Source organism: Kordia sp. SMS9, from assembly GCF_003352465.1.
Taxonomy (GTDB): domain Bacteria; phylum Bacteroidota; class Bacteroidia; order Flavobacteriales; family Flavobacteriaceae; genus Kordia.
Window position 1 is genome coordinate 4,081,373 of record NZ_CP031153.1, and the last position, 57,671, is coordinate 4,139,043.

Consider the following 57,671-nt stretch of genomic DNA (forward strand, 5'->3'; position numbering starts at 1 on the left):
ATTTTAGAATTCATAATATTCTGAAAAATATAAATCCTGATGGCTTTTTGGTAAAAAGTGACGTGACTTCCGATGAGTTGATGCGCGCCTTTCAAGTCGTATTGACCGATCCGCCGTATTACAGTCATACCGTAACAAAATTGTTGCGTACACGTATTATCAATGAAGTCGTGTTGGATGATATTGACAGAAACATTCTTTTCCACCTTTCTAAAGGAATTAAAACCAAAAACTTAACTGAATACATTCCGTTGTCGTTAGCAGCGATCGAAAAGCGAAAACGACATTTAAAAGAAGTATTTGATGTAGAGAAAAAAGGAGATGAATCTTTACTAGAACAAGCAAGAAACACAGGGTTTTTGTAGAAAAATCAAAAGACATAAAAAAGCGGATTGAAAATTTTAATCCGCTTTTTTTGTTATATAATTATGTGTCTAATTCGCAACTTCACTAATAAATTTGATGCGATACAAACGCAGTTCTTCGTCGTCGTAATCACCATCAAATTCCTCCATAGCATCAGAAATCTTATCAGTTTCAGCTTCTAAAAAATATTCGTAAATTTCTTCTTGCTGGTCTTCATCTAAAATGTCATCAATCCAATACGTAATATTCAATTTAGTTCCGCTGTATACAATTTGCTCCATTTCTTTAATAAAAGCAGGCATTTCCAAACCTTTGGCAGAAGCAATATCATCTAGCGGAAGTTTTCTATCTACACTTTGAATGATATAAAGTTTCAAGCCAGAATTCATTCCGGTACTTTTGACTACCAAATCATCTGGACGCACAATATCATTTTCATCAACATACTTTTTGATGAAATTGATAAAATCTTTTCCGTATTTTTTTGCTTTCCCATCTCCAACTCCATGAATATTTTTCATTTCTTCGGTTGAAATTGGATATTTTAATGCCATGTCTTCCAATGATGGATCTTGAAAAACTACAAATGGTGGCACACCTAAACGTTTTGAAACTTTTTTACGCAAATCTTTCAACATGCTCATCAATTGTTGATCAGCTACTGCACCACTACCTTTAGAAGCTGTAATAATTTTATCATCATTGGCTTGCTCAAAACTGTGATCTTCGGTCATCATAAAAGATGTCGGCTGTTCTATAAAGGCAATACCAGCTTCCGTCAACTTAATAACTCCGTAGGTTTCAATATCTTTTCGTAACAAACCAGCGACTAAAACTTGACGAATCAACGCCATCCAATATTTGTCATCATGCGATGTACCATTTCCAAAGAAAGGTTGCAAGTGTGTTTTGTGCGATTTAATCAAAGCATTTTCATTGCCTGTTAACACATTCACCACATTCCGAGATTTATAGGTCTGCTTTGTGAGTTGAATGATTTTCAACAATGTGACAACTTGATCTTTCGCTTCCACTTTCTTTTTTGGATTCCGAACATTGTCGTCCATCTCAGCACCATCTCCATCATCTGGAAATTCTTCACCAAAATAGTGTAAAATAAACTTGCGTCGAGAAATAGAGGTTTCCGCATACGCGACTACTTCTTGCAGTAAAGCATGACCAATCTCCTGCTCTGCCACAGGTTTTCCAGACATAAATTTTTCTAGCTTCTCAATATCTTTATAGGAATAGAATGCCAAACAGTGACCTTCGCCACCATCACGACCAGCTCTACCCGTTTCTTGATAATAACTCTCAATACTTTTTGGAATATCATGATGTATCACAAAGCGCACATCAGGTTTATCGATTCCCATACCAAAAGCAATTGTAGCAACTACCACATCACAATCTTCCATCAAAAACATATCTTGATGTTTGGCTCGTTTCTTAGGATCTAAACCTGCGTGATACGGAACTGCATCAATTCCATTAACTTGAAGTACTTGCGCCAACTCTTCTACACGTTTCCGACTCAAGCAATAGATAATTCCGCTTTTCCCTTGATTCTGCTTTACAAAACGAATAATATCTACATCGACATTTTTCGTTTTGGGCCGCACTTCATAAAATAAATTAGGTCTATTAAAAGACGCTTTAAACGTGTTGGCGTCCGACATTCCTAAATTTTTCAAGATGTCTTCTTGTACTTTAGGTGTTGCCGTTGCTGTGAGACCGATAATAGGAATATCGTCTCCAATCTTTTTAATAATTGTTTTTAAATTTCTGTATTCTGGGCGAAAATCGTGTCCCCATTCTGAAATACAGTGGGCTTCATCAACCGCCATAAAAGAAATAGTGACGGTTCGTAAAAACTCTACATTTTCTTCTTTGGTTAATGATTCTGGAGCTACATACAATAATTTTGTAATTCCATTTGTAATATCTTCTTTAACTTGTCGAATCTCCGCTTTCGTAAGCGAAGAATTTAACACATGAGCAATACCATCTTGGGAGGAAATCCCGCGCAAGGCATCTACTTGGTTCTTCATTAAGGCAATTAGGGGAGAAACAACGATGGCTGTACCTTCTTTCATCAACGCTGGCAATTGGTAACATAAAGATTTACCGCCACCAGTAGGCATGATAACGAAGGTATTTTGGTCGCTGATAATGCTTTTAATAACTTCTTCCTGTAGTCCTTTGAATTGACCGAACCCGAAGTGCTTCTTTAGTTCCTTGTATAAGTCAATTTCTACTAAACTCATTCTATCGTTTTACAATTTTACATACATTTGCATTCACTAAAGATACTATTTTCTTTAGGAACCACAATTTTTTAAATTTATTCATTTTGAAATATAAAGATAGTATTATTAGTGTTGCCAAGCAAACCATTGAAACAGAATATAATGCGATAAAAAATTTAATTCCCTTGATTGACAGTGAGTTTGCCGAAGCAGTCTCATACATTTACAACTCTAACGGACGCGTAGTCGTAACTGGAATTGGAAAAAGCGCTAACATTGCTACAAAAATTGTGGCAACATTAAATTCTACCGGAACGCCTGCTATTTTCATGCATGCTGCAGATGCTATACATGGCGATTTAGGAATCATTCAAGAACACGATACGGTAATTTGCATCTCCAAAAGTGGTAATACACCTGAAATCAAAGTGTTAGTTCCATTAATAAAGAACAGCAACAACAAATTGATTGCAATCACATCTAACAAAGAATCTTTTTTAGGAATACAAGCCGATTATGTATTGCATGCGTATGTGGAAAAAGAAGCGTGTCCCAATGGTTTAGCACCTACAACAAGTACAACAGCGCAATTGGTTTTAGGCGATGCACTTGCAATTTGCTTGTTGGAATTACGAGGATTTTCTAGTAAAGATTTTGCAAAATATCATCCTGGTGGCGCCTTAGGTAAAAAATTATACTTACGTGTAAATGACATGTCTTCGGTCAATCTAAAACCAAAAGTATTTGCAAATAGCTCTGTAAAAGATGTAATTGTCGAAATTTCCAAAGGCATGTTAGGTGCCACAGCTGTTGTTGACAAAGCCAATGAAATTATTGGAGTCATTACTGACGGAGATATCCGTAGAATGTTATCGAACAATGACTTTATTGGCGATTTAAAAGCTGAAAACATCATGACGGCGAATCCGAAACGAATTGACATTGACGCGATGGCAGTAGAAGCCCTGGAAGTCATGGAAGACAAAGGAATTTCACAAATATTGGTAGAATCGCAAGGAAAATACGCAGGAATCGTACATTTGCATGATTTAGTAAAAGAAGGCATACTCTAATGGGGAAAAATAAAAACGAAATGTCGTTCTTAGGACATTTAGAAGAACTAAGATGGCATTTAATTCGAAGCTTTGTAGCAATTGTAATCATTGCTAGTGTTATTTTTGTATTCATTACGCCTATTTACGACCATTTTTTAGTAGTGCATTTGGATGGTGAATTTGTAACGTATAAATTTTTCTGTGATGCTTTTCAATTATTTGGTGTTGAAAGTGACTTTTGTACACTTAATTTTGATGATAAACTCGTCAATTTGAGCGTTACCGGACAATTTACCATGGCAATTTGGACATCGCTCATTTTAGGATTAATCCTAGCATTTCCATACATTTTATATGAAGCTTGGAAATTTATTGCTCCCGGTTTGAGTCCGAAAGAACGTAAAAGATCGCGTTGGTTTATCTTTTTGGCTTCGCTCCTATTTTTATTCGGATTACTATTCAGTTATTATGTAATCATGCCAATGTCATCGTATTTTTTCTATAATTTTTCGGTGACCGAAACGATCAAAAACACCATTACGGTACAATCGCACATAAGCTTACTAACCAACACATTGTTAGGGATTTCATTAGTTTTTGAATTGCCGCTCATTATTTATTTCTTGGCAAAATTAGGATTGATCACACCTGCGTTTTTACGCAAATATAGAAAACACGCTATTGTAGTCGTATTGATACTTTCCGCTATTATTACACCACCCGATGTAGCGAGTCAAATCGTCGTGGCAATTCCAATAATGATGTTGTATCAAGTTGGAATCGTTATCGCAAAAAGAGTAGAAAAAAATTATAAAAAGAAATTTAAACATGGCTAATCAAGTAGAAGAATTCAATGCCTACAGAGCTGAAATGAATGACAAAATTTTAGCAGACAATAACAAAATCATCAAACGAATTTTCAATTTAGACACCAATGCTTTTACGGCTGGAGCGCTAGATGTACAAACCAAAGAATTACTCGGTTTGGTAGCTTCTACGGTATTGCGCTGTGACGATTGTATCAAATATCACTTGGAATCTTGCTACAAAGAAGGGTTGGGCAAAGAAAAGGTAGTAGAAACGTTAAGTATTGCTACTTTAATTGGTGGAACTATTGTAATTCCACATTTGCGTAGAGCATACGAATATTGGGAAGCGTTGGAAGCTCAGAGTTAGATTTGTCGCTTTGCTCCTGTTGTTAGTTGTTAGTCAACTTGTTTACTTTATGGCTATATCATAGTATAAACTCTTAAACTTATAAACCACTAAACTTTATAGGCTTTAGTTAATTTCAAACTAGAGTTTGATTTCAACGAACAACAAGCAACGAATAACTAAACAAACAGCAACGTTAATTTCATACTAAAAAGTACATGGCTTTTGATGAAATTGTTATTTTTACGTTTTACATAATCAAAGTATATGATTTTAAGAGCCGATAGTATCATGAAGTCCTACAAAGGACGAAAAGTTGTAAAAGGAATTTCTCTGGAAGTAAACCAAGGAGAAATTGTAGGATTGTTAGGTCCGAATGGAGCTGGAAAAACAACTTCTTTCTACATGATTGTAGGATTGATAAAGCCTAACGGTGGAAAAATCTTTTTGGACGATATGGAAATCACTAAATTTCCGATGTACAAACGTGCGCAAAACGGCATTGGGTATTTGGCACAAGAAGCTTCTGTATTTCGTAAATTAAGCATTGAAGAAAATATTTTGAGTGTGTTGCAATTGACAAAAATGTCCAAAAAAGAACAACTTCGCAAAATGGAATCATTGATAGAAGAATTTGGTTTGGGACACATTCGTAAAAACCGTGGCGATTTGTTGTCTGGTGGCGAACGAAGACGAACAGAAATTGCACGCGCATTGGCTACAGATCCTAAATTTGTCTTGTTAGACGAACCTTTTGCAGGAGTCGATCCAGTTGCCGTAGAAGACATTCAACGCATCATAGCGCATTTAAAAAATAAAAATATCGGAATTCTCATTACAGATCACAACGTACAGGAAACACTTGCCATTACAGATAGAACCTATTTAATGTTTGAAGGAAGCATCCTAAAAGCAGGAAAACCTAAAGAACTTGCAGAAGACGAAATGGTTCGAAAAGTATATCTTGGACAAAACTTCGAGTTGCGCGAAAAGAAATTGGATTTTGAACAAACATCTACAGAAGAATAGAAAAAGAGGCGAAATTTTCGCCTCTTTTTGGTTTTATCTATTTTGAAGCCTACAAAAATTAAAAAAACTGCGTATCATCAGCTTCATTAAAAACAGCTCCAAATACTTGATCGCTACTTTGGTTGTTGCCCACTTTTATATTGCTTGGGTAATGTTTTATTTTATTTTTATAAGTATACTTAATAACAACACCATATTGTTGTGTTACTTTCGGTAGTGATGGCAAATGGTAAAATACGTTGTTCTCTACAAAAATATCACGACTTCCATATTCTATTCGTATGCCACCATACGGCGTGTTTTGATAAATACCATCTCTGGTTTGTTCGTTGCTCCCACATTTATTATGCAAAACATGTATTGCGGTAGAACCTGCAAATCCGATACCACAAGAATTATTTTCTTCAGCAGTATTGTGACTGACTTCTCCGTGATGACAACGTTCAAAAGCAAAACCTAAATCGCCCGAACCAATGGCAACGTTTTTAGTACACAAAAAGTTTTTAGTGTCTTTGATGGCAAATAAATCTGCAGAACCACCATTAAAAAAGCCCAATCTAGGACCTTCTATTCGATTTTGAACAATCCGTACATCGCAATGAAAGTTAGATTTTCCACCATGTAAACTTGCCTTGTAATCTTTGTCGCCACATGTCAAATAAATACCACTGGCACTGTCTGGGCGTCCTTTTGGTTTTCCATTGGCTTGAATGACTGATTTTTTTGCTTGTACGGTTATATGATTATCTTGTATGCTAACATCGTCACAGTATTCAGGTTTTTTAGTATCAACAGTTCCCGTAAGGCGAATGGCATTGTTAAGCATGCTGTCTGTAAAAATATTATCGTGAATGGTTATAGTAGAGTTTCGTCTCCAAAGACCAATTCCGATATAACTATCTTCAAAAAGGCAGTTTTTTACCGTAATTCCATTTGTTTTTTGCACACGAACTGCACAAGCACCTTTTTTGTTGATTCCTTTAAATTCACAGTTTTCGATGGATATTTGTGAGTTTTCTAGCGCTTCTTTGCCGTAACCATTTATTAAAATTGCCGCTACTGCCGGACTTTGGTGTTGTGTGTCAAATGCAATATTAGAAATGGTAACATTGGAAATTTTGTTCCCTAAAAAAAGATATTTTGTTTCTTCATTTGCTGCATTATAATACTTTATTCGTGCTTTTCCACTTGCCGTAGTGATATGTATGTTGCTCGGTAAGTTTAATGCTTCCGAAATACACACAAACGCATTTTTAGGAAATTCTACAGTGCCGCCGCCATTGTTGGCAATAGTTTCAAAAGCAGCTTTTAACGCTTTCGTATCATCATGCGTTCCATCTGCGGAAGCGTTATAAGGCGAACTCGTAATATCAATCAGCATATTTTATTTTTTAAATAAAGAAATTACTACGTATAAAATAATGATTACAGGAATGCCAGCGAATTGAAGAAAAACCAAAAGCAATGCACTAATGAGTAAAAAAATATATTTTACGGCGTTGTTTTTAAAACTCCAATCTTTAAATTTTAACGCAAAAAGCGGAATTTTGGCGTTTAGTAAATACGCACTCACAATGGTGATGACAATGAGAAACCATTTGTTGAGAATGATATCGTTTATGGTTGTATTTCCTTGATAGGCTAATATTAATGGAAAAGAAATAATCAACAAGGTATTCGCTGGTGTTGGCAGTCCGATAAAAGATGACGCTTGGTTTTCGTCAATGTTGAATTTTGCCAAACGATACGCAGACGCCAAAGTTATGACAAGTCCGAAAAGTGGCAACAAATGCACTTCATTTTCCAACCAATGCCACGTGTCTGACCACGAATGTCCATTGTTCACTTCTTCATGAATGTTTAAAGCTCGGTTGAATAACTGATACATGACAATTCCAGGAACAACACCACTGGTAATCATATCTGCAAGCGAATCTAACTGTAAACCAAATTCGCTTTGCACATTTAACAATCTGGCTGCTAAACCGTCAAAAAAATCAAAAAAGATTCCTAAAAACACAAAAAGTGCCGCCGCTTCTAATTGATTTTTCACTGCAAAAATTACTGCCAAACATCCGCAAAATAAATTCAACAATGTAATAAAATTTGGAATGTGTTTTTTGATGTTCATCGAGTTGATTTTTTGTAAAAATAAATAAACTTTGCAAACTCTATAGCGCAGATGAAAAAATGTTAAGGATTTCCATACAATATCTACGTATTTTTTGAGTTTATTAGGGTATAAAATTGCATATTTGTAAAAAATTTATTTTTTGAAAAAGTCACTTATACTCCTCTTTATAATAGTTGCCCATGTTGCTCACGGACAATCTGTTGCTAAATATTCGAATGAATTTATGAATATTGGTGTAGATGCTGCTGCGTTTGGAATGGGAAATGCCGTAGTCGCAAACATTGATGATGTGAATGCTGGATATTGGAATCCTGCAGGATTGGTAGAATTGGAAGACAAACAATTGGCATTAATGCACTCTAGCTATTTTGCCAATATTGCATTGTATGATTATGCTGCGTTTGCCATGCCAATTGATGACAGAAGCGCTTGGGGAATTTCTTTAATCCGCTTTGGAGTGGATGACATCTTAAACACAACCGAGTTAATTGATGCACAAGGAAATATAGATTTTAATAGAATCAGTCTCTTCTCTGCGGCAGATTACGGAGTTACGTTTTCGTATGCACGTAGATTGCCCGTACAAGGATTAAATTATGGTGTAAATGCCAAAGTAATTCGTAGAATTATTGGGGATTTTGCTTCTTCTTGGGGATTTGGGTTTGACTTCGGATTGCAGTTTAGACATAAAGATTGGAAGTTTGGGTTGATGGCGCGTGACATTACGACAACCTTCAATACGTGGAGCATTGATGAAGATTTGTTTGATGGTGTGAGCGATCAAATACCAACACAAGATTTGCCTGAAACCACCGAAATTACCATTCCGAAGTTACAATTTGGAGTGGCGCGTAGTTTTACCTTTAATTATGATTATACGCTTACCGCAGAAGTAGACATGATCATGCGTTTTGCAGAAACCAACGATATCATTTCTACAGGTTTTGCGAGTGTAACACCTGCGGTTGGATTGCAATTTGCCTATACAGATTTAGTATTTGTAAGAGCTGGCGTTGGAAATTTCCAAAATGAAAACAATTTTGGTTCTGAATCGTTAACGTTTCAACCCAACTTAGGAATTGGTTTTAAATACAAAGGAATTCAAATTGATTATGCGCTGACCGATATTGGCGATCAAAGTGCGGCTGTGTACTCAAATGTCTTTTCATTAAAAATTGATTGGAGTTTATTTCGTTAGTAGAATGCTCATTCATTCTCACACCAAAAATCTACTTTAACACAAAAATAACAAGCTTGTTGTTTCATCTCACAAATAAAAAGTAATATTTTTAACGGATGAAAAAACTCGTATTTCTTCTATTTTTTTTCTTGGGAATTGCCTTTGGACAACAAACTTCTCAAATTAAGCTTTCGTCAGAAGCGACTTTTTCAGTAATTACCTGCGGTCCTGGTTCAGAATTGTATTCTACCTTCGGACACAACGCGTTTCGCTTAAAAGATCCTGTATACAACTATGATGTGGTGTATAATTATGGAACGTTTGACTTTAATACGCCATTTTTCTACATCAAATTTGCGCGCGGAAAACTGCCATATCAATTGGGAAGAACGAGTTTTAAAAAGTTTGTATATGCATATAAATATGAAAAACGCTGGGTAAAAGAACAAGTGTTAAATTTAACACCTGAACAAAACAAAACACTTCTCGCCTTTTTAGAAGAAAATTACAAAGAAGAAAACCGATCGTACAAATATGATTTTTTCTATAACAATTGCGCGACGAAAATTAGAGAAATTATCACTAAAAATTTTGACGAAACTATTGTTTTTCCAGAAGATCACATTACAGCAGATAAAACCTTTCGCGATTTAATTTACGATTACGTTACCAAAAATTCTTGGTCTAGTTTCGGAATTGATATTGCTTTGGGTGCCGTTATCGACAGAGAAGCAACACCGTTGGAATATGAATTCCTGCCAGATTATGTGTTTGAAACGTTTAAACATGCAACATTAAAAGACGGTTCGCCATTGGTGACAGCCGTAAATGTCATCTTAGAAGAACCCAATAACAAACAAGATTCAAGTAGTTTTTTGTTGAGTCCGTATGTAATTTTCACGATTTTAATGTTGATTGTTCTTGTCATTACTGCATTCGATCTTAAAAACAAAAAACGCACGCGTTGGTTAGATGCTTTCCTCTTCCTATTTACAGGATTAGGCGGTATAATGATTTTGTTACTTTGGTTTGCCACTGATCATTCCATGACCGTATACAATTGGAATGTTTTATGGCTCATGCCGATCAATCTATTGTTTATTCGTAAATTCTTGCTAAAACGCAAAGAATGCAAAGATTTGTGGAAACATTCGGCAACACTGATCACTTTGATCATTATCATGCTATTTTTGTGGTTGCTTAACCTTCAGATATTTGCCTTTGCAGCAATTCCGTTATTAATTATGCTTTTGGTTCGCTATGCGTATGTGACGTATTATTTTTTGAACTGTAAAGAAAATAAAGACATATCTTTCATCGGATCAAAATCATAAACAAACTATTGCTGTTCCAAATCACATTCAGGTTGCAGCCCCGGAATTGTTTGACATCCTGGACATAAAGGAAGTGCTGATTTCGTTCGATTATGCACACTACTATCTTTGATGCCACCTTGTATTTGCGACATGAATGCAGCGATTGACTTCTTGTTCAAACGCAATTCTTTTAAATTTGATTTTTTCATGGTATAAAATTTTATGTACTTTAAAAATAAGCAATAAAATATACATTTGGTTAAGGGAAAACCGTAGAATAGTAATGAGTATTGAGATAGCAGAATTGAGATACAACTTCAAAGTACATCTCGTTAGCTCTATTGAGCGGAGTCGAAATACAATTTTTCTTCAATTTACTCGAAAAATCAAAATATGGTTATTGTAAGTTTTGTATTTATCAAGAAACAGATTGCCACACATTTTTTCAAAATGCTCGCAAAGACGTTTCATAGGTATCTAATAATCTAACAGTCTAAAAAAACCTATCGTCCCCGATAAAACAACACCGTACTCAACGTTTTGACAATAATGTTTAAATCTATAAAGAAACCGCGATGTTTTATATAATACAAGTCGTATTGAAGTTTGCGCAAACTGTCTTCTACAGAAGCACCGTAATCGGTTTTTACTTGCGCCCAACCTGTGACGCCAGGTTTTACAACGTGACGAATTTCATAAAAAGTTAAATCCTTAGAAAGCTGTTTTACAAATGCTGGACGTTCTGGACGTGGACCAATCATGCTCATTTCGCCTTTTAAGACGTTGATAAACTGTGGCACTTCATCCAAACGTGATTTTCGTAGAAATTTTCCAAATTTGGTAATACGAGCATCATTTTTTGTTGCCCAAACAGCACCATCTTTCTCAGCATTTACAACCATACTTCGAAGTTTGTAGATTTTAAACGGCACACCATTCTTCCCGACACGTTCTTGTGTGTATAATAATGGACCACGATTTCCAATCAAGTTTCCAATTAAAATAAAAGGAATAAAAATCAAGCTAACCAACAATCCCAATATGGCAGAAACAATATCAAAAAAGCGATGAAAGAACAAATACAATTTGTTTTGATTGCTTCGGCTGAACGGAAAATATTTGTAAAAATCCTTTGCGATGTATTGTACAGGCACGCGAAACGTCAATTCTTCATACACTTGAATGTATTCTTTGATTGGCAATCCAGTTTCCAACAATCTGATCAAACTGTCAAATAAAGCTTTGCTGAGTTCTTCACGCGGATTACTCGCAATAATGATCTCGGAAACGTATTTTTCTTGCGTCACGACACCTAAATCCAAATTGGTAATTTCTTCTAAATCATCTAAAGAAATATCACTTTTTTGTGCGGGATTGGAGTTGATATATCCAACAATTTTAAAGTACTTGGTGTTTCTATTAATTGCATCGGACATGATTTTAATTTCCTCCGTATTCCCAATAATAAGAATATTTTTGAAGAATCTTGGTGACGAAATAAAGAAGATATACGCACAACGCCACAAAAAGATCGAAACCGAAATCGCCAAGAAAAAATAGAGAATTTGCAAACGATTTTCTGGCAATTCTGGCGTTAAAAATGGCGTTAACAAATAACATAAAACCGTAATAGAAACCGAGAGAATAATCCCTTGAAACGTACTGTCATAGCGACTTGACTTCTGCAAATCGTACAACTCTAAAATAGTGGAAAATAACACATAATATACAATCAACACAAGACTCCATGACCATCGTTCTTGGGTAAATCTGAAATAATCAAAATCGAACACATTGGAAACTACATACAACCCAAAAAGTAATGTCAAGACATCGACAATACGTAAAAGGAGCTTACGTTCCGAAATTTCGAAATGCATATTTGAAGTTGATGCCATAACTTGATCCTAAAGATAAGAGATAAAACTTTTTGTTTTTTGCGTCCCGACTTTCTTTGTTACATTTGGGCAAATAGTGTAGATGATATCATCGGCAAAATAACTATGAATCTCTTGTCTTAGCTTTTGTTCATTTGTATTGGTTAAGTTTTCTTCGAGGTTAAATATAAGAATTCCTTTTTCTTTTTGTATAATTTGATACGTAAGTTTTATGTTATGTTTACTCGACAAGTTTTTAAAAATGTAATAAAAATACAAACTTGGGTAAATTTCCTGCTTTCCGTAGACGTTCTCTCCTATTCTTCCAGTCACTTCTTCCAAAATGTAATGCGCTTTTCCACATGTGCAAATTTTATTTTTGGAAGCCAACTGAATGTAATCTCCTAATTGGTAGCGAATTATCGGAAAGGTTTTCATTTGCAAATTCGTAACTACAATCTGATTTTCTATGGCTTCCACAATCACACCTTCCATATTGATGTGCATGTTTCCTTCCGTACATTCAAATGCAATAATTCCCGTTTCGGCAGCACCATATTCACTAATAATTGGCACACCAAAAGCCTTTTTAATTTCTTCTTTATAACTGTCGTAAATCTTCTCTGAAGTTCCTTTCACCATTTTTAGATGTCTGGGTTTGGGAAGATTTTTGTCGTTGATCAATTTGGCAGATTGGTAAATCATAGAAGAATAGCCGTGAATATAACGTGCTTTTTGTAACTTTTTTACGAATTTCTGAAAAGCTTTTTCTTTATAATCAAACACACGAAAACGATTTTGAAGCGCATCTAACAATTTGATTTTAAATCGTTTAATCGGTGAAAAATCAAATCCCCAAAAATACCCATTGCGTTCCCACGGTTGTACATTGTGCCACGAATATCCTCTAAAAATAGAAGCTCTATTAAAAGAATCGGCAGGTTCTTCACGTTGATACACTAACGGATCGCCCGAAGAACCTGAAGTGGTGGCCGTAAATGTTTTTTTAAAATCGTAGTTGGTGTGAATTTTTTCAGTGTAATCTAATACATCTTGCTTTGATAATAACGGCAACTGCTGCATGTCTGACAAATTGGAAAATGATTCTACGTCAATAGCTGCAAACTTTTCTTTATAATAGTCAGAATGTGCTTTCGCGAAGGAAACCAGTGCTTTTAATTGTTGCAATTGATACGCTTCCAATTCGTTAATAGACCATTTTTCAGACTGTTTTAAAAACGCAAACCATGTCCGTATGGAAGGATTCCGGAAGCGTTCGCCCAATTGAAAAATAAGTTTATACAACATCATTTATATGCTAATCAATGGCGAAATGTACCATAAAAATTGGGGATTTCCAATCAATTTACAGACAAGTGAAGTTTCGCATTTAAAATTACCGAATACCCGCAAAGAGTTGAAAATAATCAGTTTTTATTTGTTATTTTGCAAACGAATCCATTGTGAGTATGAATCATAAAACCAAATCTTTAATTTTTAAGTCGCTTGATGTCTTGCCCAATTCTTTAGGCTACGGAATTTATCACCAATTGCAGAAGTTTCTCAACAGAAACAGTGTCAATTTTAAAATAAAAACCAACGATCGCTCGTTTAAAGAAGCCTTACAAATTCTGAAAAAGCAAGATATTGACTTGACAGACAAAACCATTTTGGAATTGGGTTCTGGTTGGGCGCCCATCATTCCGTACTTTTTCACACATTTTGCAAATGCAGCTCGCGTAGTAACCTATGACATCAACGAACATTACGACGCAAAAACGATTGATAAACTCAATGCTTTTTATAAGGAAAATTATCAAATCGAAATCAATGCAACACAAGGAAAATACAGACTTCCAAAGAATATTACCTATTATCCAAAAACAAATTTGGCAGACAAATCTATTAAACTCAACGAACAAGTTGATTTGGTATTTTCACGATTCGTTTTAGAACACATCCCAACAGAAGATTTATTGAAAATTCATCAAAGTTTTGCGAAGATTCTACCGAAATCAGCTTACATTCTACACATGATTTCACCAAGTGATCACCGAGCATACACAGACAAATCACTTTCCTATTACGACTTTTTAAAATACAGCAAAGCGGAATGGAAAAAACAACATACCAAATTTGATTATCACAATCGTTTGCGCTTGCCAGATTATATAAATATCTTTAAAGAAGCTGGATATGAAATCGTTTCGTTAGATTATGATACCTGCGAAAAAGACTCTGAAAAGTATCAAAAATTCAAAGAACTCACACTTCATAAAGATTATGAAAGCTATACTGAAGAAGAATTATTAGCAGGAAGCATCAATGTGTTATTGAAATTAGCTTGATTTATAGATATTCAAGATTCATTCAATCATTTTTTTTTGACTATTAAAGAAATCCAATACGCTAACAACGTTCCTATTGTTCCTATGACAATTCCGTACGTAAAACGCCAAAACAGGCGCATCGCTTCTTGACCACCTTGAAATTCTTCCTTTTCGGTAAATGTAAACGAAATATTTCCTGCTAATAAATATGAAATTGGAACCCACAAAATGGCGAGTACTGTAATAGTTTTTAAAATGACTGAAAGTATTTTATAAATTCTTCTTGATGGTTTTCTCATTTCGCGTGCGCCTAAAAATAGTGTCATTGGCAAAGAAAAGAGTCCAATCCAAGTAATAAAAGTTCCTAAAGGAACAGAATTAGTACTGTCTAAAGCCGTCGTGAGTATGGAAGAACCTGTTACCAACAATAACAAACTTCCTAAAGTTAACGCTAGTGCTGTGAAAAAATATATTTTTCTTTTGTTCATCATTCTAATTCTTTAGTACAGTTATCAAATTCACAAATAGTAATCTTCAAATCGAACAAATCGAAAATCTACTAGCGTATATCAAAAATCTAGAAGCGTTTTCCATTGTTTTTGAACCGTTTCCCAATCAAAGGATTCTGCTTTTTTACGTGCGTTTTGTATCAACTGTTGCACCAATTCTGGAGAATTGATCAATGTTTCAATAGCAAAAATCAAGTCATCTTTTGAATTCGGATTGACCAAAATTCCCTCTTTTCCATCCTGAATTAAATACGGAATTCCACCGACATTTGTAGACACAATCGGCATTCCCAATGCCATGGCTTCTATGAGACTTACAGGTGTATTGTCAAAATTTGTCGTGTTGATAAAAATATCAAACTCCGTAGAAAGCGCAATCCATTCGTGCTTGGTAAGCTTTCCTGTAAATTGTACATCCACATTTAATTCATTAGCTAATTGTTGTGTCTTTTCGAAAGAATTGTCTTTTTTCGGTCCCACCATACACAAGGAAGCGGCTATTCCGTGTTGTTTCAAACCGTGCAATACTTCCACCGCTAATTGCGGATGGTATATTTCGGCAAACGAACGTACCCATAACAACTTCGCTCCTAGTGTTGAGCGCTCTTTAAAAGGATATGCTTTCAGTTCTACATTGTTAGGAATATGTTTCAAATTAGAATATCCATACCGCTCAAACACTGTTTTTAAAAACAACGAAGGCGAAATATTTACATGTGCATTCTTAAAAATGACATCACTTTTAGCTTTGCTGTTTTTCAAACGTTCTTCTAAATTTCCACCATGCAGAATTGGTATATACTTTATTTTCAGAAAAATACACAGCTTGCTCACATAATATGCATACAGAAAATTTGTGGTGCTATACGTATCAATCAACACGTATTGAAGCTTTTTTCTGTGTTTAAAAACTGTCCAAAGCATGTCCAGCAATCGCAAGATTTTATGTTGCTTGTTGGAAGTCAAACGAACATCAAAACCTTCTTTTTGGAGCAATTTCCCCAAGGTTTCAATAGTGGTTGCCGTTTTACCGTGACCAGAAATGATATTTCCAACATAGACAATCATGCTTTTTTATGCGCTACAAAAACATCAAACAATGGTAAAATAGGCAAGATTTTCGCCAAACTCTTCACTTCATACGTTTCACTCACAATCTTACGAATCGACTGAATTTCAGAATCGTGGTAATCGCCTGTAAAATCTTGTCCAGCTATCTTTCTTCCGAGTTTATACAAGAAATTCTCCGTTGGTCCAGAAATGATTACTTCTCCTCCATTTTTTAGCAAACTTAAAAATTTTGCCATGTATTTTCGCAATTGTGCATCGTTCATATGTTCCAACACATCTAGGGCAATTACCGCATCAAAGGTATTTTCTTCTAAATCTTTATCAAACAAATCGCCTTCCATAAACGTTATCGAATCTGGATAGTTGATGTTTTCTTTGAGTAAGTTTACAGGTCGTAAATCCAAATCCAAACCGATAACTTCATGTGAATTTGATGCCAATTCATACGACATTACACCAGTTCCGCAGCCAAAATCTAAAACTTTGAGCGAACCTTTATTTTTTTGTTGCAAATACTTCGCCGCTACTTTGAGTCGTTTCCAAAAAATATAATCAATCAATGGGTTTTTATGTGCATATGCAGGCAACGCCGCTTCTGAAAGCACTTCGTCGGTTCCTTGCGCTTTGAGTCTTTTGGTGATTTCTGTTTTAAAAAGTTTCTTTGTTGCTTTCATGATGTGTTAATTCAGGCAAAAATTAAGGGCAATTTCAGTTATTTATTTACTTCATACAAACGCCATTTCCCTTTTTTCATGATGGTTTTAAATTCGGGTAAATCTATATAAATTAAAACATAATCCACACCATAATCACGTAAAAATTGATTGGAAGCTTTACCTGATAATTTTTTGAATGCTTTATAATCTGTATACCATTCTAAAAATCGTTTCGGATTTCCTTCAATCAGCATATTTGCACCTTTGCTATCCAATACTACAGAGCGTTGTCCGCCAGAACGCCCAACATCAGGAGCAAATAATAGTGCATCTTTTGGCAATTCATTCCGAATAAATGTCAATATTTCATACAAACCCTCATTTTCAGCTCCGCTTTGTATGTTTCCTAGCGAAAGTGAATTTGGCAACACACGACGAATTAAATCATTTGAAACGAATGGTATGTTATCAAATGTGGAGTGTTTTGCGAGTACGAGTACGAGCAGAAAACTTCCAGCTATCATTGGAAAAATACGTTTAAATTGCTGATTTCTATATAAAATATCTATGCTGAAAAGTATCGAAAAGAATGCTGCTAAAATCAACAACTTCTGCATGCGAACCAACTGAAAAGACATTCTAATATTCACTTCGAAAAGCTTGTTGAGCATAGCTTCTGCAAAAGCGGCTGCATTTGGCAGCAAAAACAGTAAAGTGCTAATAATCAGCATGTATTTCATTCGCCGCTTATCTTTTTGAATGCCTTTTCGATACGCTAATACGACAAAAGCAATCACAGCCAATCCATAAATGAAAAATTTTGGTTTTAGCCATTCTTTCCAAAAAGTGGTCGGATCTGTAAAATATATTGGATACTTTGCTGCAAAAGCTTCTTTGTAAAGAGTGAGATCATAATCTGCTTTTACAGAAATAGTGTTGGTGTAATTGATAAAAAACGGAAGCATTCCTAGAAAAATAAAGAAAACACAAAGCAGGTTTTTGGAATTGAAAATAGCCAAAAAACGGTTTTTTTCTAGATATGAATGTGTCATAAGATATCCCAAAAAGATTAAAATTCCACTCAATCCAGTAATTGGATGGAAATTTAATAAGAATCCTATGGTGAAAGCTGCTAGGAATAGTTTTAATTTCTTTGTAAAATTTACAAATAGAAACGGAAGTGGCAATAAGGCATAGTATACTACGCGTGGCATCATAGACCACAAATCTGAAATGCCCCAGTATTCTAATCCTGGAAGCCAAATTGTTCCTCTGAGTAATAAGGATACTACTAAGGAAGCCCAAAAGTTATTGGTTATTTTGAATAATAAAAAATACAATAATAGCCCAAATAAAATATGACAAATAAACGTAAGAATATTTAGCGCTTGCACATAATCACCGTCTGTAAATTTTGCCAAAAAACGCAAGGTTTCTACATAAAACGGCGTATAATATTTTACATTCTCCAAGTCATTGGCAAACGTATCATGCGGAAACATTGTTGGATCATCCATTTTCAAACAAATCGGGATGATGTTGTGTAAATCAGAACTTAAATGTGTTTCATTCGCAGAAAGATTCCCAAAATAATACCCAAAAGCAATACACAAATTTAGTACAATGACAAAAATATGTTTTCGGTTCATGATACAGATTTTGGAGCTTTTAAGATGTCAAACTGTATGGCTTGTAAGAGCAATTGGAAACCAAGAATCAGCGAAACTGTAATCAACATAATCGTTCCTGTTGGCGTTAATTCTCCTAAATTGTAATAATACACCCAATTGTATATTCCGAAGACGACACCAAAGAGAAACATCGGTAAACCGAATAATAAATATATCGAAGCAATATTAAAATCGTAAATAAAATAGCTTTTTAAGATGCGTTTCCAAAAGGTTTTTGTCAATTTAGGAATGAAAATAAACGGAATTTTCCAAACGCTCATACTCGATTTTTCATCGCCGTAATGCGCGGGCATTGGCACATCTTTGATTCTTGCTTCATGAAAATACAATTCTGCAATCAGCGAAGATTCAAAGTAATAATCGCGGTGAATGTTTTTAAAGTCGAGCTTTTTCAACAATTCCACTTTTACGGCAAAAAAACCGTTCGTCGGATCAAAATTATTCCAATAACCAGAAGCTGCTTTCACTAGGAACGACAAGCCTAAATTTCCCACTTTGCGCACAAACGGCATTTGTCGCAATGCTTTAAAATCTTTAAAACGATTTCCTTTGGCGTATTCTGCTTTTTTAGCAATCAAAGGTTCCAATAAATTGGGGATAAATTTGCTATCCATTTGATCGTCGGCATCGACTTTAATCACATACTCCAATTCGAGCTCAATCGCTTTTAAAAAACCATTTTTAGTAGCGCCACCAACACCTGAATTCTTTTCGTTTCGTACAATCACAATCCGATCGCCTTGTGCTGCTTTCGTTACCAATGCTTCCGGAATGGGTTCTTTACCGCAATCGTCCACAATAATAATTTTGCTTATATAATCTGGCAATTTTCGCACTACATTTTCAATATGTTTTGCGGCGTTATAATACGGAATAACGACTCCAATAATATGTTCAGCAAAGTGTGTCATATCTTTTTGTAATATCGAGGGCTTAATAAAGTTGCTGTTGCAAATAAAAACAAGCCCAATATAGCAAAAACAGGTCGGTAAACATACAATTGTTCTCCAAATAATAAAGTGACCATCATCGCAAATACGAGTCCTCTAAGCGAGATTCCCAAAAATTTGAACCGTATAAAACGTATAGCAAAGTAACTCAACAACCAACGTACGTAAAAGAATAATCCGAGCAAACCAACTTCATTGATAAGGGTTAAGTAGATATTATGTGCCGAATAACCGACCAAAATAAAGTTGTTAAATCCTGAACCAAAAGGAACTACGTAGACATTCTCCAGTAAATAATCAATGTATCTTAATGATAAGTTTTTCCGTCCCGAACCCAAATCTTCATACAATTGGTCTACATCTCCTTCGGCGATCAACGACGGATCTGAAATTTTATTCACCACTCTACCTTCAAAAACATTGGTAACCATCGAAAATATTTCTGAATCATAACTAACGAGTCCAAAAATGACAATTCCCATCACAATAGATATATAGATAAATTTTCCCGTGGAACGCACAGCCAAATACAATAAAAAGACTAAAATGCCTAAATAACTAGTCCTAGAACCACTTAAACCCAATCCGATCAATGCAAAAACAATTCCCGCAATCAACAGAATTTTATTAATTCGCAATCCTTTTTGAAGAAATAACCCCACAAATGTAATCGCAGAAATCATCGTCACCATTCCTAACACAATCTTGTTGGGTCCTAAGATTCCTGATAAAAATCCTCCATAAGCTCTTCTATCCAATTCGCTCCATAAATACGCAACGGCTCCAAAATGCTGCATCAACACAATGACAGTAGCAACAATAATTAAAATAATATGTGCATAAATAAAAAATCGCAAGATTTTCACATTACGCATCAATATTAAAAAAAACAATGACGAAAAATAAAAAGTCAAAAAGTGATACATGAACAATGTTGTCCGCAAAATCCAAGTCAATCTTCCGTTCAAATAACTGATGAAAAACGTGAAAATCATCATAAACATACACCATTTCATGAAAATCCACAGGTAATTGGTAAACTTTTGTTGTTGTATAAACCAAAGCAATACACTTTTATATTGGAAGCTTAAAAATAAAATGAGCAGTCCTAAAAAGTCATACAAACGCAATTCGTTATTTCCCGTAATGCTATAGTTAAAAACGGCCAAATTGTAGAAATAGGAAAACAGCACGGCTAGCATAGTAAACTTGAGGAAATTTGATTTCCCGAGCTCTTCTATGCGCTTTTCCATGTATGCTACTCGTGTTGCCATTTACAAGGTATTGTAAAAATCGATTAACTGCTGTATAATTGCTTTTTGTGAAAAATTTTCTTGGATATGTGTGTATAAATTTTCCGCTTTCGCGAGACGTTCGTTTGGATGTTCCATTAAAAAGTGAAGTTTTTCCGCCAATAACACTTCATTTTCTGAAGCCACAAGATAGCCTTTCGTTTCGTCGGAAACAACTCGGTTGCATTCGCCAACATCGGTGGCAATAACGGCTAATTTATGCAATCCATATTCGAGAAGCGAAATCGGCAAACCTTCTGATTTTGAAGACAATACTCCAATGTTACATTGATTCAAAATATGCGAAACATCTTCCCTACTTCCATACATAAATATACAATTGCTCAACTCGTGATCGTGAATAAACAATTTCAATCGTCTCGAATAATCATCTTCAAAATCTTTTCCTACCAAATGCAGCGTCCAACCATCTTTCACAACCATTTCAAAGGCTTGCAACAAATTAAAATGATCTTTCTGCGGGCGTAAATTCGCCAAACATACCATGCGTTTACCGTCCATTCCATGCAGTTTTGTGCTTGCTTTGACCGTTTCGCTTTTCACAGCAAAATTTGGCAAATACACAATAGTAGAAACGGCTAAATTCTGTGCTGCCCAATCTTTCAATCGCTGATTTACGGAAATCACGCCATTCATTGCATACGAAGCCATTTTAATCATAAACGCGTTTCGATCTGACAAAAACTCACTGTTTCCATAATGATCATGCCAGACCATTTTAAATTTCGGATACAGCATTTTCGTCAAAAACACAATAAAAAACGAAGTTGCATGTGCATGTACAATGTTGATTTCGTTTTCTTTAATAAATGCTTTCAATCGCTTTACGGCTGCAAAATCAAACCTACGCTTCCGATTCAAAAACAAATACCCAACTTCTTTCGAAACCTGATTCTTCAACACGCCTTCTTTCCGCGTCGTACACAAAAAAGAAGCATCTACTTCTGTCACCAATGCATTCGCATACGTTACCGCAAGCTTTTCAGCACCGCCAGTTTCGAGTGTATCTATAACTTGAAGGGTTTTCATTTTGTTAGGCTTTGGGTTTTAAGTTAAATGTAATTTATCATTTAAAATTCTACATTTATACTGTAACTATTTAACTTCATTATTCATTATTCATTATTCATTATTCGTTATTCGTTAATTTGTTTTTGTACGCTGAGCTTGCTGTTGTTTCTTAAAATTTAACATTTAGTATTTAAAACTTTCGATTTCGTAGCTGTTCTCGATACAATTTTTCTTCATTTTATTTCGAAAAATTACTCGAACTGACGTTTTGAACAATTTATACTTTGAAACTTCTCAATTCAACATTTAACATTTAACATTCAAAATTTATAATTTATCATTTATTATAAGATCATGAATTTGCACAAAAAAGCTCGACAAGGTCAAATATTCTTCCCAAAGTTTTCGGTTGGCTTTTTGAATTGCTTCAAACTTTTCTTGTGTTAGGTTTTTATGAAATTCCAACAAGCGCGCTTCCATTTCGTTTTCTTTTCCCTGCGGAATTCGGATGCAATGCTGCGTCCAATCGATGATTCCTTCTAGTGGCAACAAACAATCTGTGTCAATCAATACAGGAATTCTTCCCATCGCTAAGGTTTGATAAAAACGTACCGAAAAGTTTCCAGCACCGCGCAAATTGAAAATATAATCCGAATCGTTGATGTTTTCGTAAAATTCATACGTAGTTTTATCTGTAGAACGATTTGTCCGGATGCCAGCTCGATAGCGTTGTCTGTAAATAATATTTGTGGTGATGTTTTTATTTTTCTCTAATCGCTTTAAATATATATACCGCATAAACGGTGCAGCGTACCATTGTTGTGGCTCTAAAAGTGTTTTTCCTAAGTAAAATTTTAGATTTCTGTAGAGAATCAAACCAATGTCTTTTGCTGCTTTTAACACGTTTGGCGTGGCTTGCCCTACGAAACCAATGACAGGTTTTGTTGATTGCACGCGTACTTGATGATTTTCTGGCTCTATATAATGCACTAACGGATCTTTGAAAAATGCAGGAAAAGCAATTTGATTTTTCAGCTTTTGGCTCTTGTAACCACTATTTCGAAACACATACACGTTTGTATTTGTGGGTTTTACACCTTGATCTCCAGAAACATAACTGAGTACTTTTAAATTCTTGGCGTGACATTCGTCTATGAAACGTTCTGCTTCTGCTTGTAAATTATGATGTAGGTAATAATTCCATGAAAATGGTAATAAAGCAACATCGGCGTCGTTCATATCATCCACTAACTGATAATAATTTTTGAGTTCTAAAAACCGATGCTGTTCGTCAAATAGCAACGCATTGATGAGTGGAAATTTTTCCGATTTCGGATATTTCGATACTAATTCGATATCTGTATACGCTTTTACCATTTATAGCAATGATTTTATCTCCGTTTCAAATTTATCAAGCGTGTAGATTCTGCTCCATTCCATCGCTTTGGTTACTTTTTCTTGATAGTTTTTTGGCGAACTCAACACCTTTTCAATTTCTGCAACAGCAGTTGAAACCGTCGGATCTATCAAAATACCGCGATTTCCTTCAGCTAACATATACGGAACACAGGAAATTTTGGTGACAATAGGCAAACTTCCCCAAAACATGGCTTCTGCGACTACTTTTGGCCAACCTTCCGATTTGGATGGAAGCAGCATAAAATGTGCTGTTTTATGCACTTCTTTCACTTCTTCCGCAGTTACATTTCCGTGTAACCTGATACATTTTTCTAATTGATTTTGAATTATATACGCCTCCAATTCCGTTCGCTTTTCGCCATCCCCAAAAATATCCAAACGTACGTTATAGTTCAATTTTCGAAGTTTCTCTACTATTTGAATCGTAAGTAATGGACGTTTCCCAGGTGATAATGAACCTACAAAACTGAATTGAATCACATCATCAAAGGTACGTTTTATAACTTCGCCCTTGTCATGATCGCGATAGGTAGCCGTGAAAAAGGGTTTTATATTTTTTGTTTGCTGTTTCCAATTGCCATACACCAAAACGTTCATGTTTTTTGTGAGAAATGTATTGGAGAGCATTCTTTTTTGCAGTCGGTAACTTAGCGGTTGCTTACTTTTTGGATCCCAATTTCCTGCATATTTCGCCGTTTTTGTCTTCGATGGAAAGAAAATTTGAGCCATACAACCGATCAATCCGATGTTTCCAGGACAACGCAAATGAATATGATCTGCTTTCCGCATCGCACCCAAAATTTTAAAAAAGATGAGTGGCAAAACCAACAATGTTTTCAAGCTTGACTTCAAACTTAGCAAGTCAAACGCAGGAATTGATCTGAAATCGATCTCCTTATGTTTGTACGCAATATCAATTGGGCGAATTTCCTTATCTGCCAGTAATGGCGCTACAACCGTTACTTTATCTACATATTTTAGCCACAAGTTCATTTCCTTCACATACGGCGCGTACGCAAAGTATTCTGCTTCTTTCTGAGCATGTAAGACGTGTGTGACAATTAGGAAATTCATATTACGCAACGCTAGTTCCTGCAAAGGTTATGACTTCACCATCTTTGTAAAAAACGGTTTTGTATGGATAGTTTTTTTCTTTAAAAAATGCTTCTATTTTTTTATAGGTTTGTTCATCATTTACCCAATGATAACTGGCAATTGCGAAGTTTGGCTTGAATTTTTCCAAGACTTCTACCAAACCATCCATCGCTTCAATTTCTGCGCCTTCAATGTCCATTTTGATGAAATCTAAACGATCTAAATTTTCTCTTTTCTGGAAAGCATCAATCGTAATGGCGTCTTTTAAAATGGCGTTGGCGTTTTCAGGTTTGTAATGAATGGACGAAGAAACTGAGCCTGCTTCAAAGAATTCGAGTTTGGTATTTTCATTCCAAATTAATTCTTCTTGAATGTGTATGTTTTCAACTCCAGCATTTAGAGAAATATTTGCTTCCATTTCTGCAATATTGATCTTGTCGGGTTCAAAGGCAAATACTTTTCCGCCAACACCTACTTTTTTTCCATAGTAAATGGACAAATTTGCATGATTGGCGCCAGCATCTATGACAACATCATCTTTTTTTACAGTATAAAACGTTTCGTATCTGCTGATATCCTTGACTACATAATACATTGGAAGTTTGGTAATGACTTCAATATTGCCTGAAAACGCAGCACTATAATGACCGTTTTTACGCTTGAATTTTTCCTTTCGCACTTGATTAAAATACACTTCTTTCAGTGATTCTTTCAAGCCATTCGTAGGCAAAATTTTATATATATTTTTGAGAAAACTCATCGTTCAATTCGGGGTTTTTGAAACCATAATGAAAACCAAGCGGCAAATCGGCCAAGTGATTCAGTAAAGATTTCCTTTTTTTTAGGCTCGGTAAATATATTTGTAAATCTGAGAACTGCCAAAAACAAAGTGGTTGCATTCCATTTTATTCTCGCTTTTAATGTTGGTTTTGGATATTTTACACGCCAAACATACCATCCATTTTTAACAACCATCTTCCCATACTTATATTGATTTGGACGACCAGAAGCATCATGGTGATGTTCCAATTGCGCCGAAGTATTGACATATAATTGACCTAATTTGGACACTCTCAACGTAAAATCGGTATCTTCATACAAACCATATCCATCAAAATACGTGGAGAAATTGAGTTGTTTGAAGATGTCATTTTTAAACGATGAAACGCCGCCCATAAAGACTTCCACAGGGTATATGTTTCCTGAAGGTGGCAAATATCCAACAGCTCTTCCATGTGCAAATGTAGGCATGATGCATGGTTTTGTGTCATCTAATAAACCTAGCTTCTTTCGCAGTCGATAACGCTGTGATTCATTTCGAAACCAACCATCGTACACAAAAGAATTTGCGGAAGGTTGCACTTTATCTGTGATTTTCGTCCAACTGATTTCATTCGTAATATAACCACCAACACCTAACGCATTTGGATAAGTTTTATATGTTCCAATAAGATTTGTAAAATACGCTTTGTCTAAAATTGTGTCGTCATCCAAGAAACAGACAATTTTACTTGTTTCAGCAACGTTTTGGATGCCGAAATTTCGTTGTCGCGTCAATCCACGATCAGAATCTTCTACTTTAAAATAGCGCAGATTTTTGAACGGATTTTGACGTAACATTTCCTTGGTTTTATCATTTCGAGAACCATCTACAATCAAAATTTCATTTGGATACAATGTCTGCGCAACAACCGATTGCAAGAGCGTTTGCAAGGGTTTTGGGCGCATGTATGTACAAATAATGAGTGTAAATTTCATAATATGACTATGATTCTCGCATAAAGATTGTATTAAATTTATCCGTTCGGAATGAGGATTCTAGCGCAATTTTTTCTTCTGCAACATCATACGAAATTGGCTTGAAGCCAAACGAAGTCACAAATTCGAAAACTTGTGCATCTGTGATTCCGAATTTGTCACCTGAATTGTTGAATTCAAGCAATATATATTTTAAGGATGGTTTTTGAAGCGTTTCTGTTGCACCTTTCAATACAAAAAATTCAAAACCTTCTACATCAATCTTTAGGAATGTTGGGGTTTCATTTTTCAACACATCATCTAGCTTTTCTATCGGGACTGAAATCGTTGGAATGTTCTCATTTTCAAGCGCTACTCTATTCATCACATCAAAACCTTTAGTAAATTTAAGTTCACCCGTTTCTTCACCCAATCCAATATTTAAGCATCTTACTTTTTCTTCTAAGGCATTTAGTTTAATATTTCTTAGAAGCTTCTGATAGGTATTCGGAATCGGTTCAATCGCGATCGTTCGCGCTTTGGAAACTCCCGAAGCTAGTAATGAAAAATGTCCCACATTGGCACCAATATCTACAAACAAGTCATTTTCATCCAAATGTTGCATCACAAACATAGAATCTTCATAATCAGCAAGTTTTATGTAGATATTTGACACAATTCCTGCATCTCCTTTTTTAGCATAAAATTTCAAACCATGAATCCATTTGTACACTCTGTCTTTTGGACGAATCGTTTGAATTACATTAAACTTAATATATCGAAATAAAGCACCATTTGCATTTCCGTTGATTAACGGATGACTTTGAAACTTTTTTCGCCGTTTTTTAAGCTTTTTTAGTATTTTTTGAATCATACGTTTTTTATTGCATTCTATTTTTTTAGCATCACAGCTTTATATGCTTTTATATTTTTTTGCAGGATACTTCCCATAATATCAAAATTTTTGAGAGCCACTTCTCTTGCATAGGCTCCAAATTTTTCTCTTTTGTTTTTATCTTGCAACAATTCAATCATATACTCAGCAAATAGTTCATGATTTTTAGGATTTACAGTATATCCTGTTTCATTATGAATCATGACTTCTTTTGCCCATCCAACATCAGAGGTTATTAACGGTTTTGCAGATGCCATGGCTTCAATCCACGTCATTGGCAACGCTTCGGCAAAACTAGGCAATACAATCACAGCTGCTGCTGCTAAATATGTTTTTACTTCTGCATGTGGAACTTGTTGAATATGTGTGACTTGCTTTTTAGCTTCTTTTGAAAGCAGGTTGTAAAAAAGTTGCAATGTAGACACATTATCAAATATATCTACGGTATCTTTTCCTAAGAGTGTGAGTGTGGCTTCAGGGTTTGATTCAATGACTTTATTAAAAGCTGATGCCAATTCCAATACTCCTTTTTTACGAATAATGGTTCCAAAATATAATACGTTGTTTTCTTTTACGTTAGCGGCAGGAAGTGGTAAAAAGTAGTTGGTAAATATACCGTTATGAACCGTATCAATAGTGTTGTTTAGTTTGAATAATTCTTTTGTCTTTTGTGCCGTGAAATCACTGGCAGAAATAATTTTATCAGCACTTCGCAGCGCCTTCCCTTCAAAATAAGCATTTTTCGATTTTACTTTTCTTCCATCTAAATGACAAAAATACGTATCTGAACCATTTAGGCGAATCACCAAAGGAATTGAAAATTTCATAAATGCCGTGATTCCTGTCCAATCTGGAGCTTCCAAAACATCAATTTGATCCTCCGACACATAGTTTTGAACATAGTTTTGTATGTATTTTCTATTGGTATACCAAGTAAGATACATTTTGCTTACTTGTTGTTTTATTTTGTGAACCTTGATGGTTCCGTCATAAAATATTTTGTTTTCATTTTGTGAGTAAATGAAAACAGAAACTTTATGTCCATTACTTGTTAATGAAAGTGCCACGTTGCGAATGGAAGTGCCAATTCCTCCAGTGGTGGCAACGTTTTCATGAGGATATTCAGGAAGTAAAAAACCTATATGCATGTGTTGTTTAATATTTGTTGAAAAGCTGTATGCATGCGCATCGTAACTTTATGTAAAGGATGTTTTGTGAGCGTTTTTGCCCAATGAATACGGTGTTCTTTATTGATTTCTTGTTGGGCTTCAAAGTTTACTAACAATGATTGCAATTCATTTTTTGATTGTATATGCTGTATTGCTTTTGGATGTTTGTCAAAGGTTTTAAAATGTACAAATTGATACAAGCGTTCAATATCAAAATCTTTATGTCCAGTTGCTTGCTTGTAATGACAGTAAAATGCAGGTTTCCCAAGTAAAATAGCGTCCAACGCCATGGTAGAACCTATGTTGAAAATAGCACTACAATAGTGCAATGTACTGTACAAAACTCCTAAGTTTGAGTTTACAGTATAGTCTTTTGGCAGTGGAAATTCTTCATGATTCCACGTTGGAATGACTTCCGTAATGACCTCTTTATAAGCTTCCAAAATTGGAATAAAACCTTGATTGTAATCTGATGGATTCGCGCGTAAAATGACATGATACTGTTCTAAACTCGTTTGATTATGCGCTTTTATCGCTTCCGCGAGATCTTTTAAATACAACGGATCGTCCATTCCTATCGAAGTAAAATTTCCTGAAAAACACAGTAATTTTTTATCTATAGGTAAATTATATGCTTTGTAAAATAATTCTTTATCAATTAAATATTCAGACTTTGTGTAAAAGGTAAATTGTGGTGTTCCCGTAACTGTGATATTATTTTGCTCAACTTCATCAGGATAATATTGTAACATTTCTTCCTTCATATATTCGCTCCAAACGAAGTAATGGTCTGCTTTGAGCATTTTGTTTCCTTTTGGAAGATTGTCCCATGAATAAATAAAACTCACCACAGGAATTCCCAAATCGCGCGCCGCTAACACAGGCGCTAACGAAAAACTAGATACTTGATGCGAACAATACATCATATCTGGCGTATTTGCTTGTAAATATGCCAAACATTCTTGGTAATAGTTGGAGTTTCTCGTTTGCTGAAAGAAAGACGTTTCTAACTTTTGAATTCCTTTTTTGGAAGCATAAAAACGTGATAAAAAGCGAATCAATCCAAATCTGATATTTTTCTTGAAATTGCTTGTTACTGGAGCTACTCTGTACAACAAATGCTTTTTTGTAGCTTGTGTTTTATCATTGTAACGCAGCGTAGATTTTGCTTTTAAATAGCGTAAAAAGTCTGTTTTTCCTTTGTAATCAAACGCAGGCAGTTGTTGTGTTTGAATGCCTTTGGGAAGTTTTTCCAAAGCGGAAGACTTCACGTTGTGCCAAACCAACATGTCAATGTTTTCGGGAGTTTCAAAGAAATCACTTGCATAATGATTTTCAAAACTTTGATATCCCACAAATATGGAAATTATCTTTTTTCGCATGGGGCAATCGCGTTATTGATAGTATCCGCAAATATAGCCATTGAAAGGATTCTGAAAAGAAAATATACACCTCTATTTGGATTTTTTTGTTGTTGCTTTGCCAATGCGAGTACTTTTTGGGTGTCAAACACCGTTTTTAATGCCTCAATATGGGTTTCTAAGAGTTCATATAACTTCACTCCTATTTCATTAGAAATTCGATGATTCCAGTCTTGAACGGTAACATCTGACTGAATTGGGTTTCTAAAAAACGCCAGTAAATCCTGATTGGAATCGTAGATGATTTGCTCATGTATTTGATCGTATTCGTAGCGTTTGTGTGGCAAATTGTGTGTTTCTTGAATGAATTGTTCATGCAAAAACGGCGTGATTTTGTTTCGATACGCCGATAATAGCTTGTGACGATTCCCAAAATTGCCTGGCAAACGTCCTTTACGGTAGAAATTCATTAAGATTTCTGCGTTGGTAGTTCCTTCGTAGCTGTCAGTGATTGTTGCCGAAATATTTTCTGGATAGGATTTTATAAACGACTCATAATCAACTACAAAAGTGTTTGACAAAAATTCTTTCGGTGTTACATAGTTGTGTAACGCTTTCGCGAGATGTGTCGCTGCTGGGAAGAACATGCGGACACATTCACCTGCTTCGCCCATCACGTAGCTGTAATCGTTTGGAATGCCTTCGTCTACAAATTTGAGCATGTCTACATAAGAAATCGTTCCCAATCCGCCAGAAATATTCGCTATTTGCTTGGCATAGTGTTCAAATTCTTCTTCATCACACAAGGTTGTATGCTCGTACGAAAGATCAAGCTTTACAGCAATTTCCTTTCCTTGCATGACATCTGCCGAATAGACTTCGCCAAAGTTTCCAGTTTTGAAGTGTTCATTTCCTTCCTCAACCTGACTTAACAATGTTAAACTATCTTTTCCTGCTGTAGCGCCAAAAAATAGCTTTTCCGTTACATGCATCGCTTCTTTGAGTGAAAATGATGGTTTTTTTGTGGAAAAAGTAATGTCTAACTCTTTTCCAGAATGGTTCAAATCAGCATTAAAAGTATGCAATTTTCCACCTTCAATTCGTGAAATTCCTTTGTAAGGCAACGGAAATGGTTGTACTTGGTAACCAAATGCAAAATGTGCTTGTATTCCATCAGGATCAAACTGTAATGGAAGTTGAAATTTTTTGAAGTTTTGAAAATTTAAGAAGAAATGCAGTGCATCTTTATTAGTTAGATAAAAACTTCCGTTAACACCATATAAGTCATTCACAATGAGTAGTTTGTTGTTTTTTTTATCGTGAATAAAAATTTCAAAAATACCTCCGATTTCATTGTAAATATTTTCCACTACATTGTCTACATTACCATGCAATTCTTTGATGAAATCTAAGATTTTTTCCTGTGTATGATCGGAAGAATACCAAACGATTTTAAACAATTCACTATCAAAAATATATACATTGCTTCCTTTGTTGGCTTCTTTGAAAAGTTGTATTTCAAAGATATTTGCTGCAAAAGAAATGTGAAAGTTCGTTATCGTATGTTTTTCAAAGTTCACAGTGTGATTGTTTTTGCTAATTCAGTTGCTTTTTCCCAATCTTCCAACGTATCAATGTTTACGTAGTAGCGTTCATCAGATACAATATACGCCAAAGATTTTCCATATAATGAATTTTCCTCCATTAAAACTTTTGTTTTGGTGATGTAAATGCTTCCATCTCTGTGATAAGCTTTTGGCAATTCTTGTCGCCTCGGAATGATGTGTTGTTCACCTGTTGCAATCTGTAAAATACCATTTTCATTGGCTTCAAACGTCCAATGTGGATTGTATTGATGTGGAACTTCTAAGACTGAAACTAGTGAATCTGTTTGTTTTTCTTTAAAAGTTTCCACTGCTTTGTCCAAAAATCCTTTCGGTCGGAACGGACTCGTGGGTTGTAATAAACAGATAGCGTCAAACTTTTTTCCTTGTGCTTCTAAAAATGCTACGGCATGCTGAATGACAGGCAATGTTGGTGTTGTGTCTTCCGCCAAGTGTGTTGGACGCACAAAGGGTACATTCGCGCCAAGCGACTTCGCAATCTCAATAATTGCTGAATCGTCCGTCGTGACCAACACTTCTGCAATGTGTTTTGATTGCAATGCCGCGTCAATACTGTATTGAATGAGTGGTTTTCCGTGAAGCAATTTTTTGTTTTTACCTGGAACACCTTTGCTTCCGCCGCGTGCTGGTATGATTGCAAGAATGGTCATGTTATTATAGTTTTAGCACTTTTTGAAGGTCTTTTATAAGAATTTCAGTTCGTATTTCTCTTCCTTTTTTTGTGGTATGATACGGATGATCGTATATAAGATCGTCTTGAAATATATAATTTTCTGGACTTCCAATGAGCTTTATAGTCGTGTTTTTATAAAATTTTTCCAAATCTTCTTTGAAACGTACATCGTATTGCGATGCAGCAATCAACGGATAACTCACGTAAAAAGTAGCGCCTTTGCTTTCTGCCATTTGTTGCGCTTTTAGCATTGCATTTTTAAAATGATTGCTAAGTTTATGATTGTACTGATACTTTTCATAGCGCGTAATTTCAGTCTTTTTCCAAGTTTTAGATTTGTCTAAATGGTGAATGTAATCGCCTCGTGAATTCGTTTGCAAGCTACTTTTTTGAGTATGTAAAAATTGATATTTTAAATTTTTATAGAGTAATAGCGTATTTATTTTAGGCACTTTTGTGAGAAAGTTTACTTTTTGGGTAAAACTCAAATATGAAAAGAACGACGGATGGTTGTAAATGCTTACGCAAAGTGTATGCGACATCATATTTTCATTGTTCACATAGTAATTGTCAAATTCAGGAATGTAGAGAAATATATCGCCTTTTTGCAAGTTTGATGCAATATAGTTGAGTACAAATTCATAATCATGCGAGATTGAAAATGAGGTGTTGAATGTTTCCATATTTAGTTTCTTGCTAAGCAGTTCAGAATCGAGTGAATACCCAACATTAGAACCTCCAGAAACGATCATTTTTGGACTTTTTACGGAATTTCTTATAAATGATATGCGCTGATTTTCAGTAGACAACTCCATGCTTTTGCGCTGTATGACAAGAAAGACGATTATATTTATGGAGAAAAATATAATGACAAAAAGTGCTATTTTTTTTAAATATTTTTTCATCAGAATTGAAAATAAATAAAATCAACTACTTCATTTTTTTCGCTGTAAAATAAAATTAACTGCGTTATTCCTACGTAATATGCCCATCTAAGATACTTATTTTGAATAGTTGGTGCTTCTTTTTTACGAATGATCCATTCTATGAGCACAAATGCAATTAAAAGCATCGGAACTTCCAATCCGATACTGTAGGCAGTTTTGTTAGAGGAAAAACTGAATATATTTTCTATATATTGAAACGCCGCTGTAATGTTTTCCGCTCGAAAAAAGATCCAAGCAAATGTGACAATTGTAAATGTACTTAGGATTTGAAAAAACTCTCTAAAAGAAGGCAGTATACTGTTTTCTGCAACTACATTGGTATGCGTTCGATTTTTTTGTAAAATTAATAAAGGAATGAAAAATAATGCATTGAGAAATCCCCAAAAAATAAAGGTCCAATTGGCGCCGTGCCAAAATCCGCTCACCAAAAAGATGATGAATACATTTCGTATTTTTTTTCCTTGTGTTCCTTTGCTTCCGCCTAACGGAATGTAGACATAATCGCGAAACCACGTAGATAATGATATGTGCCAACGACGCCAAAACTCTGCGATATCTCTTGAAAAGTATGGTTTTTTAAAGTTGGTCATTAAGTCAAATCCAAACAATCGGGCAACTCCAATAGCAATGTCAGAATATCCGCTGAAGTCTCCATATATTTGAAATGCAAATAATACAGCTCCCAAAATTAACGTGGGCGCATTGTACACTTCGCTGTTTTCAAAAATAACGTTGACATACATCGCACAGGAATCTGCAATGACAATTTTTTTGAAAAATCCCCACAAAATTAACTGCACTCCCGAAACCGCTTTTTCATACTGAAATACACGTTTTACCAAAAATTGCGGCAATAAGTTTGTGGCGCGTTCTATGGGACCTGCTACGAGTTGTGGAAAAAATGCTACAAAAGTAGCAAAGTTGATAAACTGATGTGATGGTTCAATTTTTTCGCGATACACGTCAATAGTGTAACTCAATGTTTGGAAGGTGTAAAACGAAATTCCGACAGGTAAAATGATGTTTAACGTACTGATATTTGACTGAATTCCAATACTTTGGAATAATTCAACAAAACTTTCAATAAAAAAATTGAAATATTTAAAAAACGCGAGTAATCCCAGATTTACAAAAATACTTATGTATAAAAAGTGCTTTTTTTTCCTTTTAATTCTTGTGTTACGGATTGCTTTCGCAACGAAAAAATCAACAACCGTACTAAAGAGTATAAGTGATAAAAAACGCCAATCCCACCAACCATAAAAGACATAACTTGCAATAAGAATTAGGATATTTTGGTATTGAATTCTTTTCTGCAATACAAACCAGTAGCTAAAAAAAACGATTAGCAGGAAAAGTAAGAAAACAAGCGAATTGAATATCATTAGTACATAATCGTTTTATGCGCGATTAATTTTGTATTCGCTAATACTTCTGCAATTTGTTTTCCAGAGTTTCCATTGCCATAGATATGTTCTGAAAGTCTTCCTTTTGCGTCAATTCGCTCCAAAATTGCCGATTTAATAGCTTCTTTGTCATATACTGAATCCACTACGTTTTTTCCACGTTGACGTCTATTTTGACGTGTTCCAATATTTACTGTTGGGACACCTATAAATGAACATTCACGAATTCCCACACTCGAGTTTCCTACCAAACAATCACAGTTTTTCAATAAATGTAAAAAGTCGTTTGGCTCCATATTTTTGAAAAAACGAATGTTTCCAGGATCGAAATTCTCACGATAATAGCGAATTCCGTTGGAAGTTCCATCAGAACCTGCATCTACGTTTGGCCAAAACCAAAACGTTGGTATGTTGAGTTCATGAATGGCTTTTAAGGTACATAAAACGTCTTCTCGTGCCGATTTGTAACGATTGGTCTCTGGATGTTGCATTACGACTAAATAACCGTTAGAAATGTCTAAATCAGCTCCGACACCACCATATTTTTTGATGGGATCAAATTCGTAGTCTGCTGCATCTAAAACTTCTTGGGCAATATCAATCGACGGACAACCTGTATTGATCACATAGGCTGGATCTTCGCCTAGTTTTATGACACGATCTTTGGCATCTTGTGAAGCCACTAAGTGTAAATCTGCCAATTTCGTATTTGCATGACGCACTTTTTCATCAATATTTCCCGTTACTTCTCCGCCTTGAATGTGCACTAACGGAATGTTTTGATATGCTGCTGCAATGCTTGTCGCAATGGTTTCAAAACGATCGGCAATGGTAATAACAGCATCGGGTTTTAGGTTGTAAAATACGTTTGAAAGTTCCATGACACCTAAACCTGTCGTTTTTGCCATTGCGGTTGGGTTTTCACCTTCCAACACCATAAAAACCTTTTCATCAATCTTGAAACCATCATTTTCAATGACATTGACAGCATTTCCATACCGACCTAATAATGCAGAACCTGCCACCACCAATTGCAATTCTAACTTTGGATGCTCTTGAATCGCTTTCAGCGCAGTTTTAATTCTACTATACGATGGTCGCGCGGTGACTACGGCACATATTTTTCGTTTGTTCATTCTCTGTCTAGCTTTTAGCTGTTGGCCACTGGCTTTTGGCTTTTTGTTGATTTGTCTTTCTGTTTATTCGTTGTATTCTTGACGTCAGTTCAAGTGATTTTTTGTCATATCGAGCGCAGTCGAGATAGACAGAAAATTGTATCGAGAACTACTTCTAAATCAAAACGCTTTTTTTCTTAGCTGTTCTCGATACAAATTTGTCATACAAATTCACTCGAACTGACGTTTACGTAATTTAAAATTTAGCATTCATAACTTCAAAGCATCAAACAAAATCTTCCTCATTCAAAAAATCCCATTGTTTCATATCGTTTTTCAGCTTTTTCCCGATGACTTCTTGAAATTTAGACGCTAGAATTCCGTAATTTTTAGGCTTTTTAGCTTCTAAATCGTTGAATGTTAAGACATGTCCTTTTGGCAAATTTTTGTTGATGGCTAACGATTTTTCAAAGATTTTCTTGAGTTCTGAATAGTGTGAGTTGTCTTTTTTATTTATGGGATGATTCAACGCTTGGTCAATGTTTCTGATGGCGTTGACTAGTTTGGTAGTTTCTGAAAATGTAAGTGACGATTTTGCATCAGGCCCAAACATTTCTTTGTCAAATACTGCATGAAATTCCAAGATTTCCGCACCCAACGTCGCTGCAGCAATTCCCGCTTCGATTCCTGAGGAATGATCAGAGAATCCAATTTTTACGTTATAACGATCTTTGAGTTCTTGAATTACATTCAACCCAAATTGCGTTGGCGCTGTTGGATACGAAGTTGTACATTGTAAAATGGAGAATTCGCAGTTTTTTTCGTTGAGAAAAGCGACGGTTTCATCCAATTCTGCAAACGAACTCATGCCCGATGAAATGATGATCGGTTTTCCCGTGTTTGCTATTTTTTCTAACAATAGAAAGTTGTTCACTTCTCCAGAACCTACTTTATAGCACGACACACCTACTTCTTCCAACAAATCTACAGCTGCATTGCTGAATGGTGACGATAAAAAGTCCAATCCGACTTCATCACAATGTGCTTTTAATTCTTTCCATTGTGGCAAGGAGAATTCCATACGTTGCCAGTATTCGTAGCGTGTTGCATCTTGCTTGGAAAATTTTACCCGAAAAGGTTCATGCATGCTACTTTCCGCCGCAGCGATATGCGTTTGAAATTTAATAGCATCCGCGCCCGTTTTTGCCACCGCATCAATATAGGCATGCGCCATTCCTAAACTTCCGTCATGTGCTTGCGCGATTTCTGCTATGATGTAGGTTTTTTTCAATGGTATCAAATATGAATTAATCTAAAGGTATTCTTTCAATGCTCCAATCTAACTTAGGTCGCACCATTCCAGGCCAAGAGCCCGAAGCCATGTTGCGGACACCTTCGCCAGTAGTATCGTCATATACTTCGAAAGCTAGTAAATTTTCTTCAAATACATGTGTAATGTCCGGATTATAATTTCCAACACCTACGCTGATATTGAATTGTCCTTCTGCCATAAAATTCCCAGGAATGGTACATACTGCTGTAACGATTCCTTTTTCTTTTGAATGTACTTCTTTCCAATTTGGCGCATTGAACTCATTCGTAGCAAACAGACATTGTCCACGTTCGTTGATGATTCTAAGCATGGCTGTGTTGGAGTATTCGGCGTTTAAATCCCAATACGAAACACTGATATGAATAGGTTCGGTAATGTTAAAACGTTTGCAAGCCTCTTTTTTCTGGTTGCAAATGGTTACCTTTTTTAAGCGACCAAAATCGTTTCCTGGTGCCGTTTCTAACTGATCCCAAGAAACTACAGGTTTGCTTTCCAATCCTTTGTTTAAGTAAACTTGCACCGCTTTGTCTGTTTCGCCCACAAATAATACTTCTCCATCAGAAAGTACGACCGCGCGTTTGGTGAGTTTTTGAATGGCATCCATGTCGTGACTCACAAATAGCACTGTTCTTCCCTCATCGCTGGCAATGTCTTTCATTTTGCCAATAGCTTTGTTTTGAAATTCCGCATCACCTACTGCCAATACTTCATCTATGACTAATATTTCAGGTTCTAAATGTGCTGCTACCGCAAAAGCCAGACGAACTTTCATTCCTGACGAATAGCGTTTTACGGGTGTATCAATATAACGTTGCACGCCTGCAAATTCTATAATTTCTTCAAATTTTGACGTGATTTCAGTTTTAGACATTCCCAAAATAGCGCCGTTGAGGTAAATATTTTCTTTGCCCGTTAATTCGGGATGAAATCCGGTACCAACTTCCAATAAAGAAGCGATTCGCCCTTTTGATTTGATCAATCCTTTTGTTGGCATGGTTACTTTTGAGAGAATTTTTAAGAGTGTGGATTTTCCAGAGCCATTTTTTCCGATAATTCCCAACACTTCACCTTCATGCACATCAAACGTGATGTTTTTTAATGCCCAAACATATTTTGATTTCCCTACGGTTGATCGGCTGTTGCGTTCTCCAATTTTTAAATACGGATCTTCTTTGCCACGGACTTTGTGCCACCAGCGATTCAAGTCGTGCTTGATGGTTCGTGTTCCCACAACGCCCAAACGATACTGTTTTGATACATTTTCTATGCTAAGTATGATTTTCTTTTCCATTATATCGTATCAATAAAATTGCGTTCTGTTTTATTAAAAATTAGTAATCCAATAAAAAAGATAATGATGGCGATGACAAAAGTGATGATGATGTGTGTCAATGAAAATTTTCCTTCAGAGAAAACCATAAATCGGAACGATTCTACGACACGCGCCAACGGATTGTAATTTACAATCCACGAAATGTATGAAGGCAATCGTTCCACCGTAATGGCAATAGGATACATGACTGCCGAAATGTACATTAAAAGTTGAATTCCGAATTGTATCAAAAACACCAAATCGCGATATTTTGTGACCATGGAGGAAATAATCATTCCAAAGCCTAATCCTAACAAACCCATCGTTACTACTACTATAGGTACGGAAAAGATGGCAACTGAAATGCTTCCGGCATCTCCTTGAAAGTAGAAAAAGATGTAAAAAACGGTAAAGATTAAGAGTTGAATAGAAAATTTTACCAAATTGGAAATCGTGATGGATAATGGTGTGATGACACGTGGAAAGTATACTTTTCCAAAAATACTTTCGTTCTTTTTAAACGTGTCGGAAGTTGCTTTTAAGCATTCTGCAAAGTAATTCCAAATGGTAATTCCCGCAAGGTTAAACAAAAAGGCATTTACATTTCCTGTTTTGATATCGGCAATTCCGTTGAATACTATCGTAAAAATTACAGATGTTAAAAGTGGCTGCAAAATATGCCAAATAGGTCCTAAAACCGTTTGTTTGTATAACGTGACAATATCACGAACGACAAATTGCATTAACAGATCGCGATATCTCCAAATTTCTTTTAATTTAAGATCGAATAAATTACTCTTAGGAGAAATCACAAATAACCAATCGTCGCTGTCTTTTACTTTTTCATTCATGGTTTTGCTGCGTTTACCAGATATTTTCTAAATCTTTTTTGGTGTACGTATGATTGCGTTCTACGAAAGTAGTATTGGCATCATTTTTTAGTTTGAGGCTGCTGTTTTTTGAGAACAATCGCGATAAGATTCCAAATGGTGTTAGAAAGATAAAAAACACCAAGGATAGAATGATTTTTGTGTTGATCCAACCTAAAACCATGGCAATTTTTCCCCAAATCCAAACAATCAACTGTTCTAGCGGTGGAATAAACGAAGAAACGCCTACACTTAACGCAATGATAAATAACACTTTTGCAGCAGTTGCATATTCCGTATTGTAATGAAGATACGTGGCAATCAGCAAGAAGCCAACCACCATGACTAAAATTACTTTTGTATTACTTTCTTTCATGATTTAGAATAAGGTGTAGATAAATGGTGCAATGGCAGATCCGCCACCTAAAACTAGGATGACTCCAAGTAATAATAATACGATAATCATTGGCAAAAGCCAGAATTTTTTTCGTTCTTTTAAGAATCTGAATAGATCTTTTAAAAACTCCATAGGTTATTGATTTAAGGTCTTTATAAATGTTGCTAACTCGTCGCCCATTTTTTTATTTCCCGCAGGATTAAAATGGCAATCGTCATACAAATAGGTACTTGTTTTTGGAATGATGGAATCCGTTTTGAATACAGGAATGGAAAATTTTAAGCTTTCATTCACCGTTACCGCATTGATACTATCAACTTTTTGTTGCAGCTTTTTTGCATTGTAGCGAATACCGCCACGAGACGTCATCCAATGCCAATTTTGCAAGGCTTCGTCTTCTGTATCCCAAGTTACTACTTGCGTGGCAAATATAAGGTTTATATCATTCGCCTGACAAATCCCGATCAAGGTTTTTAATTTATTTACATAATTCCCGTAATCTACGGTAGGTAACTGATTTTCAATAGGTCGCGACTGTGTCTTTTTTACTTTTTTCTGATAATTTGATGCTATTTCAATAGTTTCTAACGCATCTTCTTCCGTTTTGAACGCGTAGTATAAACGTCTAGGAATTTGAAATTCATACAGAAAAACAGTGAACATTTGCCAAAAACCAACGTGCGCATCTGCGCTTTTTTCATTGGTGTTGAATTTTAAAGGATTGTCATCCAAAAGCAAACGCGTAACATCATTGATACCGCAAAAAACAATGATTTCATCAGGTTGCAAGTGAATGATTCTGTGTGACAACATGGCTATGTGATCTTGAATATTATCGCCCGATTTCCCTGCATTGTATACTTTTACTGTTTTATTTTGATAGTTATCACGGTTCAAATTTTCTTGTAAAACACGTGTCCAAACATCTGCATCGTCTACATAGAGACTTTCTGTAGAGCTTCCGCCAATAGCGAAAATTCGATATTCGTTCGTAGGTTTTGGTATGTTGAGTTTGTCACCACGAAAACCAACATTATTGATGCTAAAGTTGGTCGTGTCTTTGTAATTTTCAAACCCTAACAAACCGTCTTCCGTAGAAAATTGAAGTGTAGTATTTGGCTCAAATTGCGATTCGATATACATATTCCCAATCGGCGGATAAAACATGTTGACTTTGGCAGTTTCATACGGATTCGCCACAGGAAAAAACCACAACATGATTTCTATCAGCACTAAAAGCACCAACAGCACCATAAAATTGTATTTAATTGTTTTCCACACAGGTATCTAATCTAATAAAAATTCTTCTTTCCAGTCGTCCGTATCTTGCCAACTTGGCTGATCTTCTTTTTTGTACACATAGTTTCCAATGACTAGATAATCCATTTCCGTTCGCATAAAACAGCGATATGCATCGTCTGGCGTGCATACAATTGGTTCTCCACGCACATTGAAACTTGTGTTTACCACCACACCAACACCTGTAATTTTCTTGAATTCGTTGATGAGTTCCCAGTATTCCGAATTGGTATCTTTGTGTACAGTTTGAATTCGCCCAGAAAAATCAATATGCGTAATTGCTGGTAAGGACGAGCGTTGTACGTATAGTTTTTCGCGAATTGGCAATTCGTGATAATTTACAGGAATTTCATGCTTTATTTTAGGATGTACCTTGTGCACTAACAACATGTATGGTGAAATACCTTCGTAATCAAAGAATTCGTTGACATCTTCCGAAAGTACCGATGGCGCAAACGGACGGAACGATTCTCTGTATTTTATTTTGAGATTGAGTTTTTTCTGCATTTCAGGATTTCGAGCATCTCCTAAGATACTTCGTCTTCCCAGTGCACGTGGACCAAATTCCATGCGTCCTTGCATCCAACCAATGGCGTTTCCTTCTGAAATATACGTTGCTACTTCTTTGGTAAGTTTGCTAAAATCTGAAAAATAGGTGGATGTTGCATTGTATTTTCGGTTAATTTTTTCCACATCCAAGTCTGAGAATTCCGGACCTAAATACGAACCGCTCATTGCGTCGTTTGGCTCAACTACACGTTCTTGATCAAAATAGGTGTAATATGCTGTTAATGCTGCGCCTAACGATCCGCCAGCGTCTCCAGCGGCAGGTTGAATAAAAATTTCTTTGAAGATGTTTTCATTCTGTAATTTTCCATTGGCAACACAGTTTAATGCCACACCACCAGCCATACAGAGATAGTCTGCACCTGTAATTTCTTTGGCGTGTTTGGCTAGTTTGATGATGATTTCTTCCGTTACTTCTTGGATTGCCAAGCCTAAATCGGAATGTTGTTGTTCAAATTCTGATTCAGAGGTTCTTCGCGGGAAACCGAATAATTCTTCCCACTTTTTGTCATACACCATGCGCAAACCGACTGCATAGTTAAAGTATTTTTGATCTAACCAAATGGAACCATCATCGTTGATTTTGATGAGTTTCGTTTTGATGATTTCTTTAAATTTTTGCACGCGTTCCGATTTCGGATTACCATAAGGTGCCAATCCCATGAGTTTGTATTCGCCAGAGTTGACTTTGAATCCTAAGAAATAGGTAAATGCTGAGTATAACAATCCGACAGAGTGTGGAAATTGCAGTTCTTTCAGCATCGTAATGTTTTTCCCTTCTCCTACACAAATAGAAGCAGTTGCCCATTCTCCTACTCCATCTAAGGTAAGAATCGCTGCTTTTTCATACGGTGACGGATAAAACGCGCTTGCGGCATGCGATAAGTGATGTTCTGGAAATAGTAGTTTTAGTTTTTTCTTGTCATACGATTGAATTTCTTTTAATTCGTCCTTGATGAGTTTTTTTAAGAACATTTTTTCCTTCAACCACACTGGAATTGCTGTGATGAATGATTGTACACCTTTCGGCGAAAAGCCATAATAGGTTTCTAGTAAACGTTCAAACTTTAATAGAGGTTTGTCATAAAATACAACTGCGTCAAGTTGATCAATCGTTTTTCCAGTATATTCCAAACAATATTTCACTGCATTTGTTGGAAAAGCAGGATCGTGTTTTTTACGTGTAAAACGTTCTTCCTGCGCGGCAGCTACTATTTTGCCGTCTTGCACAATAGCTGCAGCAGAATCGTGGTAAAATGCGGATATTCCTAATATCGTCATAATCGCTTCTATTGAAATACTTTACAAAAGCATTTCCTATTTGGGGATTGTTAGTTTATTTTCTTTTAAAAGGTTTTTTGAGTCGTGATAACAGCGAACGGCGTTCATTTTCATGGTAGCCATTGCCATAATTACCATAACCATAACCGTAGCCATATCCGTAACCATAGCCATAGCCATATTTGGCTTTTTGACGGTAATCGTTGAATACGAAACTGATATTTTTAACTTCTCCTTTTTTATATTTATCATTGATGATGTTCAACATGGCTTTCTTTGAATAGTCTTGTCGCACCATATAAATTGTTGCATCGGCATGCGTTATCAAATCTAAAGCATCAGAAACCAAACCTAATGGAGGTGTATCTAAAATGACATAATCATAGCGTTGTTTTAAATCTGCGATGAACTCTTCTAGTTTTTGACTGATTAATAATTCAGATGGATTTGGCGGAATTGGTCCAGACGTAATCACATCCAGGTTTTCATATTTTGTCGATTGAATGACTTCGTCCATTTCCTTTTGTCCAATGAGGTAATTCACAACTCCAATGTCGTTGTTAATCCCAAAATCGCCAAAGATTTTTGGTTTTCGCAAATCCAATCCAACCAAAATCGTCTTTTTTCCTGTCAACGAAAATACTGATGCCACATTGATGGAACAAAATGTTTTTCCTTCTCCACTAACGGAAGATGTGATCAATACCGTTTTAGTGTTGTCATTTTCTAGATTTCGATACATATATTGCAAACTCGATCGAATGCCTCTAAACGATTCTGCTACGGATGATTTCGGACTTTCGAATACCGCTAAATTAGATGCTGACCTGCTTCTGCTTACAATTCCTAAAATTGGAATGTTTGATAGTTTTTTTATGTCTTCTGGCGTATTGATATTGTTGTCCAATATGGTAACTAGAAATACAAATCCCAATGGAAGTAATAATCCTATGAATAAAGCAATGGAATAGTTTTTCCGTGTATTTGGCAAAATTGCTTTTTGTCCTAAATCTTTAGCACTGTCAATTACTTTTACATCAGAAACATTTGCTGCTTTAACAATACCTGCTTCATTTTTCTTTTCTAAAAACATCGTATAAGAAGCCTCGCTTATTTTATAACTACGCTCTATATTGAACAATTGCTGTTCTTCTTCTGGAAGTTTTCGAAATTCTGCGTTGGCTCTTGCCATTCTGTTGTCTACATTAGAAATGTCGATTGCCGTTGAGGAACGTGCAGTTTTCACATTTTCAAGCAATACGCGCTTAGTGGCTTCAATATCTTTGTCAATTTCCTTAAAAAAGATATCATTTTTAACCGTTTCTCCTAGTTTTGCTCTTTGAATAGATAAACTAACAATTTTGGAAACATTTGTAACGATATTTTCATCTTCAATACCGGAAGAAGCTGGCGCAGGCAACGATCTAAAATCTGTACTATTGGTTAAATAATCTTCTAATAATTTATAGTATTGTAGTTCAAGTTTGTACTTATTTTTCTCAATACTGTATTGATTCATCCGTGCAAAAACATCTTCTCCTTTTAGCGAAGGATCAAATACTTTGTTGTCCTGTTTGTATTTTTTAAGTTTTTGCTCGTCTTTTCGCAATGAATCTTCTACACCTTGAATCATTTTATCAATAAAATTAAGCGTATTGGTCGCAAACTGATTTTTTTCTTCGAGTTGTTTTCCTTTTAAGATTTCTGTGGTAAGATTGAGATAATCTGCTAAAATAGCTCTATTTGGTCCTGTTAGACTCAACTCTAACATGGAAGCTCCTTGCACTTTTAGACTAATGGCAATTCCTTGATAATTGGCAATTTCACTATTCAGACTCGTTAAATAGATATAATAAGGCTTCCCTATTTCAATTTCTGTATTTCGACGTGGTGTTAGTGCGAATTTAAAATAATCGGTATTGGCTTCTGCATTCATCACAAAATCACCCGAATATGTTTCTCCTTTTGGAGTTATTTTGGAAACTTTGTTGAGTTTATAATTGATTCCTGAAAAACGCTCTTCATCAGTAAAATCAATACTTGCTGTGTAGTTATCGCGATCGCGAAAGACAATTTTAATCGGTGTATTTAAAAGCTGTGGAACACTTTCATCCAAACTTGCAATAAAAGGTGCATTGGTATGAATATCTTCTAACCGATATACGCCTTGTTCTTTGTAATGAATATATGTTTGTAGTACACGTACTACGTTTTCGTTATGTGTTCTCGATTTTAGCGTTGTTTTTACCGTTTCTACTTTATCACTTGCGCCTCCCCAATTAAAGGTTAAATTCATGCTTGATGAGAAAAACGGATTTTGTTCTTCTTTGATAGAAATCAAGCTTTCCATACGATAAATACGTTCAATACGCTTGTTGTAGAAATAAGTAACTACAAAGGCAATTCCCAAAACAATGACAAAGAGATACCAATAATTTAGGGCTCTAAATAACAGTGCTTTGCTATCAAAAGAGTTTTGTGCTTTCTGTTCGTCAAATTCCGTTTCCATGTTTCTATAGATTTCTTGACAATACAACAACACTTGCCACTAGCGACACTACAGTCACTACCGCAGTAATTGTTTGCACTAAGTTTGTTCCGGTTCCTAACGATTTTTGTTTCAACGGTTTTACATAGACCATATCATTTGGCTTCACATAATAATAAGGAGAATTTAAAGCATCTATACTTGTTAAGTTTATGTGATGTATTTTTTGTCCTTGCGGATATTGCCTAATAATCAATACATCTTTTCTATTTCCAACATCCGTAATATCTCCAGCACTTGCCAAGGCTTCTATGACATTAACACGGTCTTGAAAAAGTGTATAAATTCCTGTGTTTTTCACTTCTCCTGTGACTGTAAATCGCAGTCCCGCTAATTTCACTACGATAAATAAATCTTCTTTCTTGTTAAAATATTCTTTGAGTAATTTCTTTTCAATATCAGCTTCTATTTCTTCAAGCGTAAAGGCCAACACGTTCATTTTCCCAAGAATCGGAATTTCAATATTTCCGTGTTTACTTACTGTAAATCCGCTGTAATATAAACTTTGATCCGATTGATTTAGGCTTGGATTGTTTTTGTTGGAAACAGGATTAAACATGGCCGCCAACTTTTCGTCTGTCGATTTTATATTGATTGATAACAAATCACCTACTTGCACTCTATAAGGCTTTTCGTTTAATTTTATCGACTGTTTAATAAGCTTCGTATCGTCTTCACTTTCTCCAAAATACGTCAGTTCCTTATTGCTGACACAGGAAGCTAACAGGAAAAAAATGCTCAGAATTGATATTGGGGCTTTCAAATTCATGAATTAGGTGCTGTTGTTTACCAAGCAAATATAAGTTTTACGCAGTAATAATAAAATTCTATACCACATATCTGATCTTTTTATTTTTAATTTGTAAAAAAATCAACAAAGTGAATTATTTATCCGTCGAAAATATCTCAAAATCTTTTGGAGAACGCGTACTATTTGAAGACATCTCTTTTGGCATCAATAAAGATCAAAAAGTAGCGTTTATTGCCAAAAATGGAACCGGGAAAACTTCTTTATTAAATATCATTACAGGTCGTGAAGAAGCAGATAGCGGACAAATTATTTCCCGAAAAGGAATTCACATGGCGTTTTTGTCTCAAAAAGAAAGCTTAGATCCGAATCTTACGATTGAAGAAACCATTTTTGCGTCCGACAATCCTATTTTGGACATCATTGCCAATTATGAAAGTGCGTTGCTGAATCCTGATGATGCCGAAAATTATCAAAAGGCATTCGAAAAAATGGATTTGCACAATGCGTGGGATTTTGAAACACAATACAAACAAATCCTCTTTAAGCTAAAACTGGAAAACTTGTCGCAAAAAGTTAGCAATTTGTCTGGTGGACAGAAAAAACGGCTAGGTTTGGCTACAATTCTCATCAACAAACCCGATTTGCTAATTTTGGATGAACCGACAAATCATCTCGATTTGGAAATGATTGAATGGTTGGAAGAATATTTCAAAAAAGAGAATATTACCCTTTTTATGGTGACACACGATCGCTATTTCTTAGAACGCGTATGCAATGAAATTGTGGAACTTGAAAACGGAAAACTCTACAATTATAAAGGAAGTTACTCGTACTATTTAGATAAAAAAGAAGCGCGCATCAACGCCGAACAAGCTTCGGTGGAAAAAGCCAAAAATTTATACAAAAAGGAACTCGATTGGATGCGTCGTCAACCGAAAGCACGAACGACCAAATCGAAATCGCGCATCGACGACTTTTTTGTCATCAAAGAAAAAGCACATCAACGCCGCAACGAACACGAAGTGCAATTGGAGATCAACATGGAACGCATGGGAAGTAAAATTTTGGAGTTGCATAATGTTTCTAAATCGTTTCAAGACAAAGTATTACTCAATAAATTTGAATATGTCTTTAAAAAAGGCGAACGCATTGGCATCATTGGAAAAAACGGAACGGGGAAATCTACTTTTCTAAACATGATTACAGGTCGTTTAAAACCTGATGCGGGAAAAGTAATTGTGGGCGACACCATCAAATTTGGCTATTACACACAAAGCGGCATCAATCCGAAAGAAGGACAAAAAGTACTTGATATCATCAAAGAATACGGCGAATACATTCCATTGAAAAAAGGGCGCATGATTTCGGCAGCGCAATTGCTAGAACGCTTTTTATTCGACCGAAAACGACAATACGATTTTGTGGAAAAACTGTCTGGTGGCGAACTGAAACGTTTGTATTTATGTACGGTGTTAATTCAGAATCCAAACTTTTTAATTCTGGATGAACCTACAAACGATTTAGACATTGTTACGCTCAATGTGTTGGAAAGTTTCCTGTTGGATTTTCCGGGTTGTTTGCTCGTAGTTTCGCATGATCGCTACTTTATGGATAAAATTGTAGACCATTTATTTGTCTTCCGAGGAAACGGCGTCATTGAAGATTTCCCAGGAAATTATAGTGATTTCAGAGCGTATGAAGACAGTTACGAGCCAGAAACAAAAACCGCTGAGAAGAAAGAAAAACAGTCATGGCGACAAGACGAGAGCGAGAAATTGAGCTACAACGAACAAAAAGAATACAAACGTTTGGAAAAAGACATTCAGCGTTTGGAAGAAGAAAAAGAAAAAATTGAAGCCGAATTTGTGTCTGGTGAACTTTCGCAAGATGAAATTCAAGAAAAGTCGATGGAATTGCAGAAAATCATCACGGAATCAGAAGAAAAAACAGAACGTTGGTTTGAATTGGCGGCTAAAATTGAAGAATAAACATGTGGTATCAAATCTTTGCATACTTTAAATTCTTTTTCAAATCGAGCAATCAGCACGGAATTCATTCACCATTCGTGTACAATTTGATAACGCAATGCTTCTATGACAAATCGTCAAAAGAAATCTACAAGACGCTTCAACAGTATCGCGACGATTTATTGAAAGATGACACGATTATAGAAGTCAAAGATTTTGGCGCAGGGAGCAGAGTATTTTCATCCAACAAACGGAAAGTTTCAGCCATCGCAAAAAATGCAGGAATTACTCAAAAACGCGCACAACTCTTAGCACGATTAATTTCTTATTTAGAAATTAAAAAATGTTTAGAATTGGGAACTTCGCTCGGAATTGGCACGATTGCTATGAACGCGGCAACTGATGTATACACCATTGAAGGTTGCCCAGAAACGGCTAAAATTGCAGAAAAACAACTTAGAACATTCGACATGAACAATGTTTCCATCAGTATGGCGCCTTTTGAGAAAATTATACCGGAACTGATGGATGAAATTTTTGATTTGATCTATTTCGATGGCAATCACCAAAAAGAAGCGACATTACAGTATTTTGAAACATTATTGAAAACCGCGCATAATGACAGTGTTTTTATTTTTGACGACATTCATTGGAGCAAAAACATGACCGAAGCTTGGGAAATCATTAAAAACCACCCAAAAGTTACGGTTACGATTGACACCTTTTTTTGGGGATTTGTATTTTTTCGGAAAGAACAAGTCAAAGAACATTTTGTGGTTCGGATTTAAATCCATTTGGACGCGCTTTGCTGTTAGACTTGTTCCTGCGAAGGCAGGAATCTCTTAGATCGCTATCGCTATTAGATATTAGATCGCTTCGCTTTTAGATGTTAGACTCGGCTTTGCCTGTTAGACTCTTTCATACAATGCTCGCGTTTTCTTTGAAACTTCATTTTCAAATTGAAGAATTTTCAAATTGATACATTGAATAAGAATCGCTATCGCTATTAGATATTAGATCGTTCCTCGCTTTTAGATGTTAGACTCGACTTTGCCTGTTAGACTCTTTCATACAATGCTCGCGTTTTCTTTGAAACTTCATTTTCAAATTAAAGAATTTTCAAATTGACACATTGAATATGACTCGCTATCGCTATTAGATATTAGATCGCTCCTCGCTTTTAGATGTTAGACTCGGCTTTACCTGTTAGACTCTTTCATACAATCTTTGAGTTTTCTTTGAAACTTCATTTTCAAATTGAAGAATTTTCAAATTGACACATTGGTTTATATGTGTTGTTTACGTAAGTTTACAACTTGCACAACACGATCTTGCATTCAAGAAATTGCACCTCACACAGCAATAAAACCTGTAAATTTTCACAATTATTCAGCAGAAATAAAGTAAATTCGTAGTAATTTTTATATTTAGCCTCAAAAATTTAGTACAGTGAATGATACACGCCTACAGAAAGTCCTAGAAGTCAACAAAAAGCAGAAAGAATTCTACAATGTAAAAAAGAAGAATTTTGCAACAAAGCTTTGGTCTTTTATGCGAAATAAATTATTATCTGATTTCCGCAAAGAACTACAAATCAACGAACAAGTCTATGAAAAACACCGCACATGGTTGGGCGATTTGTCCAATAAAAAAGTCCTTGATTTAGGTTGTTATGCAGGAAATCATTTAAGTTTATATTTAGCAGAAAATGCGAAAAGTTATTTAGGAATTGATTTGAGTGACAAAGCGATTGGACAGCTCAACGAACGTTTGAAAGACTTACCAAGCGCCAAAGCGGAAGCGGTTGATTTTTTATCGCCAGAATTTAAAGAAACGGACTTTGATGTCATTTATGCGTATGGCGTATTGCATCACTTTGAAAGTTTGGATTTATTGTTTGGCAAACTCAAAGAGAAACTTGCTAAAGACGGGAAATTAATTTCCTATGATCCACTCAAAACAAGCTGGCCGTTGCGCATCATTCGCGGAATTTACAGACCGTTTCAATCTGATGCCGATTGGGAATGGCCATTTTCAAAGAAAACTGTACGACGTTTTCACAACGAATTTAAGGTTGTAGAACGCAGAGCCATCTTAGGAAGTTCCAAATGGGCATTTTTTCTCAATATATTGCCGATGGGTGCCACAAAAAAGATGAATTACATCAAAAAATTACATCAAAAAGATTGGGAACAATCTAAAACAAGCGACCGCCATTTGTATAAGTGTATGCATTTAACTATGTTCATGGAACAAAATGCCTAAGTATGACCAAAGAACTCATCATATTTATCATCATTGTAGCTGTATTAGCTCCTTGGCTACTTATGAATACACGAAAAAATAAAAAGCGTAGTAACAATCGTAGAGAGCGTGGATTTATGAGTGATTATTTAGAAAAGAAGAAAAAAGATAAAAAAGAATGATTGATTGGAAATTACCTGTTGCAATCATCATTGGACTTTTCTTTGTATATCAATCCAATAAAAAAGTGGCAAAAAAGCTTACGGATCGTTTCAAAGAAAAAGAAGAAAAAGAAAAGAATGAGAGGTAGAATTATACTGATTGCTGTCGTTATAGGAATTGTAGTGTTGTACATGTATCAACGCAACAGGAGAAACCGATAGTACATTCTCAAAAAAAAAGAAAAAGAAAAAATGAAAATTTACACAAAAACAGGAGATAAAGGCACTACTGCCCTATTTGGTGGTACGCGCGTTCCCAAACATCATATTCGGATTGACAGTTATGGAACGGTGGACGAACTCAATTCGCACATTGGCCTCATTCGCGATCAAGACATCAATCCACATTACCAACATGTATTGATGGAAATTCAAGATTTGTTATTTACCGTTGGTGCGGTGTTGGCAACGGATCCTGAAAAAGCCACGTTAAAAAACGGAAAAGATCGCTTGAACATTCCAAGAATCACAGAAGCAGAAGTTGCTGTCTTAGAAAAAGAAATGGACACTATGAATGCGGAATTGCCACCAATGACGCACTTTGTATTGCCTGGAGGACATCAAACGGTGTCATTCTGTCATATTGCCCGCTGTGTTTGCAGGCGAGCCGAGCGTTTAGCCGCAGCACTTTACGAATTAGAACCTTTTGATGAATACACTTTAAAATACTTAAACCGACTTTCTGACTACCTTTTTGTGTTGGCACGAAAGTTGTCTCATGATTTGCAAGCAAACGAAATAAAATGGATTCCGAAGAAGAATTCGTAAGTTGCTAATAATTAGAAGAATAAAAAACGTTCTTAAAAATAATGTGTAAATAATTACTTTTTTACTTGACTATTTCATTTAAAAATTTATTTTTGCAAAAAATTAATATACAAAGAATATGTATTGGACATTAGAACTTGCATCTCATTTAAGTGATGCGCCTTGGCCAGCTACAAAAGATGAGTTGATCGATTACGCAATTAGAACCGGAGCTCCGTTAGAAGTTGTAGAAAACTTGCAATCAATTGAAGATGAAGGTGATTCTTATGAATCTATTGAAGAGATTTGGCCTGATTACCCTACAGAGGAAGATTACCTCTGGAACGAAGATGAATACTAAAATAAATGTAACCAAGGAAAAAAGTCTCCATCATCGAGGCTTTTTTTTTGGTTTAATATAAAACCACACACACTATGAGTTTTTTAAATTCAGTGTTGAAAATGTTTGTTGGAGACAAATCCAAGAAAGACATTAAAGGCATTCAACCTATTGTTGTTCAAATCAAGTCGCACGAGCTACAACTAGAGCAGTTAACGCTTGATGAGTTGAGAGCCAAAACAGCACAATTTAAAGCACGTATCGCAGAAGCGTGCAAAGAAGTAAACGATAAGATTGCTTCTTTACAACAGGAAGCAGAAACGATTTCAGATATTGAGCGTAAAGAAGATATTTATCAAGAAATTGATAAATTGAAAGACGAAGAATACACGATTTCCGAAGACGTTTTATTTGAACTATTACCAGAAGCATTTGCCGTAATAAAAGAAACGGCAAAACGCTTTACACACAATACAGAACTGAATGTAACGGCAACTCCATACGACAGAGAACTGTCGGGAATGCACGATTATGTAACCTTAGATGGAGACAATGCCATTTGGCAAAACTCTTGGGATGCCGCTGGAAAGCAAGTCACTTGGGACATGATTCATTACGATGTGCAGTTAATTGGTGGTATTACGATGCACCAAGGAAAAATTGCCGAAATGCAAACTGGTGAAGGGAAAACCTTGGTAGCAACACTTTCTGTATACTTGAACGCTTTGACAGGAAAAGGAGTGCATTTAGTAACGGTAAATGATTACTTAGCAAAACGTGATAGCGCGTGGATGGCGCCAATTTTTCAGTTTCACGGGTTAACGATTGATTGTATTGATTACCATCAACCGAATTCGGAAGCGAGAAGAAAAGCCTATTTAGCTGATATTACGTATGGAACGAATAATGAATTTGGTTTTGACTACTTGCGTGATAATATGTCGCATTCGCCAAACGATTTGGTACAACGTCCGCACAACTATGCCATTGTCGATGAGGTCGATTCTGTACTGGTGGATGATGCACGAACACCGTTGATTATTTCTGGACCAATTCCGCAAGGAGATTTACATGAATTTAACGAGCTAAAGCCAAAAGTTTCTGAGTTGGTTCAAAAGCAACGTCAATATCTCACAGGTGTGCTCGCGGAAGCAAAAAAATTAATCAAAGACGGAGAAACCAAAGAAGGTGGATTCTTATTATTGAGAGTTTTCAGAGGTTTGCCTAAAAATAAAGCATTAATTAAGTTTTTAAGTCAAGAAGGAATCAAACAATTACTTCAAAAAACAGAGAACTTTTACATGCAAGACAACAATCGCGAAATGCACAAAGTAGATGCAGAATTGCTTTTTGTGATTGAAGAAAAGAACAATCAAATTGATTTAACAGACAAAGGCGTTGAATATTTATCTGCGGGAAGCAACGATCCAGATTTCTTTGTCATGCCTGATATTGGTGGGGAAATTGCCAAAATTGAATCGCAAGAACTTGAAAAAGATAAAGAAGTTGAACTGAAAGAAGTATTGTTCAGTGAGTTTCAAGAAAAGAGTGAACGTATTCACACCATGAATCAGTTGTTAAAAGCCTACACCCTTTTTGAAAAAGATGTGGAATATGTGGTGATGGACAACAAAGTAAAAATCGTTGATGAGCAAACAGGTCGTATTATGGACGGACGTCGTTATTCTGACGGATTGCACCAAGCGATTGAAGCCAAAGAAAATGTAAAGATTGAAGATGCGACGCAAACTTTTGCTACAGTAACTTTACAAAACTACTTTAGAATGTATCGCAAACTGTCGGGGATGACAGGTACAGCGATTACAGAAGCAGGGGAATTATGGGAAATCTATAAATTAGATGTTGTTGAAATTCCAACAAACCGACCTATTGCGCGTAAAGATAAAGAAGACTTAATTTACAAAACCAAGCGTGAAAAATACAATGCTATTATTGATGAGGTTACGGAATTGTCGAAACAAGGCAGACCTGTATTGATTGGTACCACTTCGGTAGAAATTTCGGAATTGTTAGGAAGAATGCTTTCCATCCGAAAAGTACCGCACAATGTATTGAACGCCAAATTACACCAACGAGAAGCTGATATTGTAGCAGAAGCTGGACAACCTGGACAAGTTACCATTGCAACCAACATGGCAGGTCGTGGAACGGATATTAAGTTGAGTGAAGAAGTAAAAGCTGCTGGCGGATTGGCAATTATTGGTACGGAACGTCATGATTCGCGTCGTGTCGATAGACAGTTGCGTGGTCGTTCTGGTCGTCAAGGAGATCCTGGAAGTTCACAATTTTATGTGTCTTTAGAAGATAACTTGATGCGTTTATTCGGTTCGGACCGAGTTGCCAAGATGATGGATAGAATGGGATTGAAAGAAGGTGAAGTCATTCAGCATTCCATGATGACCAAATCTATTGAACGTGCGCAGAAAAAAGTTGAAGAAAACAACTTCGGAATTCGTAAGCGTTTGTTAGAATATGATGATGTCATGAATGCACAACGTGAAGTCGTGTACAAACGTCGTCGTCACGCGTTGCATGGAGAGCGTTTAAAGGTAGATATTTCAAATATGGTGTACGACACTGTAGAAATCATTACACAAACAAACAAAGCGGCGAGCGACTTTAAAAACTTTGAGTTTGAATTGATCCGCTACTTCTCTATTGCGAGTCCAATTTCGGAAGAAGAATTTGGTACTATGACCGAAGAAGAAATCATCGGAAAAGTATACACAGCGGCTTTTAAGAACTACAATGAGAAAATGGAATTGAATGCTGAAATGGTCTATCCAGTGATCAAGCAAGTGTATGAAAATCCAGAAAATAAATATGAGCGCATTGTTGTGAAATTTACGGACGGCGTCAAAGAATTGAACGTTATCAGTGATTTAAAAGAAGCTTACGAATCGCAAGGAAAGCAATTGGTCAACGATTTTGAGAAGAATATTTCTCTAGCCATTATTGATGATGCTTGGAAAACGCACTTGCGTAAGATGGACGAATTGAAGCAATCGGTTCAGTTAGCCGTTCACGAACAAAAAGATCCATTATTGATCTACAAATTTGAAGCGTTTGAATTGTTTAGAGAAGTGATTGACAAAGTAAATCGTGAAATTTTATCCTTCTTATTTAAAGGTGAATTGGCGGATAACAATCCTGATCGTGTGCGTGAAGCTCGTGAACAAAAACGTAAAAAGGATAATTATACCACTTCTAAAGAAGATGTGTTAAACAGTGATGAAAAAGAAGCGGCACAACGCGCTGCCATGCAACAATCGCAAGGTGGACGTCCGCAAGTGACAGAAACCATCGTTCGCGAGAAGCCGAAAATTGGTCGAAACGAACGTGTGACCATCAAAAACGTGATGACAGGCGAAAACAAAACGGTAAAATACAAACAAGCGGAACCTTTGATTAACAAAGGACAGTGGGTTATTGTGGAAGAGTAGGCTTCGAGAGCCTCAGCCTAAGTTTGATTAATTTTTATAAAATAAATAGAAACTCTCATGGAAACATGGGAGTTTTTTTATGTATATAAATCTAAAATGCTAAATTGCAAGACCGATAACTAAATCCACACGATTGACCTTTACATACTCCATTTGCCATCCAAATAAAAGAGACATTGAATATAGGAATAATACCATTTCAGGGAAAGAAGTGATAGAAATCGCTACCAAGTATCCTTGGGATGAAAAATTAAAGTTTTTAGATACGTTAAGCGATGCAAACATTCATTACAGTCCTTCATTGGATTTTGTTTGTCTTGAAAATAAGAAAAGCTTTGGTTTAACAGCTCAGTATGACAATTATGAACATTTGTCGTTTTCGTTGTGGTACAACAGACCTAAAAAAAACAAAGTCTTTTTCGGTTTGTTTAGAGAAAAGGAAAAAATGGTTGTAGATGATATTTGGTCGATTGATTTTGAAACTTCTTTGAAATATTTAGATCATTTTGTCAATGGAAATTATGACTTGATTGAAGAACTATACACTAAATAATAATATACTAAAACTGATTACATGAAACACTTATTGACAGCAGCGATATTTTTACTATCAATTTCAAGCTTCGCTCAAAACCTAGAAAAAGATCAATTATGGAGAACAAAAGGTGTGTATGACTCGCTCGGAAACTTTGTAGAACGCGCAAAAATTCAAAGTTTTCTGTACAGTGCTGCACCCAATCAATTGTATCGACTCAACACCAAAGACCGAATGAATATGGAAACTGGCGAAACCACCGTTTTTGTTTTTCGTGATACCTTACAGCTCGCTTCGACTAAAGATAAAACCTTCAAGCTAAATGATGAGGAAGTGTTAAAAATACATTCAAAAGATTCATTGACGATACATTTTAACGGTTATACTTTGCCGTATGTAAAACTGGATGTGAAACCGAAGCGCGTGAATTTTAAAAAGTTTACCTCTAAATTAATGGATATTCCTTTTATTGAATCGGTAGACGATGTTAAAGCATATCAACTTACCTATCAAGACACTAATCTTGTCAATATAAAACCTGTAGATAGCGATTCTGGTTGGGATTCTGATTATAAGCTGATTGACTTTCATGGCTTTATCATCATTCAAGGCATTGTTTCTGCGCCGAAATTAATTACAGAGATAGAAAAAGACACTATTCACTTTCTTCAGATTGATTACCGTTTTGAAAATAAAAAGGGAAAGCTGATTAGGAAACGTTAGAAAAGCTTTCCTCTTTACATTTCAGAAAAAAACGTAATTTTATAGAAAACTGTTCCTCCTATGGAAGCCTACGCAAATGCCTTATTGTATGCAATTCCGTTTTTCTCTATCTTGGTGTTTATTGAGATAGCGTATGGACATTTTGTCAAAAATCAGACACATACGGTAAATGATACGATTGCGAGCATTAGCTCAGGATTGACAAGCATTGTAAAAGATTCGTTGGGTTTGGCAGTTATTTTAATTTCCTATCCTTTTTTGTTAGAAAATTTAGCACTTTTCTCCATTTCAGAAACTTGGGTTGCCTATCTCCTAGCCTTTATTGCGATTGATTTTGCCAGTTATTGGAATCACAGATTGAGTCATAAAGTGAATTTCTTTTGGAATCAGCATGTGATTCATCACAGCAGTGAAGAATTTAACTTGGCGTGTGCGTTGCGACAATCCATTTCGAATATTTTAGGGTATTTTCCGTTGTTATTAATTCCCGCAGCTTTGATTGGCATTCCGTATAAAATCATTGCTATTTTAACGCCAATTCATCTGTTTGCGCAGTTTTGGTATCATACCCAACATATTGGAAAATTAGGCTTTTTGGAATATATCATTGTCACGCCTTCGCAACATCGTGTACATCATGCGATCAATCCGGAATATATTGACAAGAATTTAGCGGCTATTTTTTGTGTATGGGATCGTATGTTTGGCACGTTTCAAGAAGAATTGGACGAAATTCCACCTGTCTACGGCGTTTTAAAACCTGCGGCGACGTGGAATCCGATTGTGATTAACTTTCAACATGTATGGCGATTAATTAAAGATGCGTGGCGGACAAAAAGTTATTATGACAAACTTAGAATATGGTTCATGCCGACAGGTTGGCGACCAAATGATGTGCAATCAACCTATCCCATCAAAACGATTGAAAATGTGTATGCTTTTGAAAAATACAACGCTGCAACTTCTGTTTCTTTGCAGATTTGGTCAAGCTTTCAACTATTCTTTACCATTTGCATGATGCTTTTTCTATTCTATAATGTGAGGAATATTCTTGAAAACTACAGTTATGGAACCATCGTTTTGTACGGAATGATTGTCTTTGTTGGAATTTACAGCTATACCAGTCTTTTAGACGGCTACAAATACACGATTCTATTTGAAACCATGAAAGTCGTTTTGGGACTTTTTGTTATTTTTTCTTTTGAAGATTGGTACGGAATTAATGCATACTTTCCATATGGAAGTCTGTGTATGGCGGCGTATTTTGTGCTGAGTTTTTTGGCAACGATTTATTTTTCTTTTTTGGAACGAAATTGGGTGGCTTCTAAAATAGTTTCGATCTAGCCAAAATTTGTAAACCGTTTGTCAAACTGTTTTTTAATAAGTCGAATTTGAATCACCACAAAAACCAATAAAAAGAAGAAACAATACGCATACGTTACTGGAATTTCGGGAATTCCAATAGTTGGCTTATACTTTTCAATCATCAAACTAGACAAATCCCAATCGCCAAAAATGGAGAAACCTAAGGAGAAACGTGTTAAAACGAATGCAAAAAGTAAAAATAACGCACCAATTATCAACCAACCAACTTTGGTTATTAACGGTTTGTAGACTTTTACAGGCACTTTTTCTTGGGAAACTTTGTCCATAACATTGGCTAAAAAGTCTGTGGAAGGTATTGCCAATTCAGCTTCCTGAATGACATTTTTCGTAAATTGATCTAACTTCTTATTTTC

55 protein-coding genes (3 of these 55 only partly in view) are annotated in these 57,671 nt (G+C 35.7%); 19 read left to right on the forward strand and 36 right to left on the reverse strand.

What is annotated here, in order from left to right:
* Window positions 1-365, forward strand: the 3' portion of a protein-coding gene (locus tag KORDIASMS9_RS17355; protein WP_114904055.1) for a response regulator transcription factor. Its footprint begins 307 nt before the window's first position; only the last 365 of its 672 coding nucleotides appear in the window; its start codon lies beyond the left edge, outside the window; the stop codon is at window positions 363-365.
* Window positions 366-434: 69 nt separating this feature from the next.
* Here KORDIASMS9_RS17355 and KORDIASMS9_RS17360 read toward each other — a convergent pair whose 3' ends face one another.
* On the reverse strand, window positions 435-2,633 hold the full coding sequence (locus KORDIASMS9_RS17360) for an ATP-dependent DNA helicase RecQ (protein WP_114904056.1): 2,199 nt from the start codon (window positions 2,631-2,633) through the stop codon (window positions 435-437).
* An 86-nt stretch (window positions 2,634-2,719) separates the two neighbouring features.
* On the opposite strand from KORDIASMS9_RS17360, the gene KORDIASMS9_RS17365 reads away from it, so the two are divergent.
* The 4 genes from KORDIASMS9_RS17365 (at window position 2,720) to lptB (ending at window position 5,854) form a co-directional block, all read left to right on the forward strand.
* The gene (locus KORDIASMS9_RS17365) at window positions 2,720-3,688 is read left to right on the forward strand and encodes an SIS domain-containing protein (RefSeq protein WP_114904057.1); all 969 of its coding nucleotides are present in this window, start codon (window positions 2,720-2,722) and stop codon (window positions 3,686-3,688) included.
* Entirely contained in the window at window positions 3,688-4,506 is an 819-nt protein-coding gene (gene tatC / locus KORDIASMS9_RS17370) for a twin-arginine translocase subunit TatC (RefSeq protein WP_114904058.1), read from the forward strand. Before KORDIASMS9_RS17365 ends, tatC begins: the two co-directional genes overlap by 1 nt.
* Window positions 4,499-4,846 carry a carboxymuconolactone decarboxylase family protein gene (locus tag KORDIASMS9_RS17375; RefSeq protein WP_114904059.1) on the forward strand — a complete coding sequence of 116 codons (348 nt, stop codon included), beginning with the start codon at window positions 4,499-4,501 and terminating at the stop codon, window positions 4,844-4,846. Before tatC ends, KORDIASMS9_RS17375 begins: the two co-directional genes overlap by 8 nt.
* 246 nt (window positions 4,847-5,092) lie before the next feature.
* On the forward strand, window positions 5,093-5,854 hold the full coding sequence (gene lptB / locus KORDIASMS9_RS17380) for an LPS export ABC transporter ATP-binding protein (protein ID WP_114904060.1): 762 nt from the start codon (window positions 5,093-5,095) through the stop codon (window positions 5,852-5,854).
* Window positions 5,855-5,912: 58 nt separating this feature from the next.
* Here lptB and KORDIASMS9_RS17385 read toward each other — a convergent pair whose 3' ends face one another.
* Both KORDIASMS9_RS17385 and KORDIASMS9_RS17390 read right to left on the reverse strand, forming a co-directional pair.
* A complete protein-coding gene (locus KORDIASMS9_RS17385; protein WP_114904061.1) occupies window positions 5,913-7,235 on the reverse strand; it encodes a right-handed parallel beta-helix repeat-containing protein in 1,323 nt (440 codons plus the stop codon).
* A 3-nt stretch (window positions 7,236-7,238) separates the two neighbouring features.
* Window positions 7,239-7,979, reverse strand: a complete 741-nt coding sequence (locus KORDIASMS9_RS17390; protein WP_205318077.1) for a CDP-alcohol phosphatidyltransferase family protein — start codon at window positions 7,977-7,979, stop codon at window positions 7,239-7,241.
* A gap of 232 nt (window positions 7,980-8,211) precedes the next feature.
* On the opposite strand from KORDIASMS9_RS17390, the gene KORDIASMS9_RS17395 reads away from it, so the two are divergent.
* Both KORDIASMS9_RS17395 and KORDIASMS9_RS17400 read left to right on the forward strand, forming a co-directional pair.
* Window positions 8,212-9,186 (forward strand): PorV/PorQ family protein, encoded by a 975-nt coding sequence (locus tag KORDIASMS9_RS17395; protein ID WP_205318078.1) that lies wholly within the window; start codon window positions 8,212-8,214, stop codon window positions 9,184-9,186.
* Between the two features lie 98 nt (window positions 9,187-9,284).
* Window positions 9,285-10,502, forward strand: coding sequence for a DUF4105 domain-containing protein (locus KORDIASMS9_RS17400; RefSeq protein ID WP_114904064.1), 1,218 nt, complete (start codon window positions 9,285-9,287; stop codon window positions 10,500-10,502).
* A gap of 5 nt (window positions 10,503-10,507) precedes the next feature.
* Here the strand turns inward: KORDIASMS9_RS17400 and KORDIASMS9_RS17405 are convergent, their stop codons facing one another.
* From KORDIASMS9_RS17405 to KORDIASMS9_RS17415, 3 genes are all read right to left on the reverse strand, one after another.
* Window positions 10,508-10,693, reverse strand: a complete 186-nt coding sequence (locus tag KORDIASMS9_RS17405; protein ID WP_114904065.1) for a hypothetical protein — start codon at window positions 10,691-10,693, stop codon at window positions 10,508-10,510.
* Between the two features lie 294 nt (window positions 10,694-10,987).
* On the reverse strand, window positions 10,988-12,382 hold the full coding sequence (locus tag KORDIASMS9_RS17410) for a sugar transferase (protein ID WP_114904066.1): 1,395 nt from the start codon (window positions 12,380-12,382) through the stop codon (window positions 10,988-10,990).
* 9 nt (window positions 12,383-12,391) lie between these two features.
* A complete protein-coding gene (locus KORDIASMS9_RS17415) occupies window positions 12,392-13,672 on the reverse strand; it encodes a phenylacetate--CoA ligase family protein (RefSeq protein WP_240321077.1) in 1,281 nt (426 codons plus the stop codon).
* Window positions 13,673-13,830: 158 nt separating this feature from the next.
* On the opposite strand from KORDIASMS9_RS17415, the gene KORDIASMS9_RS17420 reads away from it, so the two are divergent.
* Window positions 13,831-14,709, forward strand: coding sequence for a methyltransferase domain-containing protein (locus KORDIASMS9_RS17420; RefSeq protein WP_114904068.1), 879 nt, complete (start codon window positions 13,831-13,833; stop codon window positions 14,707-14,709).
* Between the two features lie 26 nt (window positions 14,710-14,735).
* Here KORDIASMS9_RS17420 and KORDIASMS9_RS17425 read toward each other — a convergent pair whose 3' ends face one another.
* The 28 genes from KORDIASMS9_RS17425 to KORDIASMS9_RS17555 all read right to left on the reverse strand — a co-directional run bounded on the left by KORDIASMS9_RS17425 (window position 14,736) and on the right by KORDIASMS9_RS17555 (window position 45,709).
* Window positions 14,736-15,182 carry a hypothetical protein gene (locus KORDIASMS9_RS17425; protein ID WP_162820020.1) on the reverse strand — a complete coding sequence of 149 codons (447 nt, stop codon included), beginning with the start codon at window positions 15,180-15,182 and terminating at the stop codon, window positions 14,736-14,738.
* A 78-nt stretch (window positions 15,183-15,260) separates the two neighbouring features.
* On the reverse strand, window positions 15,261-16,268 hold the full coding sequence (locus KORDIASMS9_RS17430) for a glycosyltransferase family 4 protein (RefSeq protein WP_114904070.1): 1,008 nt from the start codon (window positions 16,266-16,268) through the stop codon (window positions 15,261-15,263).
* Window positions 16,265-16,945 (reverse strand): bifunctional 2-polyprenyl-6-hydroxyphenol methylase/3-demethylubiquinol 3-O-methyltransferase UbiG, encoded by a 681-nt coding sequence (locus tag KORDIASMS9_RS17435; protein ID WP_114904071.1) that lies wholly within the window; start codon window positions 16,943-16,945, stop codon window positions 16,265-16,267. The genes KORDIASMS9_RS17430 and KORDIASMS9_RS17435 overlap by 4 nt, the downstream gene beginning before the upstream one ends.
* Before the next feature lie 38 nt (window positions 16,946-16,983).
* Window positions 16,984-18,576, reverse strand: coding sequence for a hypothetical protein (locus KORDIASMS9_RS17440; RefSeq protein ID WP_114904072.1), 1,593 nt, complete (start codon window positions 18,574-18,576; stop codon window positions 16,984-16,986).
* Window positions 18,573-19,529 (reverse strand): glycosyltransferase family 2 protein, encoded by a 957-nt coding sequence (locus tag KORDIASMS9_RS17445; RefSeq protein ID WP_114904073.1) that lies wholly within the window; start codon window positions 19,527-19,529, stop codon window positions 18,573-18,575. Before KORDIASMS9_RS17445 ends, KORDIASMS9_RS17440 begins: the two co-directional genes overlap by 4 nt.
* The gene (locus tag KORDIASMS9_RS17450; RefSeq protein ID WP_114904074.1) at window positions 19,526-20,842 is read right to left on the reverse strand and encodes an O-antigen ligase family protein; all 1,317 of its coding nucleotides are present in this window, start codon (window positions 20,840-20,842) and stop codon (window positions 19,526-19,528) included. Before KORDIASMS9_RS17450 ends, KORDIASMS9_RS17445 begins: the two co-directional genes overlap by 4 nt.
* Window positions 20,843-21,910 (reverse strand): glycosyltransferase, encoded by a 1,068-nt coding sequence (locus KORDIASMS9_RS17455; RefSeq protein WP_114904075.1) that lies wholly within the window; start codon window positions 21,908-21,910, stop codon window positions 20,843-20,845. It abuts the gene before it with no gap.
* Window positions 21,911-22,219: 309 nt separating this feature from the next.
* Complete coding sequence (locus KORDIASMS9_RS17460; protein ID WP_114904076.1) at window positions 22,220-23,269, reverse strand: hypothetical protein; 1,050 nt, start codon at window positions 23,267-23,269, stop codon at window positions 22,220-22,222.
* Window positions 23,270-24,385, reverse strand: a complete 1,116-nt coding sequence (locus KORDIASMS9_RS17465; protein ID WP_114904077.1) for a glycosyltransferase family 4 protein — start codon at window positions 24,383-24,385, stop codon at window positions 23,270-23,272.
* A 1-nt stretch (window position 24,386) separates the two neighbouring features.
* Complete coding sequence (locus KORDIASMS9_RS17470) at window positions 24,387-25,166, reverse strand: FkbM family methyltransferase (RefSeq protein WP_114904078.1); 780 nt, start codon at window positions 25,164-25,166, stop codon at window positions 24,387-24,389.
* Window positions 25,163-26,164: a glycosyltransferase gene (locus tag KORDIASMS9_RS17475; protein ID WP_114904079.1), complete on the reverse strand. Its 1,002-nt coding sequence runs from the start codon at window positions 26,162-26,164 to the stop codon at window positions 25,163-25,165. The genes KORDIASMS9_RS17470 and KORDIASMS9_RS17475 overlap by 4 nt, the downstream gene beginning before the upstream one ends.
* A gap of 7 nt (window positions 26,165-26,171) precedes the next feature.
* Window positions 26,172-27,017, reverse strand: a complete 846-nt coding sequence (locus tag KORDIASMS9_RS17480; RefSeq protein WP_114904080.1) for an FkbM family methyltransferase — start codon at window positions 27,015-27,017, stop codon at window positions 26,172-26,174.
* Between the two features lie 17 nt (window positions 27,018-27,034).
* Window positions 27,035-28,186: a glycosyltransferase family 4 protein gene (locus tag KORDIASMS9_RS17485; RefSeq protein WP_114904081.1), complete on the reverse strand. Its 1,152-nt coding sequence runs from the start codon at window positions 28,184-28,186 to the stop codon at window positions 27,035-27,037.
* Window positions 28,177-29,589: a hypothetical protein gene (locus tag KORDIASMS9_RS17490; RefSeq protein ID WP_114904082.1), complete on the reverse strand. Its 1,413-nt coding sequence runs from the start codon at window positions 29,587-29,589 to the stop codon at window positions 28,177-28,179. Before KORDIASMS9_RS17490 ends, KORDIASMS9_RS17485 begins: the two co-directional genes overlap by 10 nt.
* Window positions 29,574-31,148, reverse strand: coding sequence for a hypothetical protein (locus tag KORDIASMS9_RS17495; RefSeq protein WP_114904083.1), 1,575 nt, complete (start codon window positions 31,146-31,148; stop codon window positions 29,574-29,576). The genes KORDIASMS9_RS17490 and KORDIASMS9_RS17495 overlap by 16 nt, the downstream gene beginning before the upstream one ends.
* A complete protein-coding gene (locus tag KORDIASMS9_RS17500) occupies window positions 31,145-31,843 on the reverse strand; it encodes a cytidylyltransferase domain-containing protein (protein WP_114904084.1) in 699 nt (232 codons plus the stop codon). The genes KORDIASMS9_RS17495 and KORDIASMS9_RS17500 overlap by 4 nt, the downstream gene beginning before the upstream one ends.
* Window positions 31,844-31,847: 4 nt before the next feature.
* A complete protein-coding gene (locus KORDIASMS9_RS17505; RefSeq protein ID WP_162820021.1) occupies window positions 31,848-32,618 on the reverse strand; it encodes a hypothetical protein in 771 nt (256 codons plus the stop codon).
* A 152-nt stretch (window positions 32,619-32,770) separates the two neighbouring features.
* Window positions 32,771-34,132 (reverse strand): MBOAT family protein, encoded by a 1,362-nt coding sequence (locus KORDIASMS9_RS17510; protein WP_371412745.1) that lies wholly within the window; start codon window positions 34,130-34,132, stop codon window positions 32,771-32,773.
* Between the two features lie 65 nt (window positions 34,133-34,197).
* A complete protein-coding gene (gene neuC, locus KORDIASMS9_RS17515) occupies window positions 34,198-35,355 on the reverse strand; it encodes a UDP-N-acetylglucosamine 2-epimerase (protein WP_114904087.1) in 1,158 nt (385 codons plus the stop codon).
* Window positions 35,356-35,620: 265 nt separating this feature from the next.
* The gene (locus tag KORDIASMS9_RS17520; RefSeq protein ID WP_114904088.1) at window positions 35,621-36,625 is read right to left on the reverse strand and encodes an N-acetylneuraminate synthase family protein; all 1,005 of its coding nucleotides are present in this window, start codon (window positions 36,623-36,625) and stop codon (window positions 35,621-35,623) included.
* A gap of 16 nt (window positions 36,626-36,641) precedes the next feature.
* Complete coding sequence (locus KORDIASMS9_RS17525; RefSeq protein ID WP_114904089.1) at window positions 36,642-37,958, reverse strand: ABC transporter ATP-binding protein; 1,317 nt, start codon at window positions 37,956-37,958, stop codon at window positions 36,642-36,644.
* Window positions 37,958-38,830, reverse strand: coding sequence for an ABC transporter permease (locus KORDIASMS9_RS17530; protein WP_114904090.1), 873 nt, complete (start codon window positions 38,828-38,830; stop codon window positions 37,958-37,960). The genes KORDIASMS9_RS17525 and KORDIASMS9_RS17530 overlap by 1 nt, the downstream gene beginning before the upstream one ends.
* Before the next feature lie 13 nt (window positions 38,831-38,843).
* The gene (locus KORDIASMS9_RS17535; protein WP_114904091.1) at window positions 38,844-39,224 is read right to left on the reverse strand and encodes a hypothetical protein; all 381 of its coding nucleotides are present in this window, start codon (window positions 39,222-39,224) and stop codon (window positions 38,844-38,846) included.
* Window positions 39,225-39,227: 3 nt separating this feature from the next.
* The gene (locus KORDIASMS9_RS23745; RefSeq protein ID WP_205318004.1) at window positions 39,228-39,377 is read right to left on the reverse strand and encodes a DUF5989 family protein; all 150 of its coding nucleotides are present in this window, start codon (window positions 39,375-39,377) and stop codon (window positions 39,228-39,230) included.
* A 3-nt stretch (window positions 39,378-39,380) separates the two neighbouring features.
* On the reverse strand, window positions 39,381-40,526 hold the full coding sequence (locus tag KORDIASMS9_RS17540) for an SGNH/GDSL hydrolase family protein (RefSeq protein ID WP_114904092.1): 1,146 nt from the start codon (window positions 40,524-40,526) through the stop codon (window positions 39,381-39,383).
* Window positions 40,527-40,532: 6 nt separating this feature from the next.
* A complete protein-coding gene (locus tag KORDIASMS9_RS17545) occupies window positions 40,533-42,392 on the reverse strand; it encodes a carbamoyltransferase (protein WP_114904093.1) in 1,860 nt (619 codons plus the stop codon).
* 55 nt (window positions 42,393-42,447) lie between these two features.
* Window positions 42,448-44,901 carry an exopolysaccharide transport family protein gene (locus tag KORDIASMS9_RS17550; RefSeq protein ID WP_114904094.1) on the reverse strand — a complete coding sequence of 818 codons (2,454 nt, stop codon included), beginning with the start codon at window positions 44,899-44,901 and terminating at the stop codon, window positions 42,448-42,450.
* 4 nt (window positions 44,902-44,905) lie between these two features.
* The gene (locus KORDIASMS9_RS17555; protein WP_114904095.1) at window positions 44,906-45,709 is read right to left on the reverse strand and encodes a polysaccharide biosynthesis/export family protein; all 804 of its coding nucleotides are present in this window, start codon (window positions 45,707-45,709) and stop codon (window positions 44,906-44,908) included.
* A gap of 110 nt (window positions 45,710-45,819) precedes the next feature.
* Between KORDIASMS9_RS17555 and KORDIASMS9_RS17560 the strand changes: the two genes are divergently transcribed.
* The 11 genes from KORDIASMS9_RS17560 to KORDIASMS9_RS17600 all read left to right on the forward strand — a co-directional run bounded on the left by KORDIASMS9_RS17560 (window position 45,820) and on the right by KORDIASMS9_RS17600 (window position 57,276).
* Complete coding sequence (locus KORDIASMS9_RS17560; RefSeq protein WP_114904096.1) at window positions 45,820-47,679, forward strand: ABC-F family ATP-binding cassette domain-containing protein; 1,860 nt, start codon at window positions 45,820-45,822, stop codon at window positions 47,677-47,679.
* A 2-nt stretch (window positions 47,680-47,681) separates the two neighbouring features.
* On the forward strand, window positions 47,682-48,446 hold the full coding sequence (locus KORDIASMS9_RS17565) for an O-methyltransferase (RefSeq protein ID WP_114904097.1): 765 nt from the start codon (window positions 47,682-47,684) through the stop codon (window positions 48,444-48,446).
* 661 nt (window positions 48,447-49,107) lie between these two features.
* Complete coding sequence (locus KORDIASMS9_RS17570) at window positions 49,108-49,923, forward strand: bifunctional 2-polyprenyl-6-hydroxyphenol methylase/3-demethylubiquinol 3-O-methyltransferase UbiG (protein ID WP_114904098.1); 816 nt, start codon at window positions 49,108-49,110, stop codon at window positions 49,921-49,923.
* Between the two features lie 2 nt (window positions 49,924-49,925).
* Entirely contained in the window at window positions 49,926-50,084 is a 159-nt protein-coding gene (locus tag KORDIASMS9_RS23415; protein WP_162820022.1) for a hypothetical protein, read from the forward strand.
* Window positions 50,081-50,212 (forward strand): hypothetical protein, encoded by a 132-nt coding sequence (locus KORDIASMS9_RS23945; RefSeq protein WP_256386999.1) that lies wholly within the window; start codon window positions 50,081-50,083, stop codon window positions 50,210-50,212. The genes KORDIASMS9_RS23415 and KORDIASMS9_RS23945 overlap by 4 nt, the downstream gene beginning before the upstream one ends.
* Window positions 50,213-50,315: 103 nt before the next feature.
* Window positions 50,316-50,891 carry a cob(I)yrinic acid a,c-diamide adenosyltransferase gene (locus KORDIASMS9_RS17575; protein WP_114904099.1) on the forward strand — a complete coding sequence of 192 codons (576 nt, stop codon included), beginning with the start codon at window positions 50,316-50,318 and terminating at the stop codon, window positions 50,889-50,891.
* A gap of 118 nt (window positions 50,892-51,009) precedes the next feature.
* A complete protein-coding gene (locus KORDIASMS9_RS17580) occupies window positions 51,010-51,231 on the forward strand; it encodes a DUF2795 domain-containing protein (RefSeq protein WP_007093625.1) in 222 nt (73 codons plus the stop codon).
* A 74-nt stretch (window positions 51,232-51,305) separates the two neighbouring features.
* Entirely contained in the window at window positions 51,306-54,674 is a 3,369-nt protein-coding gene (gene secA, locus KORDIASMS9_RS17585; RefSeq protein WP_114904100.1) for a preprotein translocase subunit SecA, read from the forward strand.
* 133 nt (window positions 54,675-54,807) lie between these two features.
* The gene (locus KORDIASMS9_RS17590) at window positions 54,808-55,227 is read left to right on the forward strand and encodes a hypothetical protein (protein ID WP_114904101.1); all 420 of its coding nucleotides are present in this window, start codon (window positions 54,808-54,810) and stop codon (window positions 55,225-55,227) included.
* Between the two features lie 21 nt (window positions 55,228-55,248).
* Window positions 55,249-55,932: a hypothetical protein gene (locus KORDIASMS9_RS17595; RefSeq protein WP_114904102.1), complete on the forward strand. Its 684-nt coding sequence runs from the start codon at window positions 55,249-55,251 to the stop codon at window positions 55,930-55,932.
* 60 nt (window positions 55,933-55,992) lie between these two features.
* Window positions 55,993-57,276, forward strand: coding sequence for a sterol desaturase family protein (locus KORDIASMS9_RS17600; protein WP_114904103.1), 1,284 nt, complete (start codon window positions 55,993-55,995; stop codon window positions 57,274-57,276).
* Here the strand turns inward: KORDIASMS9_RS17600 and KORDIASMS9_RS17605 are convergent.
* Window positions 57,273-57,671, reverse strand: partial view of a hypothetical protein gene (locus KORDIASMS9_RS17605; RefSeq protein WP_114904104.1) — the 3' portion only. The gene runs 9 nt beyond the window's last position; 399 of the gene's 408 nt are visible here — the last part of the coding sequence; its start codon lies beyond the right edge, outside the window — the gene reads right to left on this strand; the stop codon is at window positions 57,273-57,275. The two genes, KORDIASMS9_RS17600 and KORDIASMS9_RS17605, sit on opposite strands and share 4 nt — an antisense overlap.
* Window positions 57,664-57,671: the end of an RNA polymerase sigma factor gene (locus KORDIASMS9_RS17610; RefSeq protein WP_114904105.1), read on the reverse strand. The gene runs 577 nt beyond the window's last position; the window shows 8 of its 585 coding nt (coding positions 578-585); its start codon lies beyond the right edge, outside the window — the gene reads right to left on this strand; it ends in the stop codon at window positions 57,664-57,666. The genes KORDIASMS9_RS17605 and KORDIASMS9_RS17610 overlap by 17 nt, the downstream gene beginning before the upstream one ends.

Coding starts and splice junctions, on each gene's coding strand:
- KORDIASMS9_RS17360 (WP_114904056.1), bottom strand. CDS start 2,633: ATGAGTTTAGTAGAAATTGACTTATACAAGGAACTAAAGAAGCACTTC.
- tatC (WP_114904058.1), top strand. CDS start 3,688: ATGGGGAAAAATAAAAACGAAATGTCGTTCTTAGGACATTTAGAAGAA.
- KORDIASMS9_RS17375 (WP_114904059.1), top strand. CDS start 4,499: ATGGCTAATCAAGTAGAAGAATTCAATGCCTACAGAGCTGAAATGAAT.
- lptB (WP_114904060.1), top strand. CDS start 5,093: ATGATTTTAAGAGCCGATAGTATCATGAAGTCCTACAAAGGACGAAAA.
- KORDIASMS9_RS17385 (WP_114904061.1), bottom strand. CDS start 7,235: ATGCTGATTGATATTACGAGTTCGCCTTATAACGCTTCCGCAGATGGA.
- KORDIASMS9_RS17395 (WP_205318078.1), top strand. CDS start 8,212: ATGAATATTGGTGTAGATGCTGCTGCGTTTGGAATGGGAAATGCCGTA.
- KORDIASMS9_RS17400 (WP_114904064.1), top strand. CDS start 9,285: ATGAAAAAACTCGTATTTCTTCTATTTTTTTTCTTGGGAATTGCCTTT.
- KORDIASMS9_RS17405 (WP_114904065.1), bottom strand. CDS start 10,693: ATGAAAAAATCAAATTTAAAAGAATTGCGTTTGAACAAGAAGTCAATC.
- KORDIASMS9_RS17410 (WP_114904066.1), bottom strand. CDS start 12,382: ATGGCATCAACTTCAAATATGCATTTCGAAATTTCGGAACGTAAGCTC.
- KORDIASMS9_RS17415 (WP_240321077.1), bottom strand. CDS start 13,672: ATGATGTTGTATAAACTTATTTTTCAATTGGGCGAACGCTTCCGGAAT.
- KORDIASMS9_RS17420 (WP_114904068.1), top strand. CDS start 13,831: ATGAATCATAAAACCAAATCTTTAATTTTTAAGTCGCTTGATGTCTTG.
- KORDIASMS9_RS17425 (WP_162820020.1), bottom strand. CDS start 15,182: ATGATGAACAAAAGAAAAATATATTTTTTCACAGCACTAGCGTTAACT.
- KORDIASMS9_RS17430 (WP_114904070.1), bottom strand. CDS start 16,268: ATGATTGTCTATGTTGGAAATATCATTTCTGGTCACGGTAAAACGGCA.
- KORDIASMS9_RS17435 (WP_114904071.1), bottom strand. CDS start 16,945: ATGAAAGCAACAAAGAAACTTTTTAAAACAGAAATCACCAAAAGACTC.
- KORDIASMS9_RS17440 (WP_114904072.1), bottom strand. CDS start 18,576: ATGAACCGAAAACATATTTTTGTCATTGTACTAAATTTGTGTATTGCT.
- KORDIASMS9_RS17445 (WP_114904073.1), bottom strand. CDS start 19,529: ATGACACACTTTGCTGAACATATTATTGGAGTCGTTATTCCGTATTAT.
- KORDIASMS9_RS17450 (WP_114904074.1), bottom strand. CDS start 20,842: ATGGCAACACGAGTAGCATACATGGAAAAGCGCATAGAAGAGCTCGGG.
- KORDIASMS9_RS17455 (WP_114904075.1), bottom strand. CDS start 21,910: ATGAAAACCCTTCAAGTTATAGATACACTCGAAACTGGCGGTGCTGAA.
- KORDIASMS9_RS17460 (WP_114904076.1), bottom strand. CDS start 23,269: ATGGTAAAAGCGTATACAGATATCGAATTAGTATCGAAATATCCGAAA.
- KORDIASMS9_RS17465 (WP_114904077.1), bottom strand. CDS start 24,385: ATGAATTTCCTAATTGTCACACACGTCTTACATGCTCAGAAAGAAGCA.
- KORDIASMS9_RS17470 (WP_114904078.1), bottom strand. CDS start 25,166: ATGAGTTTTCTCAAAAATATATATAAAATTTTGCCTACGAATGGCTTG.
- KORDIASMS9_RS17475 (WP_114904079.1), bottom strand. CDS start 26,164: ATGAAATTTACACTCATTATTTGTACATACATGCGCCCAAAACCCTTG.
- KORDIASMS9_RS17480 (WP_114904080.1), bottom strand. CDS start 27,017: ATGATTCAAAAAATACTAAAAAAGCTTAAAAAACGGCGAAAAAAGTTT.
- KORDIASMS9_RS17485 (WP_114904081.1), bottom strand. CDS start 28,186: ATGCATATAGGTTTTTTACTTCCTGAATATCCTCATGAAAACGTTGCC.
- KORDIASMS9_RS17490 (WP_114904082.1), bottom strand. CDS start 29,589: ATGCGAAAAAAGATAATTTCCATATTTGTGGGATATCAAAGTTTTGAA.
- KORDIASMS9_RS17500 (WP_114904084.1), bottom strand. CDS start 31,843: ATGACCATTCTTGCAATCATACCAGCACGCGGCGGAAGCAAAGGTGTT.
- KORDIASMS9_RS17505 (WP_162820021.1), bottom strand. CDS start 32,618: ATGATCGTTTCTGGAGGTTCTAATGTTGGGTATTCACTCGATTCTGAA.
- neuC (WP_114904087.1), bottom strand. CDS start 35,355: ATGAACAAACGAAAAATATGTGCCGTAGTCACCGCGCGACCATCGTAT.
- KORDIASMS9_RS17525 (WP_114904089.1), bottom strand. CDS start 37,958: ATGGAAAAGAAAATCATACTTAGCATAGAAAATGTATCAAAACAGTAT.
- KORDIASMS9_RS17530 (WP_114904090.1), bottom strand. CDS start 38,830: ATGAATGAAAAAGTAAAAGACAGCGACGATTGGTTATTTGTGATTTCT.
- KORDIASMS9_RS17535 (WP_114904091.1), bottom strand. CDS start 39,224: ATGAAAGAAAGTAATACAAAAGTAATTTTAGTCATGGTGGTTGGCTTC.
- KORDIASMS9_RS23745 (WP_205318004.1), bottom strand. CDS start 39,377: ATGGAGTTTTTAAAAGATCTATTCAGATTCTTAAAAGAACGAAAAAAA.
- KORDIASMS9_RS17545 (WP_114904093.1), bottom strand. CDS start 42,392: ATGACGATATTAGGAATATCCGCATTTTACCACGATTCTGCTGCAGCT.
- KORDIASMS9_RS17550 (WP_114904094.1), bottom strand. CDS start 44,901: ATGGAAACGGAATTTGACGAACAGAAAGCACAAAACTCTTTTGATAGC.
- KORDIASMS9_RS17555 (WP_114904095.1), bottom strand. CDS start 45,709: ATGAATTTGAAAGCCCCAATATCAATTCTGAGCATTTTTTTCCTGTTA.
- KORDIASMS9_RS17565 (WP_114904097.1), top strand. CDS start 47,682: ATGTGGTATCAAATCTTTGCATACTTTAAATTCTTTTTCAAATCGAGC.
- KORDIASMS9_RS23415 (WP_162820022.1), top strand. CDS start 49,926: ATGACCAAAGAACTCATCATATTTATCATCATTGTAGCTGTATTAGCT.
- KORDIASMS9_RS23945 (WP_256386999.1), top strand. CDS start 50,081: ATGATTGATTGGAAATTACCTGTTGCAATCATCATTGGACTTTTCTTT.
- KORDIASMS9_RS17575 (WP_114904099.1), top strand. CDS start 50,316: ATGAAAATTTACACAAAAACAGGAGATAAAGGCACTACTGCCCTATTT.
- KORDIASMS9_RS17580 (WP_007093625.1), top strand. CDS start 51,010: ATGTATTGGACATTAGAACTTGCATCTCATTTAAGTGATGCGCCTTGG.
- secA (WP_114904100.1), top strand. CDS start 51,306: ATGAGTTTTTTAAATTCAGTGTTGAAAATGTTTGTTGGAGACAAATCC.
- KORDIASMS9_RS17595 (WP_114904102.1), top strand. CDS start 55,249: ATGAAACACTTATTGACAGCAGCGATATTTTTACTATCAATTTCAAGC.
- KORDIASMS9_RS17600 (WP_114904103.1), top strand. CDS start 55,993: ATGGAAGCCTACGCAAATGCCTTATTGTATGCAATTCCGTTTTTCTCT.